This window comes from Dokdonia sp. 4H-3-7-5 (assembly GCF_000212355.1).
Lineage (GTDB): Bacteria > Bacteroidota > Bacteroidia > Flavobacteriales > Flavobacteriaceae > Dokdonia.
Map to the genome: position 1 here is coordinate 1,987,843 of NC_015496.1, position 57,671 is coordinate 2,045,513.

44 protein-coding genes and 1 tRNA gene (2 of these 45 only partly in view) are annotated in these 57,671 nt (G+C 38.3%); 32 read left to right on the forward strand and 13 right to left on the reverse strand.

The annotated features are described in order from the left end of the window. From KRODI_RS08785 to KRODI_RS08830, 10 genes are all read left to right on the forward strand, one after another. Positions 1-252, forward strand: partial view of an asparaginase gene (locus tag KRODI_RS08785; RefSeq protein ID WP_013751247.1) — the end only. Its footprint begins 771 nt before the window's first position; only the last 252 of its 1,023 coding nucleotides appear in the window; its start codon lies beyond the left edge, outside the window; the stop codon is at positions 250-252. 166 nt (positions 253-418) lie between these two features. Continuing rightward, a tRNA-Ser gene (locus KRODI_RS08790) sits at positions 419-503 on the forward strand. 445 nt (positions 504-948) lie between these two features. Continuing rightward, positions 949-16,605 (forward strand): gliding motility-associated C-terminal domain-containing protein, encoded by a 15,657-nt coding sequence (locus KRODI_RS08795; protein ID WP_013751248.1) that lies wholly within the window; start codon positions 949-951, stop codon positions 16,603-16,605. 32 nt (positions 16,606-16,637) lie between these two features. Next, a complete protein-coding gene (locus KRODI_RS08800; protein WP_013751249.1) occupies positions 16,638-17,552 on the forward strand; it encodes a type IX secretion system membrane protein PorP/SprF in 915 nt (304 codons plus the stop codon). Positions 17,553-17,562: 10 nt separating this feature from the next. Continuing rightward, a complete protein-coding gene (locus tag KRODI_RS08805) occupies positions 17,563-19,521 on the forward strand; it encodes an OmpA family protein (RefSeq protein ID WP_013751250.1) in 1,959 nt (652 codons plus the stop codon). A 442-nt stretch (positions 19,522-19,963) separates the two neighbouring features. Beyond that, the gene (locus KRODI_RS08810; protein ID WP_041295665.1) at positions 19,964-20,758 is read left to right on the forward strand and encodes a MotA/TolQ/ExbB proton channel family protein; all 795 of its coding nucleotides are present in this window, start codon (positions 19,964-19,966) and stop codon (positions 20,756-20,758) included. Positions 20,759-20,789: 31 nt separating this feature from the next. Beyond that, entirely contained in the window at positions 20,790-21,224 is a 435-nt protein-coding gene (locus tag KRODI_RS08815) for a hypothetical protein (protein ID WP_013751252.1), read from the forward strand. A 2-nt stretch (positions 21,225-21,226) separates the two neighbouring features. After that, the gene (locus KRODI_RS08820) at positions 21,227-21,841 is read left to right on the forward strand and encodes an ExbD/TolR family protein (RefSeq protein WP_013751253.1); all 615 of its coding nucleotides are present in this window, start codon (positions 21,227-21,229) and stop codon (positions 21,839-21,841) included. An 18-nt stretch (positions 21,842-21,859) separates the two neighbouring features. Then, positions 21,860-22,333: an ExbD/TolR family protein gene (locus tag KRODI_RS08825; protein ID WP_013751254.1), complete on the forward strand. Its 474-nt coding sequence runs from the start codon at positions 21,860-21,862 to the stop codon at positions 22,331-22,333. A gap of 104 nt (positions 22,334-22,437) precedes the next feature. Continuing rightward, positions 22,438-23,139 carry a porin family protein gene (locus tag KRODI_RS08830; protein ID WP_013751255.1) on the forward strand — a complete coding sequence of 234 codons (702 nt, stop codon included), beginning with the start codon at positions 22,438-22,440 and terminating at the stop codon, positions 23,137-23,139. A 50-nt stretch (positions 23,140-23,189) separates the two neighbouring features. Here KRODI_RS08830 and KRODI_RS08835 read toward each other — a convergent pair whose 3' ends face one another. From KRODI_RS08835 to KRODI_RS08850, 4 genes are all read right to left on the reverse strand, one after another. Continuing rightward, positions 23,190-23,795: a hypothetical protein gene (locus tag KRODI_RS08835; RefSeq protein ID WP_013751256.1), complete on the reverse strand. Its 606-nt coding sequence runs from the start codon at positions 23,793-23,795 to the stop codon at positions 23,190-23,192. Continuing rightward, a complete protein-coding gene (gene rpoN, locus KRODI_RS08840) occupies positions 23,795-25,240 on the reverse strand; it encodes an RNA polymerase factor sigma-54 (RefSeq protein WP_013751257.1) in 1,446 nt (481 codons plus the stop codon). The genes KRODI_RS08835 and rpoN overlap by 1 nt, the downstream gene beginning before the upstream one ends. A gap of 134 nt (positions 25,241-25,374) precedes the next feature. Beyond that, positions 25,375-26,193, reverse strand: a complete 819-nt coding sequence (gene kdsA, locus KRODI_RS08845; protein WP_013751258.1) for a 3-deoxy-8-phosphooctulonate synthase — start codon at positions 26,191-26,193, stop codon at positions 25,375-25,377. A gap of 82 nt (positions 26,194-26,275) precedes the next feature. After that, the gene (locus tag KRODI_RS08850; protein WP_013751259.1) at positions 26,276-26,923 is read right to left on the reverse strand and encodes a flavin reductase family protein; all 648 of its coding nucleotides are present in this window, start codon (positions 26,921-26,923) and stop codon (positions 26,276-26,278) included. 20 nt (positions 26,924-26,943) lie between these two features. Between KRODI_RS08850 and KRODI_RS08855 the strand changes: the two genes are divergently transcribed. Further along, positions 26,944-27,747: a class I SAM-dependent methyltransferase gene (locus KRODI_RS08855; protein ID WP_013751260.1), complete on the forward strand. Its 804-nt coding sequence runs from the start codon at positions 26,944-26,946 to the stop codon at positions 27,745-27,747. On the opposite strand, the gene msrA is transcribed toward KRODI_RS08855, so the two are convergent. From msrA to KRODI_RS08870, 3 genes are all read right to left on the reverse strand, one after another. Continuing rightward, complete coding sequence (msrA, locus tag KRODI_RS08860) at positions 27,744-28,400, reverse strand: peptide-methionine (S)-S-oxide reductase MsrA (protein WP_013751261.1); 657 nt, start codon at positions 28,398-28,400, stop codon at positions 27,744-27,746. The two genes, KRODI_RS08855 and msrA, sit on opposite strands and share 4 nt — an antisense overlap. Before the next feature lie 211 nt (positions 28,401-28,611). Then, positions 28,612-29,391 (reverse strand): zinc ribbon domain-containing protein, encoded by a 780-nt coding sequence (locus tag KRODI_RS08865; protein ID WP_013751262.1) that lies wholly within the window; start codon positions 29,389-29,391, stop codon positions 28,612-28,614. Between the two features lie 3 nt (positions 29,392-29,394). Beyond that, entirely contained in the window at positions 29,395-30,489 is a 1,095-nt protein-coding gene (locus tag KRODI_RS08870) for a Nif3-like dinuclear metal center hexameric protein (RefSeq protein ID WP_013751263.1), read from the reverse strand. Positions 30,490-30,522: 33 nt separating this feature from the next. On the opposite strand from KRODI_RS08870, the gene lpxK reads away from it, so the two are divergent. Next, positions 30,523-31,533 (forward strand): tetraacyldisaccharide 4'-kinase, encoded by a 1,011-nt coding sequence (gene lpxK / locus KRODI_RS08875; RefSeq protein WP_013751264.1) that lies wholly within the window; start codon positions 30,523-30,525, stop codon positions 31,531-31,533. Positions 31,534-31,559: 26 nt separating this feature from the next. Here lpxK and KRODI_RS08880 read toward each other — a convergent pair whose 3' ends face one another. The 4 genes from KRODI_RS08880 to KRODI_RS08895 all read right to left on the reverse strand — a co-directional run bounded on the left by KRODI_RS08880 (position 31,560) and on the right by KRODI_RS08895 (position 36,501). Continuing rightward, complete coding sequence (locus tag KRODI_RS08880; protein WP_013751265.1) at positions 31,560-33,782, reverse strand: response regulator; 2,223 nt, start codon at positions 33,780-33,782, stop codon at positions 31,560-31,562. Positions 33,783-33,814: 32 nt separating this feature from the next. Continuing rightward, positions 33,815-34,816, reverse strand: a complete 1,002-nt coding sequence (gene gap / locus KRODI_RS08885; protein WP_013751266.1) for a type I glyceraldehyde-3-phosphate dehydrogenase — start codon at positions 34,814-34,816, stop codon at positions 33,815-33,817. Positions 34,817-34,820: 4 nt separating this feature from the next. Beyond that, a complete protein-coding gene (gene lipA, locus KRODI_RS08890) occupies positions 34,821-35,696 on the reverse strand; it encodes a lipoyl synthase (protein ID WP_013751267.1) in 876 nt (291 codons plus the stop codon). A 73-nt stretch (positions 35,697-35,769) separates the two neighbouring features. Beyond that, positions 35,770-36,501, reverse strand: a complete 732-nt coding sequence (locus KRODI_RS08895; RefSeq protein ID WP_013751268.1) for a biotin--[acetyl-CoA-carboxylase] ligase — start codon at positions 36,499-36,501, stop codon at positions 35,770-35,772. Between the two features lie 83 nt (positions 36,502-36,584). Here KRODI_RS08895 and rsfS point away from each other — a divergent pair, with 83 nt between their 5' ends. The 6 genes from rsfS (at position 36,585) to KRODI_RS08925 (ending at position 41,377) form a co-directional block, all read left to right on the forward strand. Beyond that, positions 36,585-36,956 (forward strand): ribosome silencing factor, encoded by a 372-nt coding sequence (gene rsfS / locus KRODI_RS08900; RefSeq protein ID WP_013751269.1) that lies wholly within the window; start codon positions 36,585-36,587, stop codon positions 36,954-36,956. Positions 36,957-36,968: 12 nt separating this feature from the next. Then, positions 36,969-38,945, forward strand: a complete 1,977-nt coding sequence (gene ftsH / locus KRODI_RS08905) for an ATP-dependent zinc metalloprotease FtsH (protein WP_013751270.1) — start codon at positions 36,969-36,971, stop codon at positions 38,943-38,945. 112 nt (positions 38,946-39,057) lie between these two features. Continuing rightward, the gene (locus tag KRODI_RS08910; protein ID WP_013751271.1) at positions 39,058-39,672 is read left to right on the forward strand and encodes an LUD domain-containing protein; all 615 of its coding nucleotides are present in this window, start codon (positions 39,058-39,060) and stop codon (positions 39,670-39,672) included. 1 nt (position 39,673) lies between these two features. After that, positions 39,674-40,477, forward strand: coding sequence for a phosphatidate cytidylyltransferase (locus tag KRODI_RS08915; RefSeq protein ID WP_013751272.1), 804 nt, complete (start codon positions 39,674-39,676; stop codon positions 40,475-40,477). Beyond that, complete coding sequence (locus tag KRODI_RS08920) at positions 40,467-41,117, forward strand: phosphatidylserine decarboxylase family protein (RefSeq protein WP_013751273.1); 651 nt, start codon at positions 40,467-40,469, stop codon at positions 41,115-41,117. Before KRODI_RS08915 ends, KRODI_RS08920 begins: the two co-directional genes overlap by 11 nt. Beyond that, positions 41,117-41,377, forward strand: a complete 261-nt coding sequence (locus KRODI_RS08925) for an acyl-CoA-binding protein (RefSeq protein WP_013751274.1) — start codon at positions 41,117-41,119, stop codon at positions 41,375-41,377. The genes KRODI_RS08920 and KRODI_RS08925 overlap by 1 nt, the downstream gene beginning before the upstream one ends. Before the next feature lie 80 nt (positions 41,378-41,457). On the opposite strand, the gene KRODI_RS08930 is transcribed toward KRODI_RS08925, so the two are convergent. Next, positions 41,458-44,091, reverse strand: coding sequence for a valine--tRNA ligase (locus KRODI_RS08930; RefSeq protein WP_013751275.1), 2,634 nt, complete (start codon positions 44,089-44,091; stop codon positions 41,458-41,460). A gap of 179 nt (positions 44,092-44,270) precedes the next feature. Here KRODI_RS08930 and KRODI_RS08935 point away from each other — a divergent pair, with 179 nt between their 5' ends. The 3 genes from KRODI_RS08935 to murB all read left to right on the forward strand — a co-directional run bounded on the left by KRODI_RS08935 (position 44,271) and on the right by murB (position 47,003). Further along, positions 44,271-44,657, forward strand: coding sequence for a DUF1573 domain-containing protein (locus KRODI_RS08935; protein WP_041295666.1), 387 nt, complete (start codon positions 44,271-44,273; stop codon positions 44,655-44,657). A 136-nt stretch (positions 44,658-44,793) separates the two neighbouring features. After that, entirely contained in the window at positions 44,794-45,984 is a 1,191-nt protein-coding gene (locus KRODI_RS08940; RefSeq protein WP_041295873.1) for a pyridoxal phosphate-dependent aminotransferase, read from the forward strand. Beyond that, on the forward strand, positions 45,984-47,003 hold the full coding sequence (gene murB / locus KRODI_RS08945; protein WP_013751278.1) for a UDP-N-acetylmuramate dehydrogenase: 1,020 nt from the start codon (positions 45,984-45,986) through the stop codon (positions 47,001-47,003). The genes KRODI_RS08940 and murB overlap by 1 nt, the downstream gene beginning before the upstream one ends. A 169-nt stretch (positions 47,004-47,172) precedes the next feature. Here murB and KRODI_RS08950 read toward each other — a convergent pair whose 3' ends face one another. Continuing rightward, a complete protein-coding gene (locus KRODI_RS08950; RefSeq protein ID WP_013751279.1) occupies positions 47,173-47,685 on the reverse strand; it encodes a fasciclin domain-containing protein in 513 nt (170 codons plus the stop codon). Between the two features lie 123 nt (positions 47,686-47,808). Between KRODI_RS08950 and KRODI_RS08955 the strand changes: the two genes are divergently transcribed. The 11 genes from KRODI_RS08955 to dnaB all read left to right on the forward strand — a co-directional run. Further along, positions 47,809-48,363, forward strand: coding sequence for an RNA polymerase sigma factor (locus tag KRODI_RS08955; RefSeq protein ID WP_013751280.1), 555 nt, complete (start codon positions 47,809-47,811; stop codon positions 48,361-48,363). After that, positions 48,360-49,127: an anti-sigma factor domain-containing protein gene (locus KRODI_RS08960; protein ID WP_013751281.1), complete on the forward strand. Its 768-nt coding sequence runs from the start codon at positions 48,360-48,362 to the stop codon at positions 49,125-49,127. The genes KRODI_RS08955 and KRODI_RS08960 overlap by 4 nt, the downstream gene beginning before the upstream one ends. Positions 49,128-49,196: 69 nt before the next feature. Continuing rightward, positions 49,197-49,394: a hypothetical protein gene (locus tag KRODI_RS08965; RefSeq protein WP_013751282.1), complete on the forward strand. Its 198-nt coding sequence runs from the start codon at positions 49,197-49,199 to the stop codon at positions 49,392-49,394. A 12-nt stretch (positions 49,395-49,406) separates the two neighbouring features. Beyond that, the gene (locus tag KRODI_RS08970; protein WP_013751283.1) at positions 49,407-50,522 is read left to right on the forward strand and encodes a glycosyltransferase; all 1,116 of its coding nucleotides are present in this window, start codon (positions 49,407-49,409) and stop codon (positions 50,520-50,522) included. After that, positions 50,513-51,082, forward strand: coding sequence for an RNA polymerase sigma factor (locus tag KRODI_RS08975; RefSeq protein WP_013751284.1), 570 nt, complete (start codon positions 50,513-50,515; stop codon positions 51,080-51,082). The genes KRODI_RS08970 and KRODI_RS08975 overlap by 10 nt, the downstream gene beginning before the upstream one ends. Continuing rightward, positions 51,079-52,314 (forward strand): Nramp family divalent metal transporter, encoded by a 1,236-nt coding sequence (locus KRODI_RS08980; protein WP_013751285.1) that lies wholly within the window; start codon positions 51,079-51,081, stop codon positions 52,312-52,314. Before KRODI_RS08975 ends, KRODI_RS08980 begins: the two co-directional genes overlap by 4 nt. A gap of 80 nt (positions 52,315-52,394) precedes the next feature. Continuing rightward, positions 52,395-53,525 (forward strand): tRNA guanosine(34) transglycosylase Tgt, encoded by a 1,131-nt coding sequence (gene tgt, locus KRODI_RS08985; RefSeq protein ID WP_013751286.1) that lies wholly within the window; start codon positions 52,395-52,397, stop codon positions 53,523-53,525. Continuing rightward, positions 53,526-54,602: an LptF/LptG family permease gene (locus tag KRODI_RS08990; RefSeq protein WP_013751287.1), complete on the forward strand. Its 1,077-nt coding sequence runs from the start codon at positions 53,526-53,528 to the stop codon at positions 54,600-54,602. It abuts the gene before it with no gap. Beyond that, positions 54,589-55,494 (forward strand): DMT family transporter, encoded by a 906-nt coding sequence (locus KRODI_RS08995; protein ID WP_013751288.1) that lies wholly within the window; start codon positions 54,589-54,591, stop codon positions 55,492-55,494. Before KRODI_RS08990 ends, KRODI_RS08995 begins: the two co-directional genes overlap by 14 nt. Positions 55,495-55,574: 80 nt before the next feature. Then, the gene (locus KRODI_RS09000) at positions 55,575-56,528 is read left to right on the forward strand and encodes an acetyl-CoA carboxylase carboxyltransferase subunit alpha (RefSeq protein WP_013751289.1); all 954 of its coding nucleotides are present in this window, start codon (positions 55,575-55,577) and stop codon (positions 56,526-56,528) included. Between the two features lie 167 nt (positions 56,529-56,695). Continuing rightward, a protein-coding gene (gene dnaB / locus KRODI_RS09005) for a replicative DNA helicase (protein WP_013751290.1) crosses the window boundary here: on the forward strand, positions 56,696-57,671 show its 5' portion. 581 nt of this gene lie beyond the right edge of the window; only the first 976 of its 1,557 coding nucleotides appear in the window; the start codon lies at positions 56,696-56,698; the stop codon falls past the right edge of the window.

Sequence of the window (57,671 nt, forward strand, 5' to 3'; positions counted from 1 at the left end):
TTTGTAGATGCGCTTAAAGCAACTATCAAGCGAGGAGTTCCTATCGTAAATATCACGCAGTGTATCTCTGGCAGCGTGCACATGGGTAATTATGAAACTAGTGTCGCTTTAAAGAAAATGGGCGTCATTAATGGAGGCGATATGACTACAGAAGCCGCTACTACAAAAATGATGTATTTACTAGGGCAGGAGCTGGGGCCTAAAGTGTTTAAAACAGTCTTTGAAACTTCTTTACGAGGAGAGCTCACATAAAGTGTGTAACTCTTGAATGAGTTATTATTTTTTTGTTATTTCGCAATCCTTTAGAAAGAGTATGAATTATACGCTTTCGCGAAAATTTGAAACACCTACAACAGTGAGTTGTAATCAGATGTCGTTAAGAATAAATACCTGTAGAGCACTCGCTTTACAACAAAATAGAGAGGTGGCCGAGTGGCTTAAGGCGCACGCCTGGAAAGCGTGTATACGGCAACGTATCGAGGGTTCGAATCCCTTCCTCTCTGCTGTAAAGCTCGCTATCTCAACAATAGCGGGCTTTTTTATTTATAGGGGCATAAATAGAGGCATACTTCTTACAAATACAACTTACCCATATAATTCCTCTTTATAATCTGATATAGCAAATACATAGTAAAATATTTTGACAGAAGTTGAGTTGTCAAGCCGCTCACTTTAATTGAGGATACCTCCCTAAAACTTTTTAGCAAAAATTTATCATAAATATGAGTGATATTGTGAGTGTTTTTTTTGACAGCTTAATGAGTTGTGCATTTTGTCGATATTTAAACCCTCTTTGTCGTAAGTGTCATGTTAATTGTTGATAACTTCTAATAAAATTTTGTAATGATTTAGAAGTTGTCTATCTTTTCCTCTTAAAGTATCTAGTGTTTAAATAGTAAACACTTTCATCAATACTAACTGACCAAAATCCTTTTAAAATCATCACGTATGATTCATAAAACTACCAAAACTCAATTTACTGCTTTCATTTTTTTTGTAACGCTTCTATTTTGTTCCTTTCAATTAGAGGCTCAAATTATTGCAGGTACTAATAGACCAAACCCTGATCCTGCAGGTCCCCCAGGAAACCCAGATGCTATTATAGCTGTAAATGCGGTTCTTGGGGCAGATGGAGTTACTTTTCAAGTGCAAGGAGCAGAAGCCTGTATTACGGGTGGAGGAGGCAATAATGGTAGTCCAGGTGAAGATCCAGAATGGCGATTTGATGTAGTTCTAGCAGATCCAGGTAACATATTGCCAGTTTCTGAGGATATAGAAATTAGAGTGTGTAGGCGTGGAGATTTTGGTCAAACCGCTGAAGCTGTTTTTATTTTAGATGAGGATTTAAATCAAGTAGGTATAATACCTGGTCAAGGTAATATATCTTTTGATTGTACATCGGGCCCTGTTTGTGAAGTAATTACAATAACATCTTGTGCATTTAATGCACAAACTGCAGATGGTGTTTTTAGTTTGACATTATATACAGATGGAGCAGCTTCTGGAAATACAGTAGGTGATTTTTGTAATGTCCCTCCGGGTCCTCAACAAGATATAACGCCAGCCGGATGTACTGGAGATTGTCTTACCTATAGTCAGTCCGTTCCATCTGGAGGTGGCAGGGTTTTTAATAACCAAGCAAATGGAGGGCCTATGGTAAACGCTGTGGCTGTAGCTGCAAACTGTGCATTTATTGATTATTTTATATTTCCGACAGGGGGTCTAGGGTTCACAATTGATGGTACAGATTCTATAGCTCTTGATGGCGAAGATTATTGTGTAGGTGAGTCTGTATTTATACCATCAGCATCTGGAGCTGGACAGCAGTTTACTGTTTCTGTAGATGGAGGTCCTGCACAGGTGATTGGTGGAGGTGGCCAAGATGTTAATTATACATTTGCTTCCCCTGGAACCTATGTAATATGTAATGTAATCGATCCAGGCGGGTGCGCAGAACAACGATGCACTACTCTTAATGTAGTAGGTGCTCCTATAGGAGAAGCGGGTCCAGATGAAGAGATTTGTGAAACAGCGTCTACATATAGTCTTACGGGAGCAAACATAGTTGCAGATATCGTATTATGGGAAACTACTGGAGACGGTGCTTTTAATGATGTTTCTGCGACTAATCCAATTTATACGTTAGGATCTGCAGATCAAAGTGCCACTTCGATACAGCTTTCTGTTACAGTATCTAATACAGATATGATTTGTGACCCTACGACAGATAGTCTTATATTAACTAGAATAGAAGAAGCAACGGTTGAGGCAGGAAATGATATTGAATTATGTAATGATTTTGGTAGTTATATACTTTCAAGTGCTTCTATAGGTGGTGGGGCAACTACTGGTCTATGGACCATTACACAACCAAGCGGTGGTGATGGAGTAGTTAATCCAGCAACAGCGACATCAAATCCGGAAAGTGCTAGTTTTTCTGCAACAGTACCAGGTGATTATATATTGACATTAACGACAAACACGGATACTCCATGCCCTGTGATTTTTGATACCGTTACCATTACGGTAGATGAAGCTCCAACTGCAAGCGTGGGTACAGAGAAAGCAGCTACAATTTGCTCAAATGAGATGTATCAATTTACAGATGGTACTTCTTCAATAGGAGGAACTCCATCAGATGTAATCAGCTGGTCAACTAGTGGAAATGGAGTTTTTAGTAGTCTCACCGCTGAAAATCCAGCGTATACACCAAGTACTGATGATATTACGGCGACAACAATAACCCTAACTAAGACAGTGACAGGAACTGGCGGTTGTCTTACAAATACCGCATCAGATACCTTTACCCTTTCCATAAGTGAAGAGCCTACTGTTGAAGCAGGAAATCCAGTTACATTGTGTATTGATTTTGGTACTTATCAACTCTCAGGTGCTTCCATAGGTGGGGGTGCTACAACGGGAATATGGGCTGTAACTACAAATGCAGGAGATGGAGCTGTTAGTCCAACTACTGCTACTACTTCACCAGAAACAGCAAACTTTACGGCAACTACAGCTGGAACATATATACTAACTTTAACTACAGATGCTGCTTCACCTTGTACTCCTGTTGAAGATACTCTAGTAATTACTGTAGTAGAACCGGAGCTTAACAGTATTCAAGACCTTATAGGGTGCGCAGTGCCGGGTGCTGTGCTAAACGCTAATGATGGAATCACTTTTGATTCGAATATATCTGTTACTTGGTATACTTCACTTACGGGAGGAAGTCCTATTACAGGTCAACCTGAATTAAATACAGCAGGAACGATTTCGTATTTTGCTGAAATTACAGACACTTCTATTTCTTGTACAAATCCAGAACGAGAAGAAGTTGTATTAACGCTTGTAGATCCACCATTCCCAAACTTCATTGAAGCGGTTTGTTCTGGAGAAGTATTAAATATTGGAGTTGCATCTGTATCTCCTTCTTACACAGTTGTATCTTCTGATCAATTAAACGTGCCAGCGGGTCCCGATCGACCAACTCCATCCTCACAAAATATTACTGACACTTACGTAAATAGGACAGCAAATGATGTAATAATTACTTATACGTTAACGGTAAGTGATCCCGTAGCTTGTCAAGGGGAAATTTTTGATGTCGTTGTAACTGTCTCTCCAGAACCTGTAATTTCAAATACGTTGGATACGGCTGTATGTAGCGATAATCCTATTGGAGTAGTTTTAGATGTATTAAGTACAAGTACGGCTGCCGCTACATACAGACTCGCAAGTGTTACACCAGATGCTGGATTAATTGCTAGTGGTTCAAATGCTGCAACTGCAAATGGCTTAGCGGCAGATGCTATTCAAAATGACATTTTTTCAAACAATACAGGTACTTCTTTAAATGTTGAATATGTTGTAGAGCCTACATCTTCAGCAGGTTGTGTTGGTGAGCCTGAAACCATAATAGTAACTATAGAGCCATCTCCCATAGTAGATGCAGGACCTGACGCGGCTAGTATATGCTCTGACGAGACCTATACTGTGGTAGGTAGTACTTCTGCAAACGGAACGATAGTCTGGAGCACTAGTGGTACAGGTACATTTAATAACAACTCTATAGATAATCCAATTTATACAGTAAGTGGCCAAGATATTTCTGCAGGAGAGGTGACCTTAACAAAAACAGTTACGGGAACTGGTGTTTGTATGTTAAATTCAGCTTCTGATAATACGGTTCTTACTATAAGTGAACTTCCTATTGTAGACGCAGGTATCAATCAGGTTCTATGTTCAGATAATAGTCCATTTGTATTAAGTGGAGCATCAATTGGAGGAGGAGCTACAACAGGAGTATGGACCATAACATCTCAGCCTGGAACAGATGGAATACTAAGTGATGATACACCTACAGTAGATCCAGAAACGGTAAGCTTAACAGCTACCACTCCAGGGGTATACATCTTAACCTTAACTACAGATTTTACCACCCCCTGCTTAGAAGCGTCTGATAGTATATCAATAACGGTAGAAGATGAACCAACTGTTGAAGCCGGTCCTGAAACAGCAATTATATGCTCTGATGAGATGTACAATGTTATGGGTAGTACCTCTACTAATGGTACAATTACTTGGAGCACAAGTGGAACTGGAACTTTTAATAACACTAGTGCCGAAAATCCAATCTATACTGCTAGTGTGCAAGACATAACTGCAGGTGAGGTTACACTAACAAAAACTGTTACCGGAACTGGAGCTTGTGCTTCAAGTTCTGTGTCTGATGATACTGTTCTTACAATTAGTGAGGAGCCAACTGTAAATGCAGGAATAGATGCTGCTCTATGTTCAGATTTTGGACCCTATACACTTAGCGATGCCACAATAGGTGGTGGAGCTACTACTGGTATCTGGTCAATTACTACAAGTCCAGCTGGAGGTGATGGTGTTTTAAGTTCAGTCACTGCGTCTGCCACTCCTGAATCCGTAACGTTTACTGCTACAGTGCCGGGAAATTATATTTTAACTTTAACAACAGATTTTGTAGCGCCTTGTGAGGCTGCTACAGATATGGTGACAATTGTAGTAGAAGATGAGCCTACTGTAGATGCCGGCCCTGCAACAGCAACTATTTGTTCAGACGGAATGTATCCAGTATCTGGGAGCACATCCTCAAATGGTACAATTGTTTGGACTACTAGTGGATCTGGTTCTTTTTCTAATGCTACCATCGATAATCCGGTATATACGGCAAGTGCTTTGGATATTAGCGCAGGTACAATCACCCTTACTAAAACAGTATCGGGATCTGGAGCTTGTGCTTCAAGTTCAGTGTCGGATAGTACTATTCTCACAATTAATGAGGAGCCAACAGTAGAGGCAGGAAGTGCGGTAACATTATGTATTGATTTTGGTACATATCAATTAGCAGATGCTAGTATAAGTGGAGGAGCGACAACGGGTACTTGGACAGTAAGTACAAATCCTGGGGATGGAGCTGTTACACCTAATACAGCTACTTCTTCTCCTGATACTGCCAATTTTATGGCAACTACACCAGGTACTTATGTGTTAACATTAACTACAGATGCAGCTGCTCCTTGTGTGCCTGCTTCAGATACGGTAACCATAATTGTTGTTGAACCACAGTTAAATTCTATACAAGATTTAATAGGTTGTGCAGTAGCAGGAGCAGAACTTAATGCAAATGATGCTATAACTTCTGATGCAAACATATCGGTTGATTGGTATACTACAGCGACTGGGGGAACACCAATAGCTGGTGAGCCTGAACTTACTGCTGCAGGATCAATATCTTATTTTGCTGAAATTTCAGATTCTAGTATTCCGTGTACTAACCCTGTAAGAGAAGAAGTTGTTCTAACATTAGTAGATCCGCCATTTCCAAATTTCGCGGAAGCGGTCTGCTCAGGAACAGCATTAAATATAGGTGTTTCTTCTGTTACACCATCCTATACGGTAGTATCTTCAGATGAGCTAAATGTTCCAGCGGGACCTGCTCGACCAACACCTTCTGCAACAAATATTACAGATACTTATGTTAACAGAACAGCAGACATTGTTACAATAACATATACATTAACGGTCAGTAATCCAATGGCTTGTGAGGGGGAAGTGTTTGATGTTATAGTAACTGTCTCACCAGAGCCAGTTGTGTCAAATTTACTGAATACGACCATTTGTAGTGACAGTCCTACGGGTATCAGGTTAGGAGTTCTGACAACTAGTACAGAGGCTACTTCTTACAGGCTCGTAAGCACAACGGCGGAAAGTGGACTTGTTCCTGGCGTGGCTAATGCTGTAAGTACTTCAGGGCTAGATGCAAATGCAATAGAAAATGATGTCTTTACAAATAATACAGGCGCCTCATTAACTGTAGATTACGTTGTAGAAGCAACATCATTAGCAGGTTGTGTGGGACCTCAAGAAACAATTACAGTAACTGTTGAGCCAGCTCCTATGGTAGATGCAGGTGCAGCAACAGCAAGTATTTGTTCTGATGCAATGTATAACGTATCGGGTGGTACTTCTTCAAACGGAACTATAGAGTGGACAACAAGCGGATCTGGAATTTTTAATGACGCTTTCGCAGAAAATCCTATTTACACACCTAGTGAGCTTGATATTAATTCAGGAGAAGTCACGTTAACGAAAACAATATCGGGTTCTGGAGCTTGCTCAACTAATAAAGTTTCAGATAATACAATACTTACTATTACCGAAGAGCCTACAGTAGATGCGGGTCCAAATATAGTATTATGTTCAGATAATGGACCATATGTTTTAGGCAATGCTTCGATAGGAGGTGGTGCAACAACAGGAGTTTGGGAAGTGATTTCTCAACCTGCCGAAAGCATACTCAGTGATGATACACCTACGGCTAGTCCAGAAGCGGTAACATTTACGGCTGTTGTCCCAGGGGATTACGTACTTACATTGACAAGTGACTTTACGGCACCTTGTGCTGCTGCAACAGATACGGTAACCATTACTGTGGAAGATGAGCCAACAGTAGCAGTAACCTCACCAACGGCAACGATTTGTTTTGATGATATGTTTACTGTTGCTGGAAGTACTTCTACCAACGGAACAATTGCTTGGACTACTAGTGGAACAGGAACTTATGACAATGCTACGGCAGAGAATCCAATATACACTGCGAGTACACAAGATGTAAGCGCAGGAGTAATAACACTTACCAAAACAGTAACAGGAACAGGAGCTTGTGCTTCGAGTACAGTATCTGCCTCAATAGCCTTAACCATCAGTGAAGAGCCAACAGTTGAAGCTGGAGCCGCTGCTTCCTTATGTTCTGATGCTAGTCCTTATACATTAAGTGATGCTACTATCAGTGGCGGAGCGACTATGGGAACTTGGTCACTAACGGCAAGTCCTGCAGGTGGTGATGGAGCATTAAGCTCTACTGCTGCAACAGCTAATCCTGAAACAGTAACTTTTACAGCTACGGTACCTGGAGATTACATACTTACATTAACAAGTGACTTTACAGCACCTTGTGTTGCTGCCACAGATACGGTAACGATTACTGTGGAAGATGAGCCAACAGTAGCAGTAGCATCACCAACGGCAACGATTTGTTTTGATGATATGTTTACGGTTGCTGGAAGTACTTCTACCAACGGAACGATTGCTTGGACTACTAGTGGGTCCGGATTCTTTTCAGATAATACTATTGATAATCCTGTGTATACTGCAAGTCAATTAGATGTAGACGGAGGTTCGGTGACGCTAACAAAGACAGTAACTGGAACAGGCGCTTGTGCTTCAAGTACAGTGTCAGCTTCAATAGCATTAACAATCAGCGAAGAGCCAACAGTGGAAGCTGGAGCCGCTGCTTCCTTATGTTCTGATGCTGGTCCTTATACCTTAAGTGATGCTACCATCGGTGGCGGAGCTACGATGGGAACTTGGTCACTAACGACAAGTCCTGCAGGTGGAGATGGAGTATTAAGCTCAACGGTTTCTACAGCTACTCCTGAAACAGTAACATTTACAGCTACGGTACCTGGAAATTATGTATTAACATTAACATCTGACTTTACAGCACCTTGCGTTGCTGCAACAGATACGGTAACGATTACTGTGGAAGATGAGCCAACAGTAGCAGTGGCATCACCAACGGCAACGATTTGTTTTGATGATATGTTTACGGTCGCTGGAAGTACTTCTACCAACGGAACGATTGCTTGGACGACTAGTGGATCTGGATCTTTTACAGATAACACGATTGACAATCCTGTGTACACAGCAAGCGCACTTGACGTGGATGCAGGAGTAATAACACTTACCAAAACAGTAACTGGAACAGGAGCTTGTACTTCGAGTACAGTATCTGCTTCAATAGCATTAACAATCAGTGAAGAGCCAACAGTTGAAGCTGGAGCAGCTGCTTCTTTATGTTCTGATAATGGCGCATATACTTTAAGTGATGCTACAATTGGTGGCGGAGCTACGATGGGAACTTGGTCGCTTACGACCAGTCCTGCAACAGGGGATGGAGCATTAAGCTCTACTACTGCAACAGCTAATCCAGAAACGGTAACTTTTACAGCTACGGTACCTGGAGATTACATACTGACATTGACAAGTGACTTTACTGCACCTTGCGTTGCAGCAACAGATACGGTAACAATAACTATAGAAGATGAGCCAACAGTAACAGTGGCATCACCAACGGCAACTATTTGTTTTGATAATATGTTTACAGTTGCTGGAAGCACATCGACCAACGGAACGATTGCTTGGACTACTAGTGGAACAGGTACCTATGACAATGCTACGGCAGAAAACCCAATATATACAGCGAGTACACAAGATGTAAGCGCTGGAGTAGTAACACTAACAAAGACAGTAACTGGAACAGGCGCTTGTGCTTCGAGTACAGTATCTGCTTCAATAGCCTTAACGATTAGCGAAGAGCCAACAGTTGAAGCTGGAGCAGCTGCTTCTTTATGTTCTGATAATGGCGCATATATTTTAAGTGATGCTACCATCGGTGGTGGAGCTACTACGGGAACTTGGTCACTAACGACAAGTCCTGCAGGTGGTGATGGAGCATTAAGCTCAACTGCTGCAACAGCTACTCCTGAGACAGTAACTTTTATAGCTACGGTACCTGGAGATTACATACTGACATTAACAAGTGACTTTACAGCACCTTGTGTTGCTGCAACAGATACGGTAACCATTACTGTGGAAGATGAGCCAACAGTAGCAGTAGCATCACCAACGGCAACTATCTGTTTTGATGATATGTTTACGGTCGCTGGAAGTACATCTACCAACGGAACAATTGCTTGGACTACTAGTGGAACAGGAACTTATGACAATGCTACGGCAGAGAATCCAATATACACTGCGAGTACAGAAGATGTAAGCGCAGGAGTAATAACACTTACCAAAACAGTAACTGGAACAGGAGCTTGTGCTTCGAGTACAGTATCTGCTTCAATAGCATTAACAATCAGTGAAGAGCCAACGGTGGAAGCTGGAGCAACTGCTTCTTTATGTTCTGATAATGGCGCATATACTTTAAGTGATGCTACCATCGGTGGTGGAGCGACAATGGGAACTTGGTCACTAATGACCAGTCCTGCAGGTGGTGACGGAGCATTAAGCTCAACTGCTGCGACAGCTAACCCTGAAACAGTAACATTTACAGCTACGGTGCCTGGAGATTATGTATTGACATTATCAAGTGACTTTACAGCACCTTGTGTTGCTGCAACAGATACGGTGACCATTACCGTGGAAGATGAGCCAACAGTTGACGCAGGACCAGCTACAGCTGAAATTTGTGATGATGAAATGTATACAGTTGTAGGAGGTTTGTCTACCAACGGAACAATTGCTTGGACTACAAGTGGAACTGGTAATTTTTCAAGTACAACAGTTGATAATCCAATCTATACTCCAAGTACTTTAGATATTAATTCGGGATCAGTAACGCTTACGAAAACTCTTACGGGATTAGGTGCTTGTTCTTCTTCAATAGTTTTTGATACTACAGTGCTTACAATTAATTTACTGCCAACACCAACAATTACAGCACCTAGTAATGTTTGTACAGGAGAGCCAGCACTAGATCTGACTACTGCAGTTTCACCTGCTTTTGCAACTGGAGGTGCAGGAACAACTATTACTATAGATGGTGTAGTAAATACAACCTTTGATCCAGCGGTTGAAACTCCTGGACCACACACAATAGAATATACTTTCGTAGACCCTGTTACTGGATGTACAAATTCCGTTACAACTACGATTATTGCTTGTGCTCCATCACTCGACCTTGTAAAAACAAGTGCTTATGCAGATACCAATGGAGATGGTGTGGTAAGTCCTGGAGATATGATTGCTTACACTTTTGTGGTAACAAACACGGGTAATGTAACAGTAACATCGATTGATGTGACAGATACTAATTTGACGCCAAGTTTAGTAGGTACGATTGCGAGTCTAGCTCCAATGGCCAACCAAACACTAACGGCTAGTTATACCATTACTCAGGCAGATGTAAATGCAGGAGAGGTAATCAATGAAGCGGTTGCTTCTGGTGAGGATCCAAATGGAAATACGGTAAGTGATGATTCTGATTCTGGTAACCCAGCAGATGATTCTGGAGCTGGTGATGATGATACGGTAACTCCGCTACCATCTTCTTCAGAGCTTACTCTTGTTAAGAGTTCTTCTTTTGATGCGGCTTCTAATAGTATTACCTATACGTATATCGTTGAGAATACTGGTAACACTACAGTAAATGACATTACGATTGCAGAGACTACATTTACAGGTACAGGAACAACACCAACGCCAGTTTATTCGGCTGGAGGTTTTGATCTAGATGGTGATTCAGATGCTTTTGATGCAAGTCCTGGAGATGTGTTACAGTTTACTGCTACTTATGTATTAACTCAAGCAGATATTGATTCTGGAGTTGTCGACAATGAAGCGCTTGCTAGCGGAACAGATCCAGCAGGAGCGACAGTAACAGATGCTTCTGATTCTGGTAATGCTGCAGATGATACTGGAGCTGGAGATGATACGACGAGTACTCCAATCCCTGCAATGCCAATGATTGAGCTTGTAAAATCAAGTACGTATGTAGATAATGCTCCTGCCGGACTTACAGTAGGAGATCAAATCGATTATATCTACACGGTTGAAAACACCGGAAATGTAACTGCCAGTGATGTGACGGTAGCTGAGACTAGCTTCTCGGGAACTGGAACAACACCTACACCATTATACCAAATGGGTGGTGGTGATCTTGATGGTGACGGTGATGCATTTGATGCAGCACCTGGTGATGTACTTACATTTACTGCGAGCTACATCTTAACACAAGATGACATCAACGCTGGAACGGTAGTAAACGAAGCAACAGCTTCGGCAACAGATCCAAGTGGAAACCCAGTAACAGATGCTTCTGATTCTGGTAACGCTGCTGACGATACTGGAGCTGATGATGATGCTACTGTGACGCTACTTCCTGTGGTGAGTGAGATAGCTTTCGCGAAAGCGGTATCGGCACTTACAGATACCAACGGCGACGGTCTTTTAGGAGCAGGAGATCAAGTGATTTATACCTTCACAGTAACAAATACTGGAAGTACAACAGTTAGTAATCTTACTGTAAACGATGCAACGATAGGACTTAGTAATGCAGTGGTAACGCCATCTACATTACAACCTACGGAGATGGGAAGTGTAACAGCCAACTATATCTTAACTCAGGCCGATGTAAATGCTGGGAATGTAGAAAACACAGCAACGGCAACAGGAACAGATCCAAATGGAGCTGCTGTAACCGATGTGTCTGATAGTACAAATCCTAATGATGACGAAGGTCAACCAGGAAACTCAGATGCAGATGCAGATGATACGAATGATCCAACGAACTTACCAATACCTGCAACACCTGCACTCGCTCTTGTAAAGACAAGTGCTTATGCAGATACCAATGGTGATGGAGTGGTAAGTCCTGGAGATATGATTGCTTATACCTTTGTGGTGACTAACACAGGTAATGTAACGGTAACATCGATTGATGTAACAGATACTAATTTGACGCCAAGTTTAGTAGGTACAATTGCGAGTCTAGCTCCAATGGCCAACCAAACACTAACGGCTAGTTACACCATTACTCAGGCAGATGTAAATGCTGGGCAGGTAATCAATGAAGCAGTTGCTTCTGGTGAGGATCCTAACGGAAATACGGTAAGTGATGATTCTGATTCTGGTAACCCAGCAGATGATTCTGGAGCTGGTGATGATGATACGGTAACTCCGCTGCCATCTTCTTCAGGGCTTACTCTTGTTAAGAGTTCTTCTTTTGATGCGGCTACTAATAGTATTACTTATACCTATATCGTTGAGAATACTGGTAACACTACTGTAAATGACATTACGATAGCAGAAACTACATTTACAGGTACAGGAACAACACCAACGCCAGTTTATTCAGCTGGAGGTTTTGATTTGGATGGTGATGCAGATGCTTTTGATGCAAGTCCTGGAGATGTGCTACAGTTTACTGCTACTTATGTATTAACTCAAGCAGATATTGATGCTGGAGTTGTAGACAATGAAGCGCTTGCTAGCGGAACAGATCCAGCAGGAGCGACAGTAACAGATGCTTCTGATTCTGGTAATGCTGCAGATGATACTGGAGCTGGAGATGATACGACGAGTACTCCAATCCCTGCAATGCCAATGATTGAGCTTGTAAAATCAAGTACGTATGTAGATAATGCTCCTGCCGGACTTACAGTAGGAGATCAAATCGATTATATCTACACGGTTGAAAACACCGGAAATGTAACTGCCAGTGATGTGACGGTAGCTGAGACTAGCTTCTCGGGAACTGGAACAACACCTACACCATTATACCAAATGGGTGGCGGAGATCTTGACGGTAATGGTGACGCATTTGATGCAGCACCTGGCGATGTACTTACATTTACTGCGAGCTATATTTTAACACAAGATGATATCAATGCTGGAACGGTAGTGAACGAAGCAACAGCTTCGGCAACAGATCCAAGTGGTAACCCAGTAACAGATGCTTCTGATTCTGGTAACGCTGCTGACGATACTGGAGCTGATGATGATGCTACTGTAACGCCACTTCCTGTGGTGAGTGAGATTGCTTTCGCGAAATCGGTATCGGCACTTACAGATACCAACGGCGATGGTTTATTAGGAGCAGGAGATCAAGTGACTTATACCTTTACAGTAACAAATACTGGAAGTACAACAGTTAGTAATCTTACAGTAAACGATGCAACGATAGGACTTAGTAATGCAGTGGTAACTCCATCTACGTTACAACCTACGGAGATGGGAAGTGTAACAGCCAACTATATCTTAACTCAGGCCGATGTAAATGCTGGGAATGTAGAAAACACAGCAACGGCAACAGGAACAGATCCAAATGGAGTTGCTGTAACCGATGTGTCTGATAGTGCAAATCCTAATGATGACGAAGGTCAACCAGGAAACTCAGATGCAGATGCAGATGATACGAATGATCCAACGAACTTACCAATACCTGCAACACCTGCTTTAGCTCTTGTAAAGACTAGTGCTTATGCAGATACCAATGGTGATGGTGTGGTAAGTCCTGGAGATATGATTGCTTACACTTTTGTGGTAACTAACACAGGTAATGTAACGGTAACATCGATTGATGTGACAGATACTAATTTGACGCCAAGTTTAGTAGGTACGATTGCGAGTCTAGCTCCAATGGCCAATCAAACACTAACGGCTAGTTATACCATTACTCAGGCAGATGTAAACGCAGGAGAGGTGATCAATGAAGCGGTTGCTTCTGGTGAGGATCCTAACGGAAATACGGTAAGTGATGATTCTGATTCTGGTAACCCAGCAGATGATTCTGGAGCTGGTGATGATGATACGGTAACTCCGCTACCATCTTCTTCAGAGCTTACTCTTGTTAAGAGTTCAAGTATAGACATTGCGTCAAATACAATTACTTACACATACACTGTAGAGAATACTGGGAATGTAGCAGTATTTGATATAGTACTTGTTGAAACGGCCTTCTCAGGAACTGGTACTACGCCTGTACCTGTATATACAGGAGGCGGAGTTGATTTAGATGGCGATGCAGATGCTTTTGATGCAAGCCCAGGAGATATGCTCTTCTTTGCAGCTAGCTACTTGCTAACGCAAATTGATATTGATGCTGGAGTAGTTACAAATCAAGCTGAAGTAAACGGTACATCTCCAAATGGAGCGACAGTATCTGATGAGTCTGATTCTGGCAACGATGGTGATAATACTGGTAATGATAATGATCCTACTAATACATTTATACCTCAAGATGCAAGTATGAATCTTGATAAGATTGGAGTTCTTGAGGATGGAGGTGATGGATTACAAGCTGGTGATATTATTACATACACATTTACTCTAACAAATACTGGAACAACAACAGTTGCAAATCCGGTACTAACAGATCAATTACTTGGAGGTGTTATTGCAGGTCCTGATTCGGGAGATGTAAGTAACGTGTCTGTTCTTGATGTAGATGAAGTGTGGATTTACACAGCGACCTACGCATTAACACAAGATGATGTAGATGCTGGAATGGTCGTGAATACAGCAACTATTGCTGGAAGCGCACCTAACGGAGAACCTGTGGTAGACACATCTGATGATCCGAACGATAACACTAACGTTGATCCTAATACAGATGGTAATCCTGATGACCCAACAATTGTTGATTTCGGATGTATGCCTAATATATCTCTGTTTAAAGAAGATATCGCATTTAGTGGTGACGTTACAAACCCAGTCCCAGGTGATATTATTACTTGGCAATTTACAGCTGTAAATACGGGTAACATTACGTTATTAAATGCAGAGATATTTGACGCACTTCTTGGAGGATTTGTTGGTGAATTTGAAGAAATATTAGTTGGACAATCTCTAACAACCACACAAACATATACTATCACACAAGATGATATTGATACGGGTTACGTGCTCAATACTGCATTTATTGTTGCAGACCCTGTGGGAGCAGATTGTGATGAAGTAAGAGATGTTTCTCATGATAGAGACTTTGCAACAAGTGGAGTTGATTCTGATGGAGATGGTGATCCTTCTAATGATGTTCTAGTAGATTCTGATGGAGATGGAGATCCTGATAACGATACGGAAGTGTTCTTGCAGCAAAATCCAGTGATTGTTATAACTAAAACGTTCGTTTATTTAGATACAAATGGTAATGGCTCTATAGACTTGGGTGATCAATTACAATATAACTTTGTCGTAGTTAATAACGGAAATGTTACTATTACAGATGTTGTTGTAAATGATCCATTATTAGGTGGTATTGTTGGAGTGATTGATGTACTCACACCTTCTGATACAGGTAATGTAACTGCTACTTATAACTTAACACAGGCGGATATTGATACAGGAAGTGTTACTAATACAGCCACGGCTATTGGTAATGATCCATTTGATAACGATGTTACCTCTGCAGATACAGTTGTATTTGATATAGATGATATGGGAGGTATTGATTTAGTAAAAGCAGCCCAGCTACAAGACACGAACAATAGTAACACCGTAGATGTGGGAGATGAAATCTTATATATGTTTACAGTTACTAATACTGGGAATGTAACAGTCACTAATGTTGAAATAAACGATAGTACAATCGGAGTAAGTAACCTACCTATTGTGCCTAGTACATTGCAGCCTGGAGAAAGTGGAATTGCAGTAGATGCATATGTCCTTACACTAGATGATGTCATGGTAGGAATGATTATAAACTCGGCAGAAGCAAGTGCGATAGATGCAATGGGGCAGCCGCTTATGGATGTGTCGGATAGTGCTAATCCTGCAGACGATACTGGAGCAGGAGATGACCCTACGGTAACAATGTTTGAAGTAGCTAATATTTCTTTACAGAAAATGGGAGAATACATTGATACTAACCTCAATAATATAGTAGATCAAGGTGACCGTATTGAATACATGTTTACTGTGACAAATACTGGTAACACACCATTGTTTGATGTAAGTGTCGACGATAGCTTAGTAGAGGTAGATGGAGGTCCAATTGATCTCGCAATAGGGGAGACTGACAGTTCTACATTCAGCGCTAGTTATATTCTTACTAATGAGGATGTGGCCAACGGAAGTGTTTTAAACACAGCTACTGTAACTGCAAGAACTGCAAATGGAGCCATTGTAACAGATGTTTCAGATGATCCTACAAACCCTACAGATAATGATGAGAATAATGATGGTGAACCAGATGATCCTACTATTACAGTATTGGATGTAGAGCAAGATTTGGAAATATTCAATGAAATTTCTCCAAATGGCGATGGTGTAAATGAAACCTTTGTTATTCAAGGATTACAAAATTATCCTAACAATGTTCTTCGCATTTATAACAGATGGGGTAATGTTGTTTTTGAAGAAGCAAACTATCAAAATAACTTTGATGGTACTTCAAATGGTCGAGCAACAGTTGAAAGAGGTGAGAAACTGCCAGTAGGAACATATTATTATCTTTTAGACCTTAATGATGGAAGTTCAGGTCGTGCAGGATGGTTATATATAAACAGATAATTTAAGGTGTATAAGCACTAAAAATAAAAAGTATGAATGTAAAGCTTAGAGTATTAATAGTAGGTTTATTAGGTCTATCCTTCCAAACGCTATTTGCGCAGCAAGATCCCCAGTTTACACAATATATGTACAATACATTGAGTGTAAATCCAGCATATGCTGGATCTAGAGGTCACGCTTCTGCGATTGGGGTGTTGAGATCGCAATGGGTTGGTCTTGATGGAGCTCCTAGAACACAGACTTTTTCCTTAGACACTCCAATTGGTGAACATGTAGGTCTTGGTTTGGCAATAGCAAACGATGAACTTGGTCCCTCTAAGGAAACGTATCTAGATCTTAATTTTTCATATACGATAATGACTTCAGACACTCGTAAGCTTTCGTTTGGGTTAAAAGGAGGTGGGCGTTTCTTAGATATTGATTTTTCTAAGGGTAATGCTCAAAGTCAAGATGTACTTTTTCAAAATAATGTGAGTGAATTTTTACCTACTCTAGGAGCAGGTGTCTATTGGCATAATGATCGTAACTATCTTGGGTTTTCAATCCCAAATTTATTTACAGATCAAACCTATGATGATATACAGCAAACTGTAGCTGCCGAAAGACTTCACTTATTTATAATAGGAGGTATTGTTACAGATCTTAGTAGTACGACAAAATTTAAACCAGCTTTCCTTGTAAAGAGTGTTACGGGAGCTCCGCTTATTGTGGATTTATCTGCAAATTTTATGTTTTATGAAAAGCTGAGATTAGGGCTTTCTTATAGATGGGATGATTCTGTAAGTGGTCTTGCAGGATTCCAGATAACACCACAGCTACTGGTAGGGTATTCTTATGATTATACTACTACAGAACTACAGCGATTTAATACTGGAAGCCATGAGATTACAATGAGATTTGATCTTATCTCAAAAACAAAGAAAATTAAATCACCTCGTTTCTTTTAAATTATAAATAATGACAAAGAATATTACGATACTTCTGCTACTTTTTTCTGTCTCTCTCTTTGCACAGAAAACATATAAAAACGCAGATAAGTTATTTGAACAAATGCGCTATGTTGAAGCGGCAGCTGTCTATGAGAAAGCAATAGATAGAGGAGATAATTTTATGGTTCTTCTGCAGAAGGCTGGAGATTCATATTACTTCAATACTAATATGGAGGAGGCTTATAAGTGGTATGATCTGCTTGTGAGTCAATATAGAGATGAAGTCGATGCTGAGTATTTATTTCGATTTGCACACTCACTTCAAGGTATTGGGGATTATAAAGCGGCAAAAAAGTGGATGAAAGCTTTCGCGAAAGCGTCAACTAAAAATGATAAACGTATTGATGATTATGCTCAGAAAGAACGCACTCTGGCAGATGTGCTAGCGATTCCTGCGCAATTTGAGCTTAAAAACTTGTCAATAAATACAGCGTATTCAGATTTTGGACCTGCATATTATGGAAATAAACTTGTGTACTCATCTGCTGTGGATACGTCTTATTATATCAAAAGAAGGTATCATTGGAACGATCAGCCATTTTTAGATTTTTATATAGGACAAATAAACGCTGCCGAGAATGAAGTAAAAAGAGAAAAAATATTTTCTAAGATTATAAATACAAAATATCACGAGGCTACAATTGCTTTTACTAATGATGGTAATCGTATTTACTTTACTAGAAATAACTATGATGGAGATTTAAAAAGAGGAGAGGATGGAATTAGCCATCTTAAATTATATACTGCGGTTAGGAATGACAGTCTAGATAGAAAGGACGACTGGAGTGATGTGCGTGAACTGCCATTTAATAGTAAGGATTACTCTACGGGTCATCCTACGCTTAGTGAAGATGGTAGTAAACTTTATTTTGTGTCAGACATGCCAGGAACAATAGGCGCTACAGATATATTTGTAGTAGATATATTGGGGGATAATACATATTCTACACCTCGAAATCTAGGGCCAAAAGTGAATACATCAGGAAGAGAAATGTTTCCTTTTATTGCAAAGGGAGTGATGTACTTTGCTTCGGATGGACATTTAGGTGTTGGTGGATTAGATGTTTTTGAAAGTAATATGGATAATGATTTATTCTCGGACCCTCGTAACCTAGGTAAGCCACTTAACAGTAAGTTGGATGATTTTGGTTTCATTATTAACGAAGAAGGAGAGCAAGGTTTTGTATGTTCAAACAGAGAAGGAGGAGTAGGCGATGATGATATTTATGCAATACAGCGTATTGCTCCTGAAGATGTTGTAAACGATTGTAAGCAACTTGTTAAAGGGTATGTGATTAACGCACGTACGCAAGAGCGTATAGCGGATGCTACAGTTTCTTTATTTGGGGAGAATGGAGTTAAGCTTTCTGAAACCGTAAGTAAAAGGAATGGAGATTATGTTTTTAATTTTGACCTTGACTGTGCTGAGCAATATGATATAAAAGTGAATAAATTAGGGTACACTCCTAATTCAAAAAATATTGTTACTTCTAGTATCTCATCAGAAACTGTAGTTCCCTTAGATCTTGAAACGCTAAGTGAACTTATTGTGGAAGATGGAGGTCTACTTAAAATTAAGGTTGGAATTATATTCTTTGATCTCAATAAGGACTACATACGTCCAGACGCTGCTATGGAGCTCAATAAGATTGTAACACTGTTGTCTCAACAACCATCTATAGAGATTAGAATAGAATCTCATACGGATGCCCGCGCAGATGATAATTATAATATGGAGCTCTCGCAAAGAAGGGCTATATCAACCAAAAATTACTTAATAAGACAAGGAATAGCAAAGGAGAGAATATTGTCTGCTCAAGGCTTTGGAGAAACGCAATTGCTTAATGATTGTTCTAATGGAGTGCAATGCGATGAAGTGCAGCATCAAATTAATAGAAGGTCAGAGTTTATTATAGAGAAAATGTAAGTATTCAGCAACATACTATTAGTTATTTTAAAGAAAAGCTCTCAAATAAAATTGAGAGCTTTTTTTTGCTTTGTCAAGAACTAGTATTTTCCAATTTTACAGGTGTTTTTTCTTAGTAAAAAACTCAAGATATAGAAAAGACTATTTATTTTTTCACAATAATGAGGTGTTTCTATTAAAAAAGTATCAAGGTAGTAAGAAATTACAGCATACTTTCATATACTTGCTTTCTCAAAAGATTTCACAATAACGTGAAGTAATTATTTTGTGATAGAATTAGAAGTATTTCATGCGAATTTTAGCGAAAGCACGCTACTTTAGAGATTACATACTAAAATAATTGTAATTAAAATAAGACGATGCTTTTCTATATTTGTTACAGTTAATCTAATTAATTACTATATTTAACCCTTTACTAATTTAAACTTTAAGATCAAGAGCAATGAAAAAATTATTCTCTATCATGGCAATTGCCGCTGTAGTAGTGTTAAGCACATTCACAGCAAACGCCAGTAACGCACAAACAACCCTTCCAGTACAAATCCAACAAATCGTTGCGAATGTAGATTCTGGTGCATCTTTTCAAGATGAAGCCGTAGCAGAAGAGCTTTCTTTTACGCAAGATTTGAAAAAACGATTCATTGAAGGAGGTCCTGGATTCATGGGGATTGTACTTTTATGTCTTATTTTAGGACTTGCAATTGCTATTGAGCGTATTATATATCTTAACCTAGCATCTACTAACACTAAGAAGTTAGCTCAAGATGTTGAAGATGCATTAAATAGTGGTGGTGTTGAAGCTGCAAAAGAAGTATGTCGTAACACTAAGGGGCCTGTTGCTTCTATCTACTACCAAGGTCTTGACCGTGTAGATGAAGGAGTAGAAGCTGCTGAAAAAGCTGTTGTAGCTTATGGTGGTGTTCAAATGGGACAACTTGAAAAGAACGTATCTTGGATTTCATTATTTATCGCTCTTGCACCAATGCTTGGTTTCATGGGTACGGTAATCGGTATGATTCAAGCCTTTGATAGAATTGAAGCAGCGGGTGATATGAATCCAGCTCTTGTAGCAGGAGGTATTAAAGTAGCACTTCTTACAACAGTATTTGGACTGATTGTGGCTATTATTCTTCAAATATTCTATAACTATATTATTGCAAAAATTGACAGTATCGTAAACGATATGGAAGATGCATCAATCACATTGATGGACATGCTTGTACGTTACAAGAAGTAATATATAGTAATCTTAAAAATTCATACATATTATGGGATTACATAAAATTTTAAAACTCATTGTTGGTATCGTAGGTATCGTAGCACTTGTTGTTGCTGGTATGGTATGGGCAAACAATGAAGCCATCGTAGGTGGTGACTCACAGAACCTTGTTGATATCATGATTCTCCTTGCATGGATAGTTATAGGTATCGCAGTAATACTCGTAGCGATTTTTGTTATCAAAGGTCTATTTTCGGGTAACGCAAAGAATACACTAATAGGTGCTGGAGCATTCTTGTTAGTAGTTGCTATATCTTACTTCGCTGCAAGCGGAGCAGAAGAAGTTGCAATGAAAGACGGAGAAATTCTATCTGCTAGTGGTTCACAATGGGTAAGCGCTGGTATTAATGCATTCTTTATTCTTGCGGCTGTCGCAATTGTATTAATGGTTATTTCTGGAGCTAAGAAACTTGTAAATAAATAATTATGGCTAGGAGAAATGCACCAGAAATTAATGCAGGGTCTATGGCAGACATCGCATTCTTACTACTTATCTTCTTCTTGGTAACTACTACCATTGAAAAAGATAGAGGTCTAGTAAGAGCGTTACCGCCAGAGCAACCTGAGAATGTGGAGCCTCCTATCATAAAAGAAAAGAACCTTTTTGTTGTTATTGTAAACAATGAAGAACAGCTTTTGGTTGAAAATGAGCCTATGGAGATGAAAGATCTTCAAGCAGCAGCCATTGCTTTCCTAGATAATGGGGGAGTACCAAAAGGACAAGAAGGGTATTGTGACTATTGTCAGGGAGAACGTAATCCGAGTTCATCGGATTATCCTGATAAGGCTATTGTTACTGTAAAGAGTCTTCGTGAGTCATCTTACGAGTCTTTTATTACAGTTCAAAATGAGCTAGTAGGAGCATATAATTTCTTACGTGATAGAGAATCGCAACGTTTATACGGGTGGAAGTACACCGAAGTAAGTAAAGCGATAGATGAAGGTGTTTTTAAGGGTAACGAAGATGCAACTGAGAAAAAACTTGATATTATCAAGAACATGTATCCTCAGAAGCTTTCTGAAGTAGACCCTAATAACTAATATAAAAACAATAACAATATGTCAAAATTTAGAAAAGGCGGTGCTAAGGAATTACCAGCGGTTAATACTGCTTCCTTACCAGATATTGTATTTATGTTATTATTCTTCTTTATGGTAGCTACGGTGTTACGTAAAAATGACGTTAAAGTAGCTCAAATTTTACCTTCAGCAGATCAAACTGAGAAGCTTAAAAAGGATCGAAGTGTATACATCTTTGCTGGTACTCCAGGAGAGGGATATAAGAACCTTGGTACAGAAGGGAAAATACAAATTGGAGACAAGTTTGTAAACATAAACGAAGTACAACCAGCAATACTCGAAGAGCGTGAAAAGCTTAGAGATGAGCTTAAAGACCGTGTAATGGTTGCCTTTAAAGTAGATAAGGAAACTAATTCAGGTTTGGTATATGACGTAAAGCAGGAGCTTAGACAAGCAAACATGCTTAAGGTAATTTATATTACCACACAAACGGATGATGCTGTAACGCAATAGTCCTATATTAAATTAGTAAAAAAACGTCTTGAGGTAACTCAAGGCGTTTTTTTATTTTCAATACTCATTGTCATTTCTCTTATATTTGTTACAAATTCTTCCACTTGAAATACTACCTATTTTTAACCATTTTATTTCTCACTATTGGTCTTATGGCTCAAGAGGAAGCTATTTCGTATGAGGAGGAGGTTGATTCCTTGTATAGAGAAGATCAAGTCTATGTAGGTGTTACATTTAATTTATTAAGTAATAAGCCAGCAGACTTTAGTCAAAATGGTCTTAGTGCCGGAATACAGGCTGGAATTATTAGGGATTTTCCAATCAATAAGCGCCGGAATAAAGCTATTGGTGTGGGAATAGGTCTTGCGCTAGATACGTATAATCAAAACTTATTTATACGCGACGAAGTCGCGGGTAATGTGACAAATTATGAAATCCTTGATGATCAGATAAACGAAGATGTAAATAGATTTACTACATATACTCTTGAGTTTCCTCTTGAATATAGATGGCGCACATCTACAACGACCAAGTACAGTTTTTGGCGTATACATACTGGAGTAAAATTAGGTTATTTATTCAGGTTCAAATCTACTTTTCAAGATGCGAGTTCTGATGTTGTTCGTACAGATTTACCTGAGATAAATAACTTTCAGTACGGACCATCATTCTCTTTTGGCTACGGAGCTTTTAATTTTCAAGGGTATTATGGTTTAAGCACCCTATTTAATGACGGCGCGCAAATAGATGGCGATAACGTCAACCTTCAGGTGATTCGTTTGGGATTAATTTTTTACTTCTTATAAGTGTACGCTTTCGCGAAAGCGTGACACTACTACTACTACTACTATTATTATTATAGCCAATAGGGGTAAACTAGAAACTGCGAAGCGGCACCTATTATAAATCCTAAAATAAGTTCAATAGGAGTGTGGGCTTTTGCATCGAGTCTCGATGTAGCTGTTGCGCCACAAGCAAAAATCCCGACTGCAATCCAGGGAAGCATGTTTGAGCCATAGTGAAGACTGAGTCCTATAATAAAGAATAAAACTCCCGAGAGTCCTATCATGTGAAGACTTGCTTTAAACTTAAAAAGAGATAGTAAGAATGCTCCAGAACTAGCTCCTAAAATTCCGACAAAGAAAAAATAAAGTGCGGGAATCTCATAACCGTCAAATATTAATCTTATTAATAGAAAGATGAATACCATCTGCATAAGTAGCGGCCATTTGCGCTCCCTTACATCCTTGAGGTGTATACTTGAGACGAGTTGTAGGTTTTTAAGCATGTAGAAGCTTAAAATGGGTATTACAGTGGTCATTATAGCCGCCGCAAAAACTTTAGAGTACATGAACTCATTATTAAAATATCTAGGTGAAATGTAGAAGTAATACAAAACACCACTCAGCGGCATAAATAGAGGGTGAAAAATATAGGAAAAGCTACGTATTAAAAATTTCATTAAATCTGTTTACGTAATCTCGCTACTGGAAGATCTAGTTGTTCGCGATATTTAGCTACCGTTCTACGTGCTATAGGGTATCCTTTTTCTTTTAAAATGCCCGCAAGTTTATCATCTGTAAGAGGCTTGCGCTTATCTTCTTCCTCGATAACCATTTCTAAGATTTTTTTGATCTCACGTGTAGATACTTCTTCACCTTGATCATTTGTCATGCTCTCAGAAAAGAACTCTTTAATAAGTTTTGTTCCGTAAGGTGTGTCTACATATTTACTATTTGCTACTCGAGAAACGGTGGATACATCCATTCCAATTTCTGTAGCGATATCTTTCAATATCATAGGCCTTAGGTTGCGCTCATCGCCAGTCAAGAAGTATTTTTCTTGATAATGCATGATGCTACTCATAGTGACAAAAAGTGTTTGCTGTCGCTGTATAATGGCTTCTATAAACCATTTGGCTGCATCAAGTTTTTGCTTAATGAACATTACCGCATCTTTCTGTGCTTTGGTGCGCTCCTTAGATTCTTTGTAACCTTTAAGCATGTTACTATAATCTCGAGAGACCTTAAGTTCTGGGGCGTTACGACCATTTAGTGAGAGTTCTAGCTCGCCATCTACTATGCGTATGGTGAAGTCTGGAACAACGTGCTCTACTATTTTTGTGTTACTAGAGTATGATCCTCCTGGTCTTGGATTAAGATGCTCTATCTCATTAATAGCATCTTTAAGTTCCTCTTCGGTTATGTGGAACTTAGCCATAAGCTTTTTGTAATGCTTCTTGCTAAAATGGTCAAAAGACTTTTCAAGAATGTCAACAGCTAGCGATACAGATTTTGTAGCTGGTTTTCTATCTAGTTGTAGCACCAGACATTCTTGTAAATTACGTGCGCCGACACCTGCAGGATCAAGATCTTGCACTTTAAAAAGCATTTTTTCTATAACCTCTTCAGATGTGTAGATGTTTTGAGTAAAAGCTAGATCGTCCATAAGATCTGCTAGCGGACGTCTCAGGTATCCTGCTTCATCTAGAGAGCCTATGATAAATTCGGCCACCTCGCGCTCTTCAGAAGATATTCTTACGGTATTGAGTTGTGTTTTTAGATATTGATTAAATGATGTTCCAGAAGCATAAGGGACTTGTTTGTCCTCATCATCTGCACTATAATTATTTGCGCTCAGGCGATACTCTGGGATTTCATCATCACTTAGGTAATCATCCACATTAATTTCAACTTCTGGCGCTTCATCGAAGTCATCAGTATTGTCAAACTCTTCAAAATCATCTTGTACTTCCTCCTTGCCGCTATCGAGCGCGGGATTTTCTTCCAGCTCTTGTTTGATTTTTTGTTCAAACGCCTGCGTAGGAAGTTGGATAAGCTTCATCAGCTGGATTTGCTGAGGAGAAAGCTTTTGCGAAAGTTTAAAATTAAGTTGCTGTTTTAACATATAAAACGAAGTTACGAAAAAGCAGTAGACAGTGATGAGAAATATATGTTAAGCAAACTTTTAATTAATAGAAGTTATGCTCTCTTATATTTGAGATTTTAAAGCGTATTTGAGGGTTTGGGTTTGTCTTAAATTTAAAGTGTGTTTACGACTTTTCTAATCGCTACGAGATTGCTTAATAATTGCTCAAGATATGCAAGGTCAAGCATATTTGCGCCATCACTTTTTGCATTTGCAGGGTCAAAGTGCGTTTCAATAAACAGTCCGTCTACATTATTTACAATTCCGGCTCTTGCTATAGTTTCAATCATATCTGGTCTTCCACCAGTAACTCCACTTGATTGATTAGGTTGTTGTAAAGAATGTGTAACATCAAGTACCGTAGGGGCATACTGTCTCATCGTAGGAATTCCTCTAAAATCTACAATCATATCTTGATAACCAAACATAGTCCCGCGATCTGTAATCCAAGCATTTTCATTACCTGTGTCATGCACTTTTTGTACAGCATGCTTCATAGATTCTGGAGACATGAATTGTCCCTTTTTTAGGTTTACTACTTTTCCTGTTTCGGCAGCAGCGACTACAAGAGAAGTTTGTCTTACTAAAAATGCAGGAATTTGTAATACATCTACATATTGTGCTGCGAGAGCAGCATCAGAACTTTCGTGAATGTCTGTTACAGTAGGTACATCAAATTCTGCAGAAACCTTTGCTAGAATCTCAAGAGCTTTTTCATCTCCTATACCCGTAAAACTATCTACTCTACTACGATTTGCTTTTCTAAAACTTCCTTTAAAAACATATGGTATTTTTAGAGTGTCGGTAATTTTTACCACCTTCTCTGCAATGCGCTTTGCCATATCTTCTCCTTCTATAGCGCATGGGCCACATAGTAGGAAAAAGTTATTGGAATCTGTATGTTTTATTTTAGGTATGTTAGAAAGTTTCATCGTTTAGTTTTTAATTGTTTCCTGGATTTTTCTTAGGAATAAATGGGTGTTACAAAGATAGTATTAAAACAGATGAGCATTGTTACTTCTTGATAGAAGTGGTTTGCTTATCAGGTTTTGCATAAGAAAATCTGTCTATAAGTTTTGGAGAAGCATAAGCGTCAAGTCCGTTTATGGTTACTCCCATAGATGCTTCTAGATCAATCCATCCATCTTCATCTAGGCAGTTATCTGGTATAAAGATTTCCTTAATAGCTCCTATCATTAAAATAGTCCCATTTTCCTCAATTTTGTATTCATTTACGTATTCGCAGGCAATTTTAATATGTGCTTGTTTTACAAATGGTGCTTTCGAGTTATTTAAATATTCAGTTTGTAATCCGGTAGCGTTAAACTCTGAAACGTTTTCCTCGTAAGCTGCAGCTGTTTGGTGTGATTGTGAGATGATTTCAGTATTAATGTGGTTCACTGTAAAAACTCCCGTCTCTTTAATGTTTTTATATGTATGTCTAGGGACCGTAGTAGGTCTCATGATAAAGCTTAACATAGCAGGGCTACTTCCTATGTGTGTGACAGAACTAAAAACAGCTAGATTTTCATGGTCATCCTTAGATATAGTACCTATCAGGTTGGCGCTTTTATATCCCGTAACACTATTAATAAAGTTCGCACGGTAACGCTTATCCATTGCGCTAATTGCGTCGTCGTCAAAATGTAGTATCTTTTTCATTATTTCCAAAAATACGGATTATGAAAGAGCAGTTTCAGGATTACTTTGGCACAAACAAGGAAACTTGGGAAAAGAAAGTCCCTATACATGCAGAGAGTAGCTTCTATGATATGCCATCATTTTTAGATGGTAAAAATTCTCTTAATAGCTATGAGCTTGATGCTTTGGGAGATGTAAATGGTAAAAGTTTACTCCATCTTCAGTGTCATTTTGGACAAGATACGTTGAGTTGGGCAAGGATGGGTGCTCTGGCAACAGGAGTAGATATTAGTGAGGAGGCAATTACGCTTTCGCGAAAGCTAAACAAACAACTAGGTTTGTCTGCCGAATTTGTGTGTTGTAATGTTCTCGATACTTCAATACATATTAAAGAGCAGTTTGATGTTGTTTTTACAAGTTATGGTGTGATAGGGTGGTTGCCAGATTTAAAACCTTGGGCGCTTGTGATTGCAGAACGATTAAAGAGTGGAGGAACGTTCTATATGGTAGAGTTTCACCCCATCGTGTGGATGTTTGATTATACAGGAGATAGGCCTGTAATGAAATATGGCTACAACCAAGATGAGCCAATTTACGAAGAATATGAGGGCACTTATGCTCAGCCACATGCGACGATGATAAGTAAGGAGTACGGATGGAATCACGGTTTAGGTGAAGTGGTTACAGCTCTTATAGATGCCGGTCTCAAAGTAGAATTTTTAAGAGAGCACCATGCTTCTCCTTATGATGTTCTTCCGGATTTGGTTATAAATGAAAATGGCCTTTACGAAAGTAAAGACCATTTATATCCATTAATTTTTGAGATAAAAGCTACTAAAGTTTAGTGCGCATCCTCTTTAAGTAGTTCTGGAAATTTCTGTGCAAAACGTCTATATCTTGGGATAGAAACATTTTGAATATATGGGTTATTTGGATTGTTTTTCTCGTAATCTTGGTGGTAGTCTTCGGCAATCCAAAATTTTTGAAACGGTAGCACTTGAGTGCTTATGCGACCATTGTATGTAGATTCATTTAAGGCAGCAATAGTTTCATCTATTATTTTTTTCTCGCTATCGTTTTGATAGAAAGCGATAGAACGATATTGAGGTCCAGCATCTGGGCCTTGACGATTTTTTGTAGTAGGGTCTTGTGATCCAAAAAACACATCTACCAGCTGTTGAAAAGAGATTACCTTTGGGTCATAAATTACTTCCACAGCTTCAGCATGAGTTGTATTTCCGTAGCTCACTTGTTTGTAAGTTGGATTGTCTTCTTTGCCGCCACTGTAGCCACTTACTGCCTCGTCAACACCTTTTACCCTTTCAAAAACTGCCTCTACACACCAGAAACATCCACTAGCAAAATATGCTCTACTCATCCCATCTTGAAACGTCGTTTCTACTGGGTTAAGCATAGCTGTAGGCTCAGTCATAGGTTTAGGATCATGGTTGCAAGCCATAAAAGTAATGAGTGTAGCAAGGGAGGCAAGTAATTTCATAAATGTTTATTTAAAGTCTATAAAAGTACACCATAAGAGTTGAGATTGTTGTTATGGTTTTGTTAATCAAAATGGGTCATATGTTATAAGCACTCGTCATTTAATCTATGATTGTCCTATTCTGTAATTATAAAATATCCTTATTATAACTAATAGGCAAAAAAAAGCCCTCTATAAATAGAAGACTTTTTAATGTTGTAAGGAAAAGTGGTTAGAGCTTCTTAAAAAGCTTTACCATTTTCTCATGTTGCTCGTTTGCTAGTTCGCTATCTATTAAGATACGACCAGAATGCTCATCTGTGATAATTTTCTTACGTCCAGCAATCTCAACCTGTACTTGTGGTGGGATTGTAAAGTAAGATCCCCCAGATGCTCCACGCTCTATAGGTACAATAGCAAGGCCGTTACGTACACTAGAACGAATTCTCTTGTAGGCTTTAACTAAACGGTCTTCAATGTTAGTTTCATATTCTGCACTTTTAGCTAGAAGTGCTTGTTCTTCTTTCTCTGTTTCAGAAAGAATAGCATCTAGCTCGTTTTTCTTGTGCTTAAGGTGATTCTCACGTTCTCCAAGGCGTTGCTTAGTTTGCGTGATAACTTCTCCTTTTTGCTCAATCTGTGCTTTATACTCACGGATATTTTTCTCTGCAAGTTGAATTTCAAGTTCTTGGAACTCTACTTCTTTGCTCAAAGCATTAAACTCACGGTTGTTACGTACGTTTTTTTGCTGCTCAGAGTATTTTTTAATAGATGCTTTTGAGTCATCTATCTGGATTTTTTTAGCCTTGATAGAGTCGTCTACCAATTTTAAATCGTTTTCTAACTTCTCGATGCGCTTGTTAAGACCAGCTACTTCATCTTCAAGGTCTTCAACTTCCAGTGGAAGCTCTCCACGTACATTGCGGATCTCGTCCACACGTGAATCTATAAGTTGTAAATCGTAAAGCGAGCGTAGTTTTTCTTCTACTGTTGCTTCTTTCTTCTTTGCCATACGTTAAAAATAGTTGATAGGATTGGTATTTTCCTCAGATAAAATGATTGCAAAAGTACTAATTTTTTCTGTAAGATAATCGCATATTAGGTTTTTCGTATATCGCTCACTTTCATAATGTCCCACATCGCACAAAAGGATGCGGCTTTCAGCTTGATAATAGTCGTGATATTTTAAATCTGAAGTAACTAGTACATCGGCTCCTTGAGCTTTTGCACTTTTGATGGCAAAGGCTCCGCTGCCTCCTAGTACGGCTATTTTCTTTACAGGCTTACCCAACAATTGTGAATGACGTATACCACCTGTTTTAAATTGCGCTTTCGCGAAAGCTAAAAAATCCATTTCACTCATTTCTTTATCAAGCTCACCTAACATACCCATGCCTACACTTTGTAGCGTATTTTCTAGTGAGGTAATCTCATATGCAACTTCTTCATAAGGATGATTTTCAAAAAGCGTTTGTAAAATTTTAGACTTAAGGTGTTTTTCAAACGTAAGATGTATTTGTGTCTCTGGTTCAATATGTTTTGTGCCTCTACTCCCTATCACAGGGGTAGAGTTTTCATTTCCTTTAAAAGAGCCTTGACCTTTTACTTCAAAGCTACACTCTTCATAATTGCCTATACTTCCAGCTCCAGCTTGAAATAATGAATCAGTAACGCTCTTTACAGAAGCGTGGGGAACATAAGTGGTGAGTTTGTAAATATGATGTTGTTTAGGGCTTAGAATCCTAGTATTTGATAGATTGAGGGCTTTGCACATCCCAAAGTTAACACCGTGTTCTACGTTATCTAATGCTGTGTGAATTGCAAAAATGGCAACATCATTTTTAATGGCCTTTTGAACTACTCTTTGTACATAGTTGCTTGATGTAAGCCTTTTTAATCCTGAGAAAATTATAGGATGAAAGCAAACAATGAGATTACATTTTTTTGCAATTGCCTCATCAACTACATTTACAAGTGCATCGTGTGAGACAAGAATATTGCTCACTTCTTGGTAAGGGTCACCTACAAGAAGACCGACATTGTCAAAATCTTCTGCATAAGCAAGTGGTGCCCATTCATTAATTAAATTACTTACATCTTGTACCTTCATAAGCGTAAAGATAAAAAATGATACCTTCGTTTTATGAGAAAACTACGTCTCTTGTTATTTCCCGTTGCGGGAATTTATTATTTAGTTACGCTTACGCGAAATAAGCTCTATGACACCGGAATATTTAAGTCAAAAAAATATGATGTTCCAGTGATATGTGTGGGTAATTTAAGTGTGGGAGGAACTGGGAAATCCCCAATGACTGAGTTTGTAGTTCGGCTTTTACAGGATGATTACCGAGTAGCTACGCTAAGTAGGGGCTACGGACGAAAAACGAAAGGATATCTGGATGTTAATCCAGAAAATCAAGCAACTATGGTAGGTGATGAGCCATTGCAGTTTGCTCAAAAATTTAATAATATCCAAGTTGCAGTCTGTGAAGATCGTCAAACAGGAATCGAAACCTTGTTGTCAAAAGTTGATCCACCTGAAGTTGTAGTTTTAGACGATGCTTACCAGCATAGAAAGGTAGGGGCTGGGTTTTATATGCTATTAACAGCATATAGTGATTTGTATAGCAACGACTTCTTGCTGCCTGCTGGAAACTTAAGAGAACCTCGAGCTGGCGCAAGTAGGGCAGAGGTCGTAGTTGTAACTAAATGTCCAGAGAATTTAAGTTCACAAGAACAACTATCTATTGTTGATTCTTTAAATGTAAATAAAACTCAGCAAGTATATTTTTCAACAATCTCATATGATGAGAAGGTATATTCTGCTCTAGGGCCCGTACCGTTAAACCGTCTTAAGGTTAAAAAGGTTACGCTAGTAACGGGAATTGCAAACCCTAAACCGCTGTCGGCGTATTTAGCTAGTCAAGGGTTGTCATTTTCTCATGAGGCGTATGGAGATCATCATAATTTTACAAGCTCTGAGATCGAAATGCTTGAAACATTAGATTGTATCCTTACTACAGAAAAAGATTATGTAAGACTTCGTCCTTTGCTTAAGATGAGGGACTTGTTCTATTTGCCTATAAAGGCGCAATTTCTGGATGGTGAAGAGTTGTTATCTGGAGAGATTAAAAACTTTGTCTCAGGTTTTTAAAAGCAAGTAAATTTCAACAGAGCGTTTTAGCTAAGTACTTTGCTATTTCTAAGTCCGTTGTAGATTTTTTGGAAAAACTCTTCTACCTTATATGGTTTAGGGATAATGTCATTAAATCCAACAGCATGGAATTCATCAATGTTTTCGTCTATCGTAACAGCGGTAAGTGCTAGTATAGGGATGTCTTTATCAAACAAACGAATTTGTTCTGTAGCTTCTATGCCACTTATTCCAGGCATATGTATATCCATTAGAATAAGGTCAAATTTTTCTGTGCGTGCTTTTTCAACAGCAATCTCCCCGTTATCAGCTGTTTCGCAGGTGATTTTGTTCTTTTCAAGAATCTTCCGAGTAATCATCTGGTTAATCTTATTGTCTTCTACTACAAGTATGTGACGATTCTCAAGGGCATTATAATCTATTTCGTACACGATTTCATTTGCATTTGCTTCACCTGGTAGTGTCTTGATCAAGTTGTAATTAAGATCAAATTTAAAAGTAGTTCCCTTGCCTAAGGTGCTTTCTAATAATATCTCGCTATTAAGTAGGTCTAGTAGATTCTTAACAATAGATAGCCCTAAGCCTGTACCGCCAAATTTTCTATTAATAGCTACAGAGCCTTGAGTGAAGTTTTGGAAAATTGTCTTTTGTTTCTTTTTTGAAATTCCTTCGCCATTATCTTCAATTTCAAAGTGTAGTTTAATGTCTGATTCGCCTTGGCTAATCTTCTGTACGCGAACCCATACGTCACCATCTCGAGTGAATTTTATCGCGTTTCCTACTAGGTTGATTAGTACTTGAGAAATCATTAATGGATCTCCCAGAAGTTCTGTAGGGATATTTGGATCAAAGTCAATATGTAATTTATTTCCTTTATCTCTAGCAGATTTACCTAAGGCAAATAACACATCTTCAATACGTTTTTTAATGTTAAATGCTGTTTCTTCTACCTCTACTTTATTTGCCTCTAGTTTATTGAGGTCAAGTATGTTATTTATAAGGGAAAGTAGATACTCTCCAGAAAATTTGAGAGAGTCAAGGTGCTTTTTCTGATCTTCTGTTGGGTTTTCAGAAAGGAGTAAGTGTGTTAATCCTGTAACAGCATACATAGGTGTTCGTAGCTCATGCGTTATTGTGGACAAGAACTGGGCTTTTACCATGGACGCTTTTTCTGCATTATCTCTTGCAATTACAAGCTCTACGTTTTTAGCTTGCAAAAGCTCATTAGCTTTTGCTCTAAGGTTGTTATTCTTGTATAATGATAAGGTAAGCAAGGCAAGGATAGAGCAGAGGGCAATACTGAGTACAAGTGTAAGTCTCATTGCTCTAGAGTTTCTATCCTCTTCGATTTCAATAGTTTTTTCTAGTCGTTTTACCATTTCATCAAGTTCTGGGCTCTCTGATGTAGGTAATGGAACGCTTGACACTGTGCTTAGTGTATTTTGATCTGTTGCCTGATAATATGATGTTAAATAATCATTAGCCTCTCTGTAGTTGCCTCGTCCTTGCGCAACAAGGTGCTTAACTTTAAAAAGTGTACTATTTATGCTGGGATAATTATTAGAACTTAACAAAGATTCAACTTCTAATAATGTCTCATCTGCTTCTTCAAGTCTTCTCAATTGAGCAAGGCTTAATGCCTTATTAGTCAGGGCTTGAGTTTTTAGATAGTCACTTTTTTCATTTTTTGCGTATTCAATACTCTTATTGTAAGATGAAATGGCGTCTAGGTGACTTTCGCTATCTCTTAAAATGTCACCTTTTAACGTGTGTAGTTGGGCTTTAAGGTCGTCTCGATTACTGTTTTCTAGAGTTACAATACCATTTGCAATATAGGTTAGAGCGGTTGTTGTATCTTTTTTTATAAGAGCGAGTTGAGTGGCTGTGATGTAACTCTGTCCTAAGAGATCGAGGCTTTTAGTTTCTTTCTGTAAAGCTATTGCGCGTTCGTTTTCAACAAGAGCTTTTTCGTAATCATTAAGTTGGAAATAAAGTTTTGCAAGAGTTCCAGATGCAAGACCTATGCGCTTTGTGTGGCCTATGCCAGTTGCAAGGTCTCTAGAATACTTTAGTATATCAATGGCTTGATTGTAATTGCGATCAGAAACTGCAATTACAGCTCGCTTAAGAAGCGAGTCTATTTTATCATTGGTAAGCGTTTCCTCTATATTCTCTCTTTCTTGGGCAATACTTATCACAGGATAAGAAAGAAAAAGCGCTATAAGAAAACGTACTAATAGCAAATTCATAAGAAATTCTGATTATTCAACTGCAATATATATTATTTTGTAGAAATCCGTAGTATTAAGTCAACTATTCTGCTAGAATATCCCATTTCGTTATCATACCAGCCTATAATTTTCACCATCTTACCTATAACAGATGTCATTTGTGAATCAAAAGTGCATGAGTAGGGATTTCCTACAATGTCTATTGATACTATGGGATCTTCTGTATAAGATATAATACCTTTAAATCTTCCTAATGATGCTTTGCGCATAGCTTCATTAATTTTGATAATTGAGGTGTCTCTTTTTACATTGAATGTAATATCCGTGAGAGATCCATTTGGAACTGGTACTCGTATTCCACAACCACCTATTACATCAGAGAGATGAGGAAAGATACTTGTTAAGGCTTTGGCTGCTCCAGTGGTAGTAGGTACAATACTTTGTCCTGCCGCCCGTGCTCTTCTTAAATCGCGGTGCGGTTGATCATGTAAACTTTGATCTGTTGTGTAAGAGTGTATTGTAGTTATGTAGGCTTGCTCCACACCACACAATTCGTCTATAATTTGCACCATAGGTGCAGCATTATTTGTAGTACATGATGCGTTTGAAATAATAGTGTCGCTGTCTTTTATTTCATGATCATTTACTCCCATAACGATCATGGGTATGTCTTCGTCAAGTGGCGGCACACTTAAAATTACTTTAGCTGCGCCAGCACTTATATGTTTTTCAAGATCAATTCTAGTTTTAAATTTACCCGTACTTTCTATAACTATATCTGGAGATGTAACATTCCAAGGGATATTGTTTATCTCGCGCTCATTATATAGCGGGATAATTTTACCGTCTATAATGATAGTATCCTCACTATGTGACACCTCTTTTTTAAGAACACCTTGAATACTATCGTATTTGAGTAGATGAGATAAAGTGCGGGCGTCTGCTAGATCATTAATTGCGACTACTTCCATTGCAGGATGCTCTTCAATAAGTCTAAACACAGTACGCCCTATGCGGCCAAAACCGTTGATAGCAATCTTAAGTGTAGTCATGCTTTTATGTAAGGTGTTTCTGTGCTTTGTAAGAAGAGCGCACGAGTGCACCACTCTCCACATGACGGAATCCCATTTCTAAACCAATCTTCTCATATTTCTGAAACTGATCTGGAGTGATAAATTGTTTTACAGGAAGGTGTTTTTTTGAAGGTTGTAAGTACTGACCTATTGTTACGATATCTAAATTAACAGATCGTAAGTCCTTCAAAGTTTGAATTACTTCTTCTTCAGTTTCACCTAAACCTAGCATAATACCAGACTTTGTACGCTTAATGCCGCTGTCTTTTAAATATTTTAAAATTCCAAGACTACGTTCATATTTTGCTTGTATACGCACTTCACGAGTAAGACGTTTTACAGTTTCCATGTTGTGAGACACCACTTCTGGTGCTACAGTCACAATACGATCCAGTAAATCTTCTCTACCTTGAAAATCAGGAATAAGAGTTTCTAGAGTTGTATTTGGATTCATGCGTCGTATAGCTTGTACAGTTTCTGCCCAAATTATAGTTCCCATATCCTTGAGGTCATCGCGATCTACAGAAGTGATCACTGCGTGCTTAATGTCCATTAATTTAATAGATCGAGCAACTTTTTCTGGTTCTTCCCAATCTACTTGCTCTGGACGACCCGTTTTTACACCACAAAATCCACAAGAACGAGTACATGTGTTCCCGAGAATCATAAATGTTGCGGTACCTTCACTCCAGCATTCACCCATATTTGGGCAACTTCCAGAGGTACATATCGTATTAAGACTGTATTTGTCTACTAGACTACGTAGGTCTTTATATTTCTTACCAGTAGGTAGTTTTACGCGAAGCCATTTTGGCTTTGCGACGCGCTCTGGCTTAGTAATAGTGAGTTCTTCTTGCATAGCATTTTTTATAGCGTTACAAAGATACTAAATAATGAATTGTGGGTTGTTACGCTTTCGCGAAAGCGTACTCTTAATATAACAATTGAATTTCCTTAAGATCGTATTCATTTACTACATCGTTTTCTTCTTGAAGCAGAAGTTTTCCAGACTCTGAAACACCTTTGATTATCCCAACAAACTGACGTTCATCTACCGAAAGAAAAGTAGCAGGCTTGTCTTTTTTAAATAAGTGAGCTTCATAATCATTTTTGATGGTGTTGAACTCTCCTTTGAGAAGTAGGTCAACATAGTGATGAAATCTCTTGAGTAGTAGCGATAAAATTTCTTCTAACTCAAAATGAATTCCAGTTCTTGATTTTATAGAGGTGGCGCGAGGTACATTCTCCCACTGTGTCTGATTAACATTAAGTCCTACACCTAAGATCATTGCGTCAAGTTGCCCGCCTTTTATGACACTCTCTATAAGTATGCCGCATATTTTGTCGTTATCTGTCAATATGTCGTTTGGCCATTTGACACGAACATTTTTTATTAGAAGTTGAGATAACACATCTTTAACAGCAAGGGAAGCTGCCATAAGGGCATAAAATTGTTCATCAATGGTAATTCGCTTTACTTTTCTAAAGACGCTGAAAGTTAGGTTTTTACCACTCTCTGTTTGCCATTGAGTGCCCATTTGTCCTCGTCCAGCGGTTTGTTCTAATGCCCAGACTACGATGTCTTCCTCTGCGTTTTCTTCTTTGGAAATACGTTTGAGGTAATCATTAGTCGAGTCAATGGTATGAAGTTTGTCTATGCGCATATGTAAAACACCCAGTCTAAACTTGTGTTAAGACCGCAGAGTAACGTAAATTTGTAATAACTTTGTGTAAATTAAAGAATTTAATGGTAAATAAGGAAAAGAATACAGATCAATTAATTGCTAAGATTGTCGAGGGAATTGAAGATGTGAAGGGACAGAATATTGATATACTGGACCTTAGAGATATAGAAAATACGGTTTGTGATTATTTTATCATATGTGATGGAACATCAAACACGCAAGTGGGAGCTATCGTAAGTTCCATACAAAAAACTGCTAGTAAGGCTTTGCAAGAAAAAGCATGGCATATAGAGGGTATGGAAAATCAAGAATGGGTGCTCATGGACTACGTTAATGTAGTTGTTCATGTTTTTCAAAAGCACATACGTGAATTCTATGATATAGAAAGTCTTTGGGGTGACGCAAAGATTATTACAATCCCATCAGATTATTAAAAAAAAGATTAAATGGCTAAAGAAGAAAAAAATTCAGGCGGTACTCCGCCTAATAAACCTAAGTTTAGTTCTTACTGGATATACGGTTTAATAGTTATAATATTTATTGCAATCAGTATGCTTACTGGTAGTTCTGGATTAGGTGAAGCACAAAAGACTTCTCTTTATCAATTTGAAGAATACCTTGAAGCTGGTGATGTTGCACGTGTAGAAATTGTAAATAAAAACTCTGTAAAGGTTTATCTTACTAAAGAAGCAGAAACAAAAGAGATCCATAATAAAGGGCGTGCCACTGGTTTTTTAAAGCCCTCTGCAGGTGCTCCGGATTATCGTTTTGAGATAGGAGATTTACAGAATTTTGAAAATGATATCAACACTACGATTGATGAAAACAATCTAGACACTAGAGTTTCTTATGAGACAGAAGGTGATATGTGGGGACTCGTTGCTAGTTTTCTTCCTTTTATACTTATTATAGGACTTTGGATTTTCATCATGAGACGCATGTCTTCTGGTGGAGGAGGCGGTCCTGGAGGTCAGATTTTTAACATAGGTAAGTCAAAAGCTAAATTATTTGACGAGAAAACAGATGTTAAAACTACATTTAAAGACGTTGCAGGACTTGAAGGAGCAAAAGAAGAAATACAAGAGATTGTAGATTTCTTGAAGAATCCTGAAAAATATACAAGTTTAGGAGGTAAGATTCCTAAGGGCGCACTATTAGTAGGGCAACCAGGGACGGGTAAAACATTACTTGCAAAGGCAGTTGCAGGAGAAGCAAAAGTGCCTTTCTTTTCACTGTCAGGATCAGACTTTGTTGAGATGTTTGTAGGTGTCGGAGCTTCACGTGTGCGTGATTTATTCAAACAAGCAAAAGAAAAATCTCCAGCTATAATATTTATAGATGAGATCGATGCAATAGGTCGTGCTCGTGGAAAAAATAATTTTTCTGGAGGTAATGATGAGCGTGAGAATACACTTAACCAACTTCTAACTGAGATGGATGGTTTTGGTACTAATACAAATGTGATAGTGCTCGCTGCTACAAACAGAGCAGACGTTCTTGATAAAGCTTTAATGCGTGCAGGTCGATTTGATCGTCAAATTTATGTAGATCTTCCAGATGTGCGTGAGCGTAAAGAGATTTTTGAAGTTCACCTTCGTCCACTAAAAAAGGTAGATGATGAGCTTGATGTTGATTTTCTTGCAAAGCAAACTCCAGGTTTTTCTGGAGCAGATATAGCAAACATGTGTAACGAAGCTGCACTTATTGCTGCTCGTAAAGGAAGCAAAGCAGTAGGTAAACAAGATTTCTTAGATGCGGTAGATCGTATTGTGGGAGGACTTGAAAAGAAAAATAAAATTATCACACCAGACGAGAAGCGCGCAATTGCTTTTCATGAAGCAGGACACGCTACAGTGAGTTGGATGCTAGAGCATGCTGCACCACTTGTAAAAGTGACTATTGTTCCTCGTGGGCAATCATTAGGAGCGGCTTGGTATTTGCCTGAAGAGCGTCTTATCGTTCGTCCAGAACAAATGCTAGACGAAATGTGTGCTGCCTTGGGAGGTAGAGCAGCAGAAAAGGTAATCTTTAACAAGATATCCACTGGAGCTTTAAGTGATCTTGAGAAAGTAACTAAGCAGGCTAGAATGATGGTTACTGTTTATGGATTAAATGATAAAGTAGGTAATCTTACCTATTATGATTCGTCAGGACAATCAGATAATGGTTTTACTAAGCCCTATAGTGAGCAGACAGCGGAAATAATTGATAAGGAGATCTCTAATATAATTGAGGGTCAATATCAGAGAGCTGTTGATTTACTTACTAAAGAAAAAGATAAGCTTACGCAATTAGCGGAGTATCTTCTTGATAAAGAAGTGATTTTTAAAGATAATCTAGAAGAGATTTTTGGAAAAAGAGCTTTCGGACCAGAAGAAATTGAAGAAGCTTCTGAAGATTCTGAAATTAAACCACTAGTTTAGTCACAGACTAAGCCATTAAGGGAGAAACCCTCAAAAAATCTTGATTGTACCTACGGTTCAGTCAAGATTTTTTATATTTGAATAATACACCAAGCGTTGAGCAAATCTATTGATGAGTCTATTTAGAAAAATCTTTGGAAATACATCTAAATCAGATAGCCCCCATAGCAATAAAGAAGGTGAAGTGCGCAGTAAATATATGCCGGATATTAATACTCCAGCAGACGAGCGTTTCACGAAAAACTTTATCATAAATGGAGGGCGCTTTTTGTATGCTCTTAATCAAGATGAGATTAATGATAATTTTGACAATATTTTGTTAGAAAATGATTGGTACGAGGAAAATGTTTACTGTACTGATGATAATCTTATAGATAACTTCAAAGGGTATAATCTGAATTTTGGAACAAATAAAGAAGCTTCATTTTTCCTTACTACCTGCGAGAGTCTTGTGGCAAATGATGGCTCCCTATTAGTTTGTTCGAAACAATTAAAGGAAATTAAGTTACACGACTTACCTAAAAATATTATCGTCTTCGGTACCACTAGTCAAATAGTAAACACAATAGGAGAGGGATTAAGACTCATAAAAAATAGAAATTCTGGAAGTATTCCTACTAATATTACTACAATTAAGAATTTTGAGTCAAAAGAAGATGATAAAGATTTTATGACCTATGGAAGTAGTACAAAGAATCTCTACTTATTATTGCTAGAAGATCTTTAATATGCGAGAAATAATTATTAGAGGGCTTTCAGGATTGCTCTATGTGACATTGTTGTTGCTTGCTATATTCTCATTAGAGACTACATATTTAATTGTATTCCTAGGATTAGGAGTGGTGGTATTATATGAGTTTCTTAAACTGATTGAAATAAAGTCATTGCTTTCTTATGTTTTGCTACTAGCTTGTGTAGTTGTTTTGTGTTACTTGAAGTTAGATAGAAGTGCAACATTGGTTTTTCTAGCGCTTACGATTACAGTAAACCTCTATCTCATTAAAAATCTTATTAGGCCTTCAGAGCGATATATTACAGTTACTCAAAAGTATGCCTACACCATATTTTATATAATAGGGGGAGTCGTATTTACAATACTACTTCCGTCATATAAGGGGGAATATACGTCTTTGCTGGTGGCTAGTGTATTTGCTCTTATATGGATAAATGATACCTTTGCATTTATAGTGGGTAAGAGTATAGGAAAGCATAAATTGCTAGAGCGTATTTCTCCTAACAAAACCGTAGAAGGGTTTGTTGGGGGACTAGTGTTTTGCTGTTTAGCTAGTCTATTATTTTACTTTTTTACAGATCTCCTTAGTTTAAAGCTCTGGTTAACCATAGCTGTAGTAACATCAATATTTGGTACGCTAGGAGATTTAATTCAGTCACAACTTAAGCGTCAAGCTGGGGTGAAAGACAGTGGTCGTATTATGCCAGGTCACGGTGGTCTTTATGATAGGCTCGATAGTATTGTATTTGCTGCACCATTTTTATACTTATTTTTAATTGTACTTGACTATGTTCCATAAAGAAGGATATAAAATTATAGTAATATCACTCGTTATTTTTACGGGACTTATATTAGTTGCTAATAGGTTTTTAGATAAAAACTGGTTGTTTTATTTAATAGCCATCGTATTAGGTGTGCTATTATATTTAGTACTTCAGTTTTTTAGAAATCCTGAGCGCACTGCGCCTAATGATGCAAATGTGCTTACCTCTCCTGTAGATGGTAAAGTAGTTGTTATTGAAGAGGTGTATGAGGCAGAGTATTTTAAAGATAAACGTCTTCAGGTTTCTGTTTTTATGTCTCCACTTAATGTGCATGTAACTCGTTATCCAGGTGGAGGACGTATTGCTTACAGCAAGTATCATCCAGGTAAATACCTAGTAGCTTGGCATCCTAAATCAAGTACAGAGAATGAACGTACAACCGTAGTGGTAAGCACAGAAAAGTTTGGTGACGTTCTTTATCGTCAGATTGCTGGAGCTCTTGCTAAGCGCATTATCAATTATGCAGAAGAAGGGCAGATGGTAGTGCAGGGAGACGATAGTGGTTTTATACGTTTTGGTTCTCGTGTAGATTTATATCTTCCTTTAGGAACAAAATTAGATGTAAAACTTAACGACGTAGTAAAAGGAGCGCAATCGATAATAGCATCAATATAATGGATAAGAAGGTGCTTCATGAAAAATTTGAAGAAGCCTTCCGTAGGGTAAGTAACTCTAAGCAAGAATTTCCACCTGATGTACTTTTGCAATTTTATGCATTGTATAAGCAAGCTACGCAAAAGAATACATTTAGTAACAATGAAGGCGAGCACGAGCTTGTGAGTGCCTTTAAGATTAATGCATTGCTGCAAGTTAAGTCTATGACTACGCGAGAAGCAAAGGAAGCCTATATCGAAGCTGCAAATAAATATTTGTAAAACCTTCTATGGGATTACATAAAATAACAAAGGCGCAGATAATATCTGCGCCTTTGTTGTTATAATAGGTATTTGAAAGTCTATGTCAAACTAGCAAGACGCTTTTCTAGCGCTTCTATTTTTGCTTCGGCATCTGCCATTTTTTGTTTTTCGATAGCGACCACCTTCTCTGGTGCGTTGCTTACAAAGCGCTCATTAGATAGCTTTTTTGAAACTGACATCAAGAATCCTTTTGTGTATTGAAGTTCTTCTTCAATTTTTGCAACTTCTGCCTCTACGTCTATAGCTCCTGCGAGAGGTATGAAGTACTCGTTAGATTTTACCCTAAAGGAAAGTGCTCCGTCTAGTGGTGCTTTCGCGAAAGCAATCTCACTCACATTACCTAGCTTTGAGATGATGCCATCATAGTCTGATGATGCTTTCTCGTTGCTTAAAATATGTAATTCTATCTGATCTTTAAAAGCAATGTTTTTGCTTTTTCTTATCGTTCTTATTCCTGAAACAACTTGTGTTGCGTAGTCAAAATCTGCAATGATTTGCTCGTTTACTTCGCCTCCTTCTGGCCATTTATTAATAATTAGCGCTTCTTCTGGAGAACGAGTAGCGATAGTCTGCCAGATCTCTTCAGATGCAAAAGGAATAAAAGGATGAAGAATACGTAGGTTGTTTTCAAATGCTGCAATTACTGCATCATACGTCTTACGATCTATAGGTTGTTGGTATGCTGGTTTTACAATCTCTAATAACCACCCACAGAAGTCATTCCATACAACTTTATAACTCGCCATTAGGGCGTCTGAGATGCGGTACTTTGAGAAGTGATCTTCTATCTCGAGAAGTGTTTGGTTAAAGCGGTTTGTATACCACTCAATACCTTGGGCGCTATGTGCAGGTTGTGGTATAGTCTCGTCTATCTCCCATCCTTGTATGAGACTAAAGGCGCTTAAATTTTTTTTGATAAACCCTTTTCCTTGTTTAAGAAGATCTTCATCAAACATAAGGTCATTACCGGCAGCACTACTTAATAGTAATCCTACACGCACGCCATCTGCTCCGTACTCTTTTATGAGCTCTAGCGCGTCTGGTGAGTTACCTAGTGACTTAGACATCTTGCGACGCTGCTTGTCACGTACTAAACCGGTTAGGTAAACATTTTGGAAAGGTCTTTTATCTGTGTACTCATATCCAGCGATAATCATACGCGCTACCCAGAAGAATAAAATATCTGGTCCTGTCACAAGATCATTAGTAGGGTAGTAGTAGTTAAACTCCTCGTTGTCTGGATTGCGCACTCCGTCAAAAACGCTCATAGGCCATAACCAAGAGCTGAACCAAGTGTCCATAGCATCTTCGTCTTGACGTAAATCTTCGACAGTGAGGGAATCGTTTCCGGTACGCTTTCGCGAAAGCGTAACAGCATCCTCAACAGATTCGGCAACTACAAAATCCTCTTTTCCCTCTCCATAGAAGTAAGCAGGAATTTGCTGTCCCCACCAAAGTTGTCGAGAGATATTCCAGTCACGTATATTCTCCATCCAGTGACGGTAGGTGTTTTCAAACTTCTTAGGAAATAATTTTACCTCGCCAGTTTCAAGCACAGCTTTTATAGCTGGTTTTACTAGCTCCTCCATTTTAAGGAACCACTGGTCAGATAGTCTAGGCTCTACTACGGCTTTTGTGCGCTCTGATGTTCCTACTTTATTAATGTGGTTCTCTGTTTTTACTAGAGCACCTATTTCTTCAAGTTCTTTTTTGATATTCTTACGACATTCAAAACGATCTTGACCTTCGTAGTGAAGTCCAAAGCTGTTAAGTGAAGCGTCATCATTAAAGATGTCTATTACTTCTAGCTTATGTTTATCGCCCAGCATTTTGTCATTCTCGTCGTGTGCAGGAGTCACCTTGAGGCATCCTGTTCCAAAATCAAGATCTACATATTCATCTTCTATAATAGGAATCACACGACCACTTATAGGTACAATTGCTTTCTTACCCTTAAGGTGCGCAAAGCGTTCGTCTGTAGGGTTAATGCATATAGCAGTATCGCCAAAAATAGTTTCTGGACGTGTAGTGGCAATCGTTAATGTTTCATCAGAGCCTTCTAGTTTGTAGTTAAGGTAATATAGAAGTCCTTGGCGCTCTTCATGTATTACTTCCTCGTCAGAAAGTGTAGTTTTTGCTTCTGGATCCCAGTTTACCATGCGGTAGCCACGGTATATAAGTCCTTTGTCATAAAGATCTACAAAGGTCTTTATAACAGACTCAGACATTGCTGGATCCATTGTAAAGGCAGTACGCTCCCAGTCACAGGAAGCTCCGAGCTTTTTAAGCTGATCGAGGATTACGCCACCATATTCTTCTTTCCACTCCCATGCATGCGCAAGAAACTCCTCACGAGTAAGATCGGATTTTTTTATTCCTTGTTCTTTAAGACGTGCAACTACCTTTGCTTCTGTAGCAATAGAAGCGTGATCTGTTCCAGGCACCCAGCAAGCATTTTTTCCTAACAGTCGAGCGCGACGCACTAAAACGTCTTGAATCGTGTTGTTGAGCATATGTCCCATGTGTAAGACGCCAGTTACGTTAGGAGGAGGTATCACGATTGTATACGGTTCTCTATTGTCTGGTGTAGAATGGAAGTAGTTGTGTTCCATCCAGTAGCTGTACCACTTATCTTCTACTTGGGTAGAATCATATTTTGATGCTATACTCATAGTTTGGTCTAATTATTGACTTAAAGAAGGCAAAAGTAGGGATAACAGTAGGATTATTGTGTAGACTAAGTGCTATTTTTGGCACGTGTATATGGTAACATACCATGTTAATGTTAATATCATTCTTGGCAGGTGTTCAATTTGTAGTTACATTTGAAATCCCTCAAACATTAAATATTATGAAAAAGGTTCTATTTTTATTTGTCGCTATGCTTTTAGTAGTGAGCGTTCAAGCACAAGAGAAAAAAGCTGAAATCACCTTTGATTCAGAAGTTATAGATTATGGCGAGATAGCATATGGAGCAGATGGTGTGCGTAAATTTACATTTACAAACACTGGAAATGACGTGCTTATTGTTGCTCGCGTATACTCTACTTGTGGATGTACAATACCTAAGAAACCAGAAAGTCCTATCCAGCCAGGAGAGAAAGGTGAGATAGAAGTAAAATATGATACTAATCGAGAAGGTCCTATTAGAAGAACAATAACCGTTTATTCTAATGCCTCAGAAGTACCTCAAAGTCTCAAAATTAAAGGGACTGTAAAGCCAGAAGCTGGTCAATAATCAGTTAACATAACTAGTATAAAAGACTGTCGTAATGGCGGTCTTTTTTTATGCGCTTTCGCGAAAGCAAAATACCCTTGCACACGCTTTAAAAACACCAATAAATTCCGCATTTTTGTATAAAGAAAAATACATTATGCCAGCAATATCAAAGAAGGGGCTCGCAATGCCTCAATCGCCTATACGTAAACTCGTACCATTTGCCGATGCGGCCAAAGCACGAGGAATAAAAATTCACCAACTTAACATTGGTCAACCAGATATTAAGACACCAAAAGTAGCACTTGATGCGGTAAAAAATAATGACCTAGAAGTGCTGGCTTATAGCCATAGTGCAGGATTTCAATCTTACAGAGATAAACTTGCTTCTTATTACAGTAATCATGGTATTGATGTTACCTCTGAAGATATAATTATCTCTACAGGAGGATCTGAAGCATTACTATTTGCAATGGGAAGTGTAACAGACCCAGGTGATGAAATTATTATTCCAGAACCCTTTTATGCAAACTATAATGGATTTGCAACTGCGAGTGGTGTGACAGTAGTTCCTGTTATATCTACACTAGAGGAGGGATTTGCATTACCTCCTATTTCAGATTTTGAAAAATTGATATCTGACAAGACAAAGGCAATCGTTATTTGTAATCCTGGCAACCCAACGGGATATTTATATTCTCAAGAAGAAATACGTCAATTAGCAGAGTTAGTTAAAAAGCACGATCTATTTCTTATAGCAGACGAGGTGTATCGTGAGTTTGCCTACGATGGTCACCAGCATCACTCAGTAATGAAAGAACGAGATATAGATAATCATGCTATTATGATAGATTCTGTATCAAAGCGTTTTTCTATGTGTGGAGCTCGTATAGGGTGTATTGTAAGTCGTAATAAAGAACTTATGAGTACTGCTATGAAGTTTGCACAAGCACGTTTAAGTCCGCCTACATTTGCACAAATTGCATCTGAGGCAGCATTAGATACTCCGCAAAGTTATTTTGACGATGTGATTGAAGAGTATGTGTCTCGTAGAGATATTCTTGTAGCGGGACTAGAAGCTATACCGGGAGTAAAAGTAGCAAAGCCTAAAGGAGCATTTTACTGTATTGCAGAGCTTCCAATAAAAAATGCAGATGCTTTTGCACAGTGGTTACTAGAGTCTTTTGACTTAGATGGAAGAACAATAATGGTAGCTCCAGCAGCTGGATTTTACAGTAGTGAAAACGTAGGTCTTAACCAAGTGCGTATCGCTTATGTTCTAGAAGAAAACCACTTAAAAGATGCTGTAGAGATTCTTAAAGTAGCATTAGAGCAATATCAAGATTAATGCAGGTACAAGAAAACGTATCGCTTAAGAAGTATAATACCTTTGGTATAGATGTAAACGCTCGCTATTTTGCGAGCGTTTCTTCTATTGATAGCTTAAAAGAATTGCTTGCAAATGAAGCATATCCCAATCCTTTTGTAATAGGTGGAGGGAGTAATATGCTTCTCACTCAAGATGTCGATAGGCTAGTGATTCATTGTGACCTTAAGAGTATTGCAGTGGTAAATGAGTCATTTACTGAAGATGAAATCTTGCTTAAGGTAGCTGGAGGAGAAAACTGGCATGAGTTTGTATTGTACTGTGTAAACAATAACCTAGGAGGCGTTGAAAATCTATCCCTTATTCCGGGTAATGTGGGAACATCACCTATCCAGAATATAGGTGCTTACGGAGTAGAATTAAAAGATACTTTTTACTCATGTGAGGCAGTGCATAGAGCTACACAACAAGAGCGTGTTTTTACACTTGAAGATTGTGCTTTTGGATATAGAGATTCTATTTTTAAAAATGAGCTCAAGGATCAATATGTAATAACCTCGGTCACTTTTAAACTCACAAAAAGGAATCATAAAATAAATACAGAGTACGGTGCTATTTATGACACGCTTAAAGCGAAAGAAATAACAAACCCAACCTTAGTAGATATCTCAAACGCTGTGATTGCAATACGCCAGTCTAAGTTGCCAGATCCTAAAAAGATAGGAAATAGCGGGTCATTTTTTAAAAACCCAGTAATCTCTCAAGTTCAGTTTACCGAACTCAGAAAAGAGCATACCGAAATACCTTTTTACCCGATAGGTGATGAGCAAATCAAGGTTCCTGCTGGATGGCTTATCGAGCAAGCTGGTTTTAAAGGGAAAAGATTTGGAGATGCGGGTGTGCATGATAAGCAAGCGCTTGTATTAGTTAATCATGGGAGTGCAACTGGAGCAGAAGTCTGGGGAGTTGCTATGAAAATTCAAGCAGCCGTTAATGAAATATTTGGGATAAAGATTGTTCCAGAGGTGAATGTGATTTAAGCCCAAAAAAAATTAGATAAGAAGGTAGTTCTCGAATAAAGAAAGAGCAGCTCAATGGCTGCTCTTTTTCTATTTCTACGTTTTGTAGTCTATCCCTTTTTCGCGAAAGCGTAAAAAAAAAGCCCCACTCGCATGGGGCTTTCTCAACTAAACTAGACTTGAGGCAATTCTAATTTCTAGGCATCAATACTCCGTCAATCACGTGGATGATGCCGTTAGAACCTTTCAAATCTGTAGCAATGATTTTTGCAGTATTCCCTAAACTGTCTGTGAGTAGTACATCACCACCTTTAATAGAGGCTGTGAGAATATTGCCAGCAACAGTTGTCATTTTAAAGGTTCCGTCTCCTATTGTTATTTGGTTAACAATATTAGTTGCGGTGAGATAGGCTGGTATTATATGATAGGTAAGCGTAGTAGATAGTGTAGCTTTATTTTCTGACTGTAGGAGGAATTGTAGTTTTCCTTGCTCAAGTTTGTCAAATGCTTCATTGGTAGGGGCAAATATGGTATATGGACCTTTTTCTTTGAGGGTAGAAACAAGATTTGCTGCTTTTATTGCTGCAGTAAAGGTTGTGTGATTTTCAGAATGTAAGATAATATCTGCGATGTCCGATTGTGCATAACTGCTCAGAGAAAAGAATGAGATTACTGCAATTAAAATTATATTTTTGGGTTTCATAATAATACGTTGTTTACAGAGTTTATAGTAAAATCTTTTCCTTTCTTAATAATACGCACTAACTTGAAGTGCGGGATGGAATTGTATTCTTAAGATTTTGTTAATTCAAGAAAAACATACTTTTTGAAGACATTTGTCGAAAAACATATTGTAGAACTCCTTAAAGCTGGAGATGAGCGTGCTATAGGGTTATTATATGACAACTATGCAGATGCTCTGTATGGTGTTGCGATTAAAGTGACCCACGATGAGGAGCTTGCTCAAGACGTATTGCAAGAATCATTTGTCAAAATTTGGAAAAACGCACATAAATATGATGCTGATAAAGCGCGTCTGTTTACCTGGCTTTTTAGAGTAGTTCAAAACACGGCTATAGACAAGGTGCGTAGTCGTAAAAGAAAAATGAATAAAGAAGTCCAAACGGACGATTCAAACGTATATCATTTACAGTCTACCTCGCTGGCAATAGAGCATATGGATATTCAAGAACACGCAAATGGACTTGAAGATAAGTACAGAGTTGTAATTGATGCTTTGTTTTTTCAAGGAATGACCCAGCAAGAGGCAAGCGAAGAGTTGAACATACCGTTAGGTACCGTAAAGTCTAGGTTAAAAATAGGCCTGCGAGAAATGCGTAAACTATTTGGAGTATTATTTTTTATGATCAGTACGTTATGAGTGATAGAGTTTCACAATTTTTAGAGAGCGATTTATTAGAGCGTTACCTTATGGGAGCTACATCGCCTATAGAGTCTCAGGAAGCTGAGCACTATATAGATAAGTATCCTGAGGTGAAGCAAACGTATATAGAATTACAAGAAAACCTTGAGAACTACGCGGTATCATATGCCGTAAAAGTTCCTGAGGAATTACGTTCTACTATCGTAAATGTAGCAAGAACTAAACCTAAACGTGCTTTACCTATTCTTGCAATTACCGCATGTATGATAGCAGCATTTTTTGGGCTAGTTGCCATTATGATTTATAACCAAAATCAAGAGTTACTAGACGATAGGAGGTTTACATCAAACCTACTTGAAAACTTAAATGATGATATTGTTTCAAACAGAGAGATGTTACAATCTGTAGAGGAGCAATTTATGATTCTCAATAATACATCAACCCAGAAGTATATTTTACAAGGTAATGTGCGTGCACAGCGGTTAGAGGCTGTTGCTTATGTTAACGAGCTGGAGCAGCGTTCATACATACACGTAAATACGTTGCCTGAGCTTCCAGACGAGCAAGTGTACCAGATGTGGGCATCTGTAGATGGGACATTAGTTCCTCTAGATATTCTTAAGGTTACAAAAGACAACCTTGTAGAAATTCCTTATGAGGAGCGTATGGCGAGTATTAATATTACAATTGAGCCTAAGGGCGGTAGCAAAGAAGCAACACAAGCAAATGAAGTTGCTATCATAAATTTTGACAATAACTAAGGACTTTCCTTCTTTTAAAAAACTTTTACTTCCTAATGCCTTTCTGTATCTTTGTGCAAAATATTTGTCATGGAGTTACTATTAATAACACTAGCCCTTCTTGCACTATCAGTAGCAGGTATTGCAATTAAAATCTGGGCAAAAAAAGACGGTAAGTTTGCTGGTACCTGTGCCAGTCAAAGTCCTTTTCTTAATAAGAGCGGTGAGGCTTGCGGTATGTGCGGTAAAATGCCCGAAGAAATGGGTGATTGTTCTGTAGAGAAATAAGACCTCTATCTATTGGAACACATTTTTACACTACTATTTTATATATTTATAGGAGTCACGTTTATTAACGTGACTTTTTACATTTTCTATTGGATATTTGCTTTCGCGAAAATTTCTAACACCAATAGAAGTTCGCTTCCTTCAGTTTCTGTAATTATTTGTGCCAAAAACGAGTCGGCAAATCTTCAAAAAAATATCCCAAAAATACTATCTCAAGACTATCCAGAATTTGAAATTATTTTAATTAATGATGCATCTTCTGATGATACAGAAGATATAATGGAAGCATTTAAACTAGCCAATACGAATGTGCAGCAAGTAAATGTGGTAAATAATGAAACTTTCTGGGGTAATAAAAAATACGCACTTACGCTTGGGATAAAACGAGCACAGCATAAGCACATGTTATTTACAGATGCAGATTGTGTTCCCGCATCAAATCACTGGTTACAGCACATGGCTTCTTCCTTTAGTGAAGAAAAGGAGATTGTGTTAGGTTATGGAGCTTATGAGAAAATCAAAGGATCTTGGATTAATAAGCTTATAAGATTTGAAACTTTGATAACTGCTTTGCAATATTTTAGTTGGGCAAAAGCGGGTAGACCTTATATGGGCGTAGGTCGTAACCTAGCGTATACTTCAGATGTTTTTTATGAGCAAAAAGGATTTATCAACCATATTAAAATTCAAAGTGGTGATGACGACCTGTTTGTAAACGAGGCAAGCACGCGTAAGAATACAGCGATACAGTTTTCTCCAGAATCATTTACAATTTCTACTCCTAAGAAAACTTTTGCAAGTTGGATAACTCAAAAGCGCAGGCATATAAGTACTGCGGTACACTATAAGTTTTTAGAGAAATCATTGCTAGCGCTATTTTATATAAGTCAGTGTTTGTTCTTAGTAGGAGCAATTGCCCTTCTTGTAAATCAGTGTAACTGGCAATGGGTAGCGCTCATTATTGGTGTACGTTATTTATGTGCATGGATTACGGTAGGTTGTAGCGCTGCGCGTTTACAAGAAAAAGATTTGACTTATTTATATCCTATTTATGAGATTACGTTGGTATGTGTACAAATGAGTATCTTTATCTGTAACCTTTTCACAAAACCTACACGGTGGAAGTAACCCCCGAAAAAATTATTCTAGAAATATCCCGAGCAAAAGAAGGAAAGCAAAGTGCTTTCAATTTCTTGCTTAATTCCTTTTGGAGTGAGGTATATGGTTTCCAACTCAAGCGAACTAAAAACGCTTATGACGCAGAGGATATTACCATCCAGACATTTTCAAAAGCATTTTCAAAAATAGACACTTATAAAGAAGAGTATAGATTTGCCACATGGTTAATTACTATATCAAAAAATATACACATTGATATTATTAGGAAAAAAGAGTCTTCTATAAGATCTCATATTTCTGATCGTGATGACGAGCGAGTAAAGAAAGTTGCCGACTTAAACCCTTCTCCAGAAGATGTGCTCATCAAAGAGCAGAATTTATCTGAATTACTAGCTTATATTAAAACCTTAAAGCCTCATTATCAAGAAATCATTAATTTGCGTTACTTTCAAGAAATGAGCTATAAAGAAATGGCAGAGTATCTTGAAGAACCTATGAGTAATGTAAAAGTGAAGCTTCTACGTGCTCGCAGATTACTCGCAGACGTAATTAAAACAGAAGATAATTGAAAGCTATACCCTTTAAAAAGTTAGGACCAGGATTACTATTTGCTGGCGCGGCTATTGGGGTTTCTCATCTTGTGCAAAGCACTAGAGCAGGCGCCGATTTTGGCTTTGGTCTCCTGTGGGCTTTGATTCTCGTAAATATTATAAAATATCCATTCTTCCAGTTTGGGCCTAGGTATGCCTCAGCAACTGGAAACAGTTTGCTAGTTGGGTATATGAAATTAGGTAAGCCTGTTTTGTGGGTTTATTTCTTTTTGACACTAGCTACTATGTTTACTATTCAGACATCAGTAACTATTGTAACTGCAGGAATAGCTGTTCAGCTTTTTGGAATTACTAATGATGTAGCCATATGGAGTGTCGCTATTACAATACTGTGTGCTGCAATACTAGCAATAGGAAAGTATAGGATTCTCGATAAACTAATGAAGGTGATTATTATCACACTCACTATAAGTACGCTGGTGGCTGTCTTTTTTGCTTTTCGCGAAAGCGTAACTAACCAAGGAATGGGAACTCCGGCAAATTTGCTCCAAATTATACCAACAGAAGGAGCGGCTGTTGCATTTCTAATTGCCTTTATGGGGTGGATGCCAGCGCCGCTTGATATTTCTATATGGCATTCATTATGGACACTAGAAAAAAGAGATACGGGTAAGGATGCAATGCGTAATTCAATTTTTGATTTTAATATAGGGTATGCTGGTGCGGTAGTGTTGGGTATTTGCTTTATGACCTTAGGAGCGTTAGTTATGTTTGGTACTGGAGAGACTTTTTCTCCAAGGGGAGGTGTTTTTGCAGGCCAACTTATCAATATGTATACAGCAAGTCTGGGAGACTGGGCAACCTTGCTTATTGGTCTGGCTGCATTTACAACAATGTTTAGCACCACACTTACTACATTAGATGCGTCTCCTAGAGGGCTAGAAGCTACGACCTCATTATTAGGTTTCGGTTTTAAAAAACGAGGGTACTTGTTTTATCTAATCGTCTTAATTCTTGGAACCTGTGGCATATTATTTTTCTTAATAAGCGAGATGGGAGCTCTTGTGAAAGTGGCGACCATACTATCTTTTCTTACGGCTCCATTCTATGCCATTTGCAACTATTTATCCTTTAAGGACGAAAGTGTTCCTAAAGAAGCGAGGATCTCTAAAGGCATGGATTTGCTCAGTATTGTGAGTATAATTGCTTTGTTAGGCTTCAGCATCTGGTATGTTATTACATTGTTTTAATATGCTGAGGCTTTTTTAACCTTTAAAATGACGTTGCAACTTTCATTTTAAATTGTATCTAAGTTATATCTTTGCCTCTTATGCAATTTGACTTACTTACAACAGATCCTGCATCTCAAGCGAGAGCAGGAAAACTTACAACAGATCACGGTGTCATTGAAACGCCTATTTTTATGCCCGTAGGTACGGTAGCATCTGTAAAGGGTGTACACCAGCGCGAGCTTAGAGAAGATATTAATCCAGATATTATATTAGGTAATACCTATCATTTGTACTTACGTCCTAAGATGGACATTATGCAGAAGGCAGGTGGGCTACATAAGTTTATGAACTGGGATCGACCTATTCTTACAGATAGTGGTGGGTATCAAGTATATTCATTGTCTAATAGGCGTAAGATTAAGGAGGAAGGAGTGCGTTTTAAGTCTCACGTAGATGGGTCTATGCACTTATTTACACCAGAAAATGTGATGGAAATTCAGCGCCAGATAGGTGCAGATATTATGATGGCATTTGATGAGTGCACACCATATCCATGTGATTATCGTTATGCAAAGAGATCTATGCACATGACTCATAGATGGCTAGATCGTTGTATAAATCATTTTAATAAAATTCCTGCATTATATGGTCATGAGCAAGCATTATTCCCTATTGTACAGGGAAGTACGTATAAAGATCTAAGAGCACAATCTGCCGAATATATTGCAAATGCGGGTGCTTTTGGAAACGCCATAGGCGGACTTTCTGTAGGAGAGCCAGCCGAAGAAATGTATGGAATGACAGAAGTTGTAACTGCTATATTGCCCAAGGATAAACCTAGATATTTAATGGGAGTAGGTACTCCTATAAATATTTTAGAGAATATTGCGTTAGGTGTAGATATGTTTGACTGTGTGATGCCTACAAGAAATGCTCGTAACGGAATGTTATTTACTGCCTATGGTAGTATAAATATTAAAAACCTTAAATGGGAAGAGGACTTTTCTCCTATAGACGAAATGGGCCTTACTTGGGTAGATACAGAATATAGTAAAGCCTATCTTCGTCACTTGTTTAAATGTCACGAGTTGTTAGGAATGCAAATTGCTACCATCCACAATTTAGGTTTCTATATGTGGTTAGTACGTGAAGCGCGCAAGCATATTATTGCAGGAGACTTTGTTACTTGGAAAGAGATGATGGTAAAACAAATGAATAATCGTTTATAATTGAAAATTCTAGACTGGTATATAGTAAAGCGATACATCGGGACTTTTGTCACGATGCTTGTGCTGTTTATACCCATAGGTATTATTGTAAATCTTGCAGAGAAGATTGATAAAATCTTAGCCAATGAAGCCCCTTTTGGAGAGGTAGCTTTGTATTACCTTAATTTTACAATATACTTTGCAAACCTACTTTTCCCCTTATTTCTATTTTTATCGGTAATATGGTTTACCTCAAAACTGGCGAACAATACGGAGGTCATTGCCTTCTTGAGTAGTGGAGTGTCATTTTATAGATTTTTAAGACCTTATTTAATAGGGGCAACCATAGTCTGTGTGGGCGCTTTCTTTTTAGGTACTTATCTTGCTCCACGGGCAAACAAAGGCTACAACGAGTTCATTTTTGAGTACTTAAAAAAGAATAAGAAAGATCGAGAAACGCAGAATGTCTACAGGCAGATTGACACTGGAGACTATATCTATGTAAGCAGTTTTACACCTCGTACGAAGACAGGACGTAATTTTACATGGGAACATTTTGAAGGCAATAAAATGACTTACAAAATGAGCGCTATTCGTATACGATATAACGAAGAGGATACGACATATACCTTGAACAGCTTTAAGAAGCGAACGATTACAGAAAATGGTGACATCTTAGAAAGTAAGGCAAAATTAGATACAGTCTTTAATTTTGACATGGATGACCTTACCCCTGTAGAGTACATAGCAGAGACCTTAAGTACACCAGAGTTAAGAAAGTTTATTGCAAAAGAAAAATCAAGAGGGTCTTCTTATATAAGTCGCTATGAAGTGACTTTGCAAAAACGCTATAGTTTACCTGTTGCTGCATATATTCTCACAATTATTGCAGTAGCTGTAAGCGCCATGAAGCGTCGTGGAGGGATGGGGATTAATCTTGCTTTTGGTATTGTGCTTGCTTTTGTTTTTATATTCTTTGATAAAGTTTTTGGAACGCTTGCAGAGCAATCAGATTTCCCGCCTTTAGTTGCAGTTTGGACACCTAATATACTTTTTGCTATACTCGCAGTATATCTTCTTCGCAATGCAAAACGATAAGCTTAAGGCATACCTTCATTTTCACCTCATAGTATTTATTTGGGGATTTACAGCAGTACTTGGAGCGCTTATAACTATAGATGCTGTGCCCTTAGTTTGGTTCAGAATGGGACTAGCAAGTATTTTCATATTTGTGTACATAAAGATTCGAGGGGTCTCTCTTGCAGTTTCGCGTAAAACATTAGTAGGTTTTGCTATTGCAGGTTTAGTCATTGCTGTGCACTGGCTTACCTTTTTTGGGGCAATTAAGGAATCTAATGTCTCTATTACACTTGCAATGATGAGTACAGGCGCATTTTTTACAGCCCTACTCGAACCTATATTTTATAAGCGTAAAGTAATCTGGTATGAGTTACTTTTTGGAGCTATCGTTGTAGGCGCACTATATGTTATTTTTGAAGTAGAAACTGCCTATCAAACGGGAATATTACTAGCGCTCTTTTCTGCATTTTTGTCGGCAGTATTTACCTTAATTAATGGGAAGTTTATAGAAAACCATCATCCTACAAAAATATCCTTTTACGAGTTACTCATCGGGAGTCTGTGTGTGACAGCCTATCTCGTAATTGCAAGGCCAGACACATTCTTTTCTGCACAGTTTTTTGTCTTACCTACTATGGATTGGGTATACATTGGTATATTAGCCTCTGTGTGTACGGCTTATGCTTTTATAGCAGCTGTAGCAGTTATGAAACATTTAAGTCCTTATACGATCATGCTTACCATCAATCTTGAACCTGTATATGGAATTTTACTAGCATTTATAGTGCTAGGAGATGCAGAGCAAATGAGTAAAGAATTTTACTATGGCGCGCTTGTAATTCTCGCCGTAGTTATTGCAAATGGAGTGCTTAAGAATAGTAAAAAATTCAAGGCTGTTAAAGAGGCTTGAGTCTCTTAAGAAAACCATTATATTTGTAGACTATACCTAACCGAAAGTAAAGCGCCATTGTGCGTCTTAAAACCTTGAGAATGGAATATTTAGATTTCGAATTACCAATCAAAGAGCTTGAAGAGCAACTGGAAAAATGTGCCTTAATAGGCCAAGAGAGTGATGTAGACGTTACCCAGACTTGTAAGCAAATAGAAAAAAAACTAGCTGCTACTAAAAAGGATATTTATAAAAATCTAACGGCATGGCAGCGTGTTCAATTATCAAGACACCCTAATCGTCCTTATACTTTAGATTACATAAACGCTATCTGTGGTGATACTTTTTTAGAGCTTCACGGAGATCGTAATGTAAAAGATGACAAAGCAATGATAGGTGGCCTAGGAAAGATAGGTGATCAGTCATTTATGTTCATTGGTCAGCAGAAGGGTTATAATACAAAAACAAGGCAGTACCGTAACTTCGGTATGGCAAATCCAGAAGGATATCGTAAGGCGTTACGTCTTATGAAAAGCGCCGAGAAATTTGGAGTACCTGTAGTTTCTATAGTGGATACACCAGGAGCATACCCAGGTCTTGAAGCAGAAGAGCGTGGACAAGGAGAAGCTATTGCTCGTAATATTCTTGAGATGACACGTCTTAAAGTGCCTATTATCGTGATAATTATAGGTGAAGGAGCAAGTGGTGGAGCCTTAGGAATAGGTGTAGGTAACAAAGTTCTTATGCTTGAAAATACTTGGTATTCTGTAATCTCTCCAGAGTCATGTTCTTCAATTTTATGGAGAAGCTGGGAGTACAAGGAACAGGCAGCAGAGGCTTTAAAGCTTACAGCTACAGATATGAAAAAACAGAAGCTTATAGACGAGATTGTAAAAGAACCATTAGGCGGAGCGCATGCAAACCGTCCAGAGGCTTTTCTTACTGTAAAAGAATCAATATTAAAAGCTTTTGACGAATTTAAGAACTTATCACCAACAGAACTCGTGGAACAAAGGATGAATAAATATTCAGAAATGGGAGTCTTCAAAGGCTAACAAGACCTTTTTCACTTGATGCCATAATCCGCGCTTTTCCAGTGCGGATTTTTTTACCCTTATTAACAATATTTTCTAGTTATTAACAGTTCAATTGTTAATGACCTGTGAGTACTACGCTTTCGCGAAAGCGTATCTCGCATAACTATTTATTTACTTTCGTAGCTATGGAACAAACTAAGCCGAAGCCAGCATATAACACTTCTAAAGGTCAAGTAATTAGCCTTGAAAAAGGAAAAATACCACCACAAGCACTTGATCTTGAGGTTGTTGTGCTTGGTGCGCTTATGATTGACAAGAAAGGTGTAGATGAAGTAATTGACATCCTATCACCAGAGGTTTTTTATAAAGATCAGCATAGACATATTTTTGAGGCGATAAGAGTGCTCTTTGAAGAAGGGCAACCAGTCGACTTATTAACTGTTTCTGAGCAACTTAAGAAGATGGGTAAGCTGGATGTAGCTGGAGGTGATTATTACCTTATCCAACTCACTCAAAAAGTAGCTTCTTCTGCCCACATAGAGTATCACGCTCGTATCATCTTACAGAAGTTTATACAGCGTTCACTCATTAAAATTTCTAATGAAATTATTGAAGAGGCGTATGATGAAACTACAGATGTATTTGATCTTCTAGATACTGCAGAAACAAAATTGTATGAGGTAACTCAAGGAAACGTAAAACGTAGTTCTGAGAGTGCTCAGAACCTCGTAATACAAGCAAAAAAGCGAATTGAAGAGATAGCAAATCAAGAGGGATTATCAGGTATTCCTACTGGTTTTCATAAAGTAGATGAGCTTACCTCTGGATGGCAACCATCAGATTTAATTATCGTTGCAGCTCGTCCAGGTATGGGTAAAACAGCGATGACACTTACGATGGCTCGTAACATGGCGGTAGATCAAAATATACCGGTAGCATTCTTCTCACTGGAGATGTCTTCAGTACAGTTGATTACTCGTTTGATTTCGTCAGAAACGGGATTATCTTCAGAAAAACTGCGAACAGGAAAGTTAGAGAAGCATGAATGGGAGCAGCTCAATGTGAAAGTAAAAAGCTTAGAGAAAGCTCCTTTATTTATTGATGATACACCATCGCTTTCTATTTTTGACTTACGTGCAAAGGCAAGACGTCTCGCATCAC

Excerpts from the sequence above, each read along its gene's own strand:
- KRODI_RS08795 (WP_013751248.1), top strand. The coding sequence starts at position 949 with ATGATTCATAAAACTACCAAAACTCAATTTACTGCTTTCATTTTTTTT.
- KRODI_RS08800 (WP_013751249.1), top strand. The coding sequence starts at position 16,638 with ATGAATGTAAAGCTTAGAGTATTAATAGTAGGTTTATTAGGTCTATCC.
- KRODI_RS08805 (WP_013751250.1), top strand. The coding sequence starts at position 17,563 with ATGACAAAGAATATTACGATACTTCTGCTACTTTTTTCTGTCTCTCTC.
- KRODI_RS08810 (WP_041295665.1), top strand. The coding sequence starts at position 19,964 with ATGAAAAAATTATTCTCTATCATGGCAATTGCCGCTGTAGTAGTGTTA.
- KRODI_RS08815 (WP_013751252.1), top strand. The coding sequence starts at position 20,790 with ATGGGATTACATAAAATTTTAAAACTCATTGTTGGTATCGTAGGTATC.
- KRODI_RS08820 (WP_013751253.1), top strand. The coding sequence starts at position 21,227 with ATGGCTAGGAGAAATGCACCAGAAATTAATGCAGGGTCTATGGCAGAC.
- KRODI_RS08825 (WP_013751254.1), top strand. The coding sequence starts at position 21,860 with ATGTCAAAATTTAGAAAAGGCGGTGCTAAGGAATTACCAGCGGTTAAT.
- KRODI_RS08835 (WP_013751256.1), bottom strand. The coding sequence starts at position 23,795 with ATGAAATTTTTAATACGTAGCTTTTCCTATATTTTTCACCCTCTATTT.
- rpoN (WP_013751257.1), bottom strand. The coding sequence starts at position 25,240 with ATGTTAAAACAGCAACTTAATTTTAAACTTTCGCAAAAGCTTTCTCCT.
- kdsA (WP_013751258.1), bottom strand. The coding sequence starts at position 26,193 with ATGAAACTTTCTAACATACCTAAAATAAAACATACAGATTCCAATAAC.
- KRODI_RS08850 (WP_013751259.1), bottom strand. The coding sequence starts at position 26,923 with ATGAAAAAGATACTACATTTTGACGACGACGCAATTAGCGCAATGGAT.
- KRODI_RS08855 (WP_013751260.1), top strand. The coding sequence starts at position 26,944 with ATGAAAGAGCAGTTTCAGGATTACTTTGGCACAAACAAGGAAACTTGG.
- msrA (WP_013751261.1), bottom strand. The coding sequence starts at position 28,400 with ATGAAATTACTTGCCTCCCTTGCTACACTCATTACTTTTATGGCTTGC.
- KRODI_RS08865 (WP_013751262.1), bottom strand. The coding sequence starts at position 29,391 with ATGGCAAAGAAGAAAGAAGCAACAGTAGAAGAAAAACTACGCTCGCTT.
- KRODI_RS08870 (WP_013751263.1), bottom strand. The coding sequence starts at position 30,489 with ATGAAGGTACAAGATGTAAGTAATTTAATTAATGAATGGGCACCACTT.
- lpxK (WP_013751264.1), top strand. The coding sequence starts at position 30,523 with ATGAGAAAACTACGTCTCTTGTTATTTCCCGTTGCGGGAATTTATTAT.
- KRODI_RS08880 (WP_013751265.1), bottom strand. The coding sequence starts at position 33,782 with ATGAATTTGCTATTAGTACGTTTTCTTATAGCGCTTTTTCTTTCTTAT.
- gap (WP_013751266.1), bottom strand. The coding sequence starts at position 34,816 with ATGACTACACTTAAGATTGCTATCAACGGTTTTGGCCGCATAGGGCGT.
- lipA (WP_013751267.1), bottom strand. The coding sequence starts at position 35,696 with ATGCAAGAAGAACTCACTATTACTAAGCCAGAGCGCGTCGCAAAGCCA.
- KRODI_RS08895 (WP_013751268.1), bottom strand. The coding sequence starts at position 36,501 with ATGCGCATAGACAAACTTCATACCATTGACTCGACTAATGATTACCTC.
- rsfS (WP_013751269.1), top strand. The coding sequence starts at position 36,585 with ATGGTAAATAAGGAAAAGAATACAGATCAATTAATTGCTAAGATTGTC.
- ftsH (WP_013751270.1), top strand. The coding sequence starts at position 36,969 with ATGGCTAAAGAAGAAAAAAATTCAGGCGGTACTCCGCCTAATAAACCT.
- KRODI_RS08910 (WP_013751271.1), top strand. The coding sequence starts at position 39,058 with ATGAGTCTATTTAGAAAAATCTTTGGAAATACATCTAAATCAGATAGC.
- KRODI_RS08915 (WP_013751272.1), top strand. The coding sequence starts at position 39,674 with ATGCGAGAAATAATTATTAGAGGGCTTTCAGGATTGCTCTATGTGACA.
- KRODI_RS08920 (WP_013751273.1), top strand. The coding sequence starts at position 40,467 with ATGTTCCATAAAGAAGGATATAAAATTATAGTAATATCACTCGTTATT.
- KRODI_RS08925 (WP_013751274.1), top strand. The coding sequence starts at position 41,117 with ATGGATAAGAAGGTGCTTCATGAAAAATTTGAAGAAGCCTTCCGTAGG.
- KRODI_RS08930 (WP_013751275.1), bottom strand. The coding sequence starts at position 44,091 with ATGAGTATAGCATCAAAATATGATTCTACCCAAGTAGAAGATAAGTGG.
- KRODI_RS08935 (WP_041295666.1), top strand. The coding sequence starts at position 44,271 with ATGAAAAAGGTTCTATTTTTATTTGTCGCTATGCTTTTAGTAGTGAGC.
- KRODI_RS08940 (WP_041295873.1), top strand. The coding sequence starts at position 44,794 with ATGCCAGCAATATCAAAGAAGGGGCTCGCAATGCCTCAATCGCCTATA.
- murB (WP_013751278.1), top strand. The coding sequence starts at position 45,984 with ATGCAGGTACAAGAAAACGTATCGCTTAAGAAGTATAATACCTTTGGT.
- KRODI_RS08950 (WP_013751279.1), bottom strand. The coding sequence starts at position 47,685 with ATGAAACCCAAAAATATAATTTTAATTGCAGTAATCTCATTCTTTTCT.
- KRODI_RS08960 (WP_013751281.1), top strand. The coding sequence starts at position 48,360 with ATGAGTGATAGAGTTTCACAATTTTTAGAGAGCGATTTATTAGAGCGT.
- KRODI_RS08965 (WP_013751282.1), top strand. The coding sequence starts at position 49,197 with ATGGAGTTACTATTAATAACACTAGCCCTTCTTGCACTATCAGTAGCA.
- tgt (WP_013751286.1), top strand. The coding sequence starts at position 52,395 with ATGCAATTTGACTTACTTACAACAGATCCTGCATCTCAAGCGAGAGCA.
- KRODI_RS08995 (WP_013751288.1), top strand. The coding sequence starts at position 54,589 with ATGCAAAACGATAAGCTTAAGGCATACCTTCATTTTCACCTCATAGTA.
- KRODI_RS09000 (WP_013751289.1), top strand. The coding sequence starts at position 55,575 with ATGGAATATTTAGATTTCGAATTACCAATCAAAGAGCTTGAAGAGCAA.